The organism is Flavobacterium granuli, assembly GCF_031456055.1.
Classification (GTDB): domain Bacteria; phylum Bacteroidota; class Bacteroidia; order Flavobacteriales; family Flavobacteriaceae; genus Flavobacterium; species Flavobacterium granuli_A.
This window is the reverse complement of the sequence record NZ_JAVDTX010000009.1, coordinates 1-57671: the sequence shown is the minus strand read 5'-3', so window position 1 is coordinate 57671 and position 57671 is coordinate 1. Positions and strand designations below refer to the sequence as shown.

Annotated in this window: 50 protein-coding genes, 1 pseudogene and 2 riboswitches (1 of these 53 running past the window's edge); of the genes and pseudogenes, 46 read left to right on the top strand and 5 right to left on the bottom strand. The window is 34.4% G+C overall.

Annotated elements, in window-relative coordinates:
• The 25 genes and pseudogenes from J2W95_RS16960 to J2W95_RS16840 form a co-directional block, all read left to right on the top strand.
• Window positions 1–912: the 3' portion of an alpha/beta fold hydrolase gene (locus J2W95_RS16960; RefSeq protein WP_310009152.1), read on the top strand. The gene continues 90 nt to the left of window position 1, outside the view; 912 of the gene's 1002 nt are visible here — the last part of the coding sequence; its start codon lies beyond the left edge, outside the window; it ends in the stop codon at window positions 910–912.
• Entirely contained in the window at window positions 899–2005 is a 1107-nt protein-coding gene (locus J2W95_RS16955; RefSeq protein ID WP_310009150.1) for a homoserine dehydrogenase family protein, read from the top strand. Before J2W95_RS16960 ends, J2W95_RS16955 begins: the two co-directional genes overlap by 14 nt.
• A gap of 18 nt (window positions 2006–2023) precedes the next feature.
• On the top strand, window positions 2024–3232 hold the full coding sequence (locus J2W95_RS16950; protein ID WP_310009147.1) for a sterol desaturase family protein: 1209 nt from the start codon (window positions 2024–2026) through the stop codon (window positions 3230–3232).
• 639 nt (window positions 3233–3871) lie between these two features.
• A complete protein-coding gene (locus J2W95_RS16945; protein WP_310009145.1) occupies window positions 3872–4123 on the top strand; it encodes a PLP-dependent transferase in 252 nt (83 codons plus the stop codon).
• A 97-nt stretch (window positions 4124–4220) separates the two neighbouring features.
• A complete protein-coding gene (locus J2W95_RS16940) occupies window positions 4221–4430 on the top strand; it encodes a hypothetical protein (RefSeq protein ID WP_310009142.1) in 210 nt (69 codons plus the stop codon).
• Window positions 4431–4667: 237 nt separating this feature from the next.
• Window positions 4668–4775: riboswitch (SAM riboswitch) on the top strand.
• 77 nt (window positions 4776–4852) lie between these two features.
• Window positions 4853–5815 carry an alpha/beta fold hydrolase gene (locus J2W95_RS16935; RefSeq protein WP_310009140.1) on the top strand — a complete coding sequence of 321 codons (963 nt, stop codon included), beginning with the start codon at window positions 4853–4855 and terminating at the stop codon, window positions 5813–5815.
• Between the two features lie 19 nt (window positions 5816–5834).
• Window positions 5835–8249, top strand: coding sequence for a bifunctional aspartate kinase/homoserine dehydrogenase I (gene thrA / locus J2W95_RS16930; protein WP_310009138.1), 2415 nt, complete (start codon window positions 5835–5837; stop codon window positions 8247–8249).
• A 53-nt stretch (window positions 8250–8302) separates the two neighbouring features.
• Entirely contained in the window at window positions 8303–8737 is a 435-nt protein-coding gene (locus tag J2W95_RS16925) for an OsmC family protein (RefSeq protein WP_310009136.1), read from the top strand.
• Window positions 8738–8776: 39 nt separating this feature from the next.
• Complete coding sequence (locus tag J2W95_RS16920; RefSeq protein ID WP_310009134.1) at window positions 8777–9949, top strand: trans-sulfuration enzyme family protein; 1173 nt, start codon at window positions 8777–8779, stop codon at window positions 9947–9949.
• A 113-nt stretch (window positions 9950–10062) separates the two neighbouring features.
• Window positions 10063–10581 carry an alpha/beta hydrolase gene (locus J2W95_RS16915; protein ID WP_310009132.1) on the top strand — a complete coding sequence of 173 codons (519 nt, stop codon included), beginning with the start codon at window positions 10063–10065 and terminating at the stop codon, window positions 10579–10581.
• Window positions 10582–10676: 95 nt separating this feature from the next.
• Window positions 10677–11087 (top strand): RrF2 family transcriptional regulator, encoded by a 411-nt coding sequence (locus tag J2W95_RS16910; RefSeq protein ID WP_310009130.1) that lies wholly within the window; start codon window positions 10677–10679, stop codon window positions 11085–11087.
• Between the two features lie 98 nt (window positions 11088–11185).
• On the top strand, window positions 11186–12106 hold the full coding sequence (locus J2W95_RS16905; RefSeq protein WP_310009128.1) for a sulfite exporter TauE/SafE family protein: 921 nt from the start codon (window positions 11186–11188) through the stop codon (window positions 12104–12106).
• Complete coding sequence (locus J2W95_RS16900; RefSeq protein ID WP_310009126.1) at window positions 12106–12807, top strand: phosphoadenylyl-sulfate reductase; 702 nt, start codon at window positions 12106–12108, stop codon at window positions 12805–12807. Before J2W95_RS16905 ends, J2W95_RS16900 begins: the two co-directional genes overlap by 1 nt.
• 64 nt (window positions 12808–12871) lie before the next feature.
• Entirely contained in the window at window positions 12872–13771 is a 900-nt protein-coding gene (gene cysD, locus J2W95_RS16895; RefSeq protein WP_111411121.1) for a sulfate adenylyltransferase subunit CysD, read from the top strand.
• A gap of 105 nt (window positions 13772–13876) precedes the next feature.
• Window positions 13877–15121 (top strand): sulfate adenylyltransferase subunit 1, encoded by a 1245-nt coding sequence (locus J2W95_RS16890; protein WP_310009122.1) that lies wholly within the window; start codon window positions 13877–13879, stop codon window positions 15119–15121.
• Between the two features lie 82 nt (window positions 15122–15203).
• The gene (locus J2W95_RS16885) at window positions 15204–17294 is read left to right on the top strand and encodes a nitrite reductase (RefSeq protein ID WP_310009120.1); all 2091 of its coding nucleotides are present in this window, start codon (window positions 15204–15206) and stop codon (window positions 17292–17294) included.
• Window positions 17287–18063, top strand: coding sequence for a uroporphyrinogen-III C-methyltransferase (cobA, locus tag J2W95_RS16880; RefSeq protein WP_310009118.1), 777 nt, complete (start codon window positions 17287–17289; stop codon window positions 18061–18063). The genes J2W95_RS16885 and cobA overlap by 8 nt, the downstream gene beginning before the upstream one ends.
• Window positions 18063–18644 carry a precorrin-2 dehydrogenase/sirohydrochlorin ferrochelatase family protein gene (locus J2W95_RS16875; RefSeq protein ID WP_310009116.1) on the top strand — a complete coding sequence of 194 codons (582 nt, stop codon included), beginning with the start codon at window positions 18063–18065 and terminating at the stop codon, window positions 18642–18644. Before cobA ends, J2W95_RS16875 begins: the two co-directional genes overlap by 1 nt.
• Window positions 18645–18797: 153 nt before the next feature.
• Window positions 18798–19850, top strand: a complete 1053-nt coding sequence (locus tag J2W95_RS16870) for an NAD(P)/FAD-dependent oxidoreductase (RefSeq protein WP_310009114.1) — start codon at window positions 18798–18800, stop codon at window positions 19848–19850.
• A 202-nt stretch (window positions 19851–20052) separates the two neighbouring features.
• Window positions 20053–20160: riboswitch (SAM riboswitch) on the top strand.
• A gap of 235 nt (window positions 20161–20395) precedes the next feature.
• Window positions 20396–21397, top strand: coding sequence for a homocysteine S-methyltransferase family protein (locus tag J2W95_RS16865; RefSeq protein WP_173505463.1), 1002 nt, complete (start codon window positions 20396–20398; stop codon window positions 21395–21397).
• Window positions 21398–21536: 139 nt separating this feature from the next.
• On the top strand, window positions 21537–22325 hold the full coding sequence (locus J2W95_RS16860) for a hypothetical protein (protein WP_310009110.1): 789 nt from the start codon (window positions 21537–21539) through the stop codon (window positions 22323–22325).
• 276 nt (window positions 22326–22601) lie between these two features.
• Window positions 22602–25301, top strand: a pseudogene (gene metH / locus J2W95_RS16855) (methionine synthase); the annotation flags it as partial.
• Window positions 25302–25383: 82 nt separating this feature from the next.
• A complete protein-coding gene (gene metF, locus J2W95_RS16850) occupies window positions 25384–26340 on the top strand; it encodes a methylenetetrahydrofolate reductase [NAD(P)H] (protein WP_310009108.1) in 957 nt (318 codons plus the stop codon).
• 89 nt (window positions 26341–26429) lie between these two features.
• The gene (locus J2W95_RS16845; protein ID WP_310009107.1) at window positions 26430–27842 is read left to right on the top strand and encodes a pyridoxal phosphate-dependent decarboxylase family protein; all 1413 of its coding nucleotides are present in this window, start codon (window positions 26430–26432) and stop codon (window positions 27840–27842) included.
• 55 nt (window positions 27843–27897) lie between these two features.
• On the top strand, window positions 27898–28752 hold the full coding sequence (locus J2W95_RS16840; RefSeq protein ID WP_310009105.1) for an alpha/beta hydrolase: 855 nt from the start codon (window positions 27898–27900) through the stop codon (window positions 28750–28752).
• Between the two features lie 113 nt (window positions 28753–28865).
• Here the strand turns inward: J2W95_RS16840 and gldA are convergent, their stop codons facing one another.
• The gene (gene gldA / locus J2W95_RS16835; protein ID WP_310009103.1) at window positions 28866–29762 is read right to left on the bottom strand and encodes a gliding motility-associated ABC transporter ATP-binding subunit GldA; all 897 of its coding nucleotides are present in this window, start codon (window positions 29760–29762) and stop codon (window positions 28866–28868) included.
• 165 nt (window positions 29763–29927) lie between these two features.
• Here gldA and J2W95_RS16830 point away from each other — a divergent pair, with 165 nt between their 5' ends.
• The 11 genes from J2W95_RS16830 to kynU all read left to right on the top strand — a co-directional run bounded on the left by J2W95_RS16830 (window position 29928) and on the right by kynU (window position 41935).
• On the top strand, window positions 29928–31172 hold the full coding sequence (locus J2W95_RS16830; protein ID WP_310009101.1) for a dicarboxylate/amino acid:cation symporter: 1245 nt from the start codon (window positions 29928–29930) through the stop codon (window positions 31170–31172).
• A 395-nt stretch (window positions 31173–31567) separates the two neighbouring features.
• Complete coding sequence (locus J2W95_RS16825; RefSeq protein ID WP_310009099.1) at window positions 31568–32395, top strand: prephenate dehydratase; 828 nt, start codon at window positions 31568–31570, stop codon at window positions 32393–32395.
• A 51-nt stretch (window positions 32396–32446) separates the two neighbouring features.
• Window positions 32447–33592, top strand: a complete 1146-nt coding sequence (locus tag J2W95_RS16820; protein WP_310009097.1) for a pyridoxal phosphate-dependent aminotransferase — start codon at window positions 32447–32449, stop codon at window positions 33590–33592.
• A gap of 122 nt (window positions 33593–33714) precedes the next feature.
• Complete coding sequence (locus J2W95_RS16815; protein WP_310009095.1) at window positions 33715–34572, top strand: prephenate dehydrogenase; 858 nt, start codon at window positions 33715–33717, stop codon at window positions 34570–34572.
• Between the two features lie 147 nt (window positions 34573–34719).
• Complete coding sequence (locus J2W95_RS16810) at window positions 34720–35799, top strand: chorismate mutase (RefSeq protein WP_310009093.1); 1080 nt, start codon at window positions 34720–34722, stop codon at window positions 35797–35799.
• Between the two features lie 184 nt (window positions 35800–35983).
• The gene (rsgA, locus tag J2W95_RS16805; RefSeq protein ID WP_077373616.1) at window positions 35984–36961 is read left to right on the top strand and encodes a ribosome small subunit-dependent GTPase A; all 978 of its coding nucleotides are present in this window, start codon (window positions 35984–35986) and stop codon (window positions 36959–36961) included.
• Between the two features lie 55 nt (window positions 36962–37016).
• A complete protein-coding gene (dtd, locus tag J2W95_RS16800; RefSeq protein ID WP_310009090.1) occupies window positions 37017–37469 on the top strand; it encodes a D-aminoacyl-tRNA deacylase in 453 nt (150 codons plus the stop codon).
• A gap of 45 nt (window positions 37470–37514) precedes the next feature.
• Window positions 37515–37841 (top strand): nucleotide pyrophosphohydrolase, encoded by a 327-nt coding sequence (locus J2W95_RS16795; RefSeq protein ID WP_077373631.1) that lies wholly within the window; start codon window positions 37515–37517, stop codon window positions 37839–37841.
• Window positions 37842–37920: 79 nt separating this feature from the next.
• A complete protein-coding gene (aroA, locus tag J2W95_RS16790) occupies window positions 37921–39156 on the top strand; it encodes a 3-phosphoshikimate 1-carboxyvinyltransferase (RefSeq protein WP_310009086.1) in 1236 nt (411 codons plus the stop codon).
• A gap of 166 nt (window positions 39157–39322) precedes the next feature.
• A complete protein-coding gene (queA, locus tag J2W95_RS16785; protein WP_310009084.1) occupies window positions 39323–40372 on the top strand; it encodes a tRNA preQ1(34) S-adenosylmethionine ribosyltransferase-isomerase QueA in 1050 nt (349 codons plus the stop codon).
• A gap of 285 nt (window positions 40373–40657) precedes the next feature.
• Complete coding sequence (gene kynU, locus J2W95_RS16780; protein WP_310009082.1) at window positions 40658–41935, top strand: kynureninase; 1278 nt, start codon at window positions 40658–40660, stop codon at window positions 41933–41935.
• A gap of 60 nt (window positions 41936–41995) precedes the next feature.
• Here kynU and J2W95_RS16775 read toward each other — a convergent pair whose 3' ends face one another.
• On the bottom strand, window positions 41996–42637 hold the full coding sequence (locus tag J2W95_RS16775; protein WP_310009080.1) for a flavin reductase family protein: 642 nt from the start codon (window positions 42635–42637) through the stop codon (window positions 41996–41998).
• Window positions 42638–42910: 273 nt separating this feature from the next.
• On the opposite strand from J2W95_RS16775, the gene J2W95_RS16770 reads away from it, so the two are divergent.
• Window positions 42911–45301 carry a penicillin acylase family protein gene (locus J2W95_RS16770; RefSeq protein WP_310009078.1) on the top strand — a complete coding sequence of 797 codons (2391 nt, stop codon included), beginning with the start codon at window positions 42911–42913 and terminating at the stop codon, window positions 45299–45301.
• 2 nt (window positions 45302–45303) lie between these two features.
• Here the strand turns inward: J2W95_RS16770 and J2W95_RS16765 are convergent, their stop codons facing one another.
• Window positions 45304–45750 (bottom strand): YybH family protein, encoded by a 447-nt coding sequence (locus J2W95_RS16765; RefSeq protein ID WP_310009076.1) that lies wholly within the window; start codon window positions 45748–45750, stop codon window positions 45304–45306.
• 6 nt (window positions 45751–45756) lie between these two features.
• Window positions 45757–47265, bottom strand: a complete 1509-nt coding sequence (locus J2W95_RS16760; protein WP_310009074.1) for a helicase HerA-like domain-containing protein — start codon at window positions 47263–47265, stop codon at window positions 45757–45759.
• 362 nt (window positions 47266–47627) lie between these two features.
• On the opposite strand from J2W95_RS16760, the gene J2W95_RS16755 reads away from it, so the two are divergent.
• From J2W95_RS16755 to J2W95_RS16725, 7 genes are all read left to right on the top strand, one after another.
• Window positions 47628–48452: a MotA/TolQ/ExbB proton channel family protein gene (locus J2W95_RS16755; protein ID WP_310009072.1), complete on the top strand. Its 825-nt coding sequence runs from the start codon at window positions 47628–47630 to the stop codon at window positions 48450–48452.
• Window positions 48453–48494: 42 nt separating this feature from the next.
• Window positions 48495–49118 (top strand): ExbD/TolR family protein, encoded by a 624-nt coding sequence (locus J2W95_RS16750; protein ID WP_310009070.1) that lies wholly within the window; start codon window positions 48495–48497, stop codon window positions 49116–49118.
• Window positions 49119–49137: 19 nt separating this feature from the next.
• Window positions 49138–49710, top strand: coding sequence for an ExbD/TolR family protein (locus tag J2W95_RS16745; RefSeq protein WP_310009069.1), 573 nt, complete (start codon window positions 49138–49140; stop codon window positions 49708–49710).
• 33 nt (window positions 49711–49743) lie between these two features.
• Entirely contained in the window at window positions 49744–50541 is a 798-nt protein-coding gene (locus tag J2W95_RS16740; protein WP_310009067.1) for an energy transducer TonB, read from the top strand.
• Window positions 50542–50773: 232 nt separating this feature from the next.
• Complete coding sequence (locus J2W95_RS16735) at window positions 50774–51697, top strand: PstS family phosphate ABC transporter substrate-binding protein (RefSeq protein WP_310009066.1); 924 nt, start codon at window positions 50774–50776, stop codon at window positions 51695–51697.
• Window positions 51698–51715: 18 nt separating this feature from the next.
• The gene (locus J2W95_RS16730) at window positions 51716–53389 is read left to right on the top strand and encodes a tetratricopeptide repeat protein (RefSeq protein WP_310009064.1); all 1674 of its coding nucleotides are present in this window, start codon (window positions 51716–51718) and stop codon (window positions 53387–53389) included.
• A 139-nt stretch (window positions 53390–53528) separates the two neighbouring features.
• Window positions 53529–54161: a 7-carboxy-7-deazaguanine synthase QueE gene (locus J2W95_RS16725; RefSeq protein WP_310009062.1), complete on the top strand. Its 633-nt coding sequence runs from the start codon at window positions 53529–53531 to the stop codon at window positions 54159–54161.
• A gap of 101 nt (window positions 54162–54262) precedes the next feature.
• Here J2W95_RS16725 and J2W95_RS16720 read toward each other — a convergent pair whose 3' ends face one another.
• Window positions 54263–54970, bottom strand: coding sequence for a class I SAM-dependent methyltransferase (locus tag J2W95_RS16720; protein ID WP_310009060.1), 708 nt, complete (start codon window positions 54968–54970; stop codon window positions 54263–54265).
• A gap of 74 nt (window positions 54971–55044) precedes the next feature.
• Here J2W95_RS16720 and J2W95_RS16715 point away from each other — a divergent pair, with 74 nt between their 5' ends.
• Together J2W95_RS16715 and J2W95_RS16710 are read left to right on the top strand one after the other, a co-directional pair.
• On the top strand, window positions 55045–55539 hold the full coding sequence (locus J2W95_RS16715; protein ID WP_310009298.1) for a YkgJ family cysteine cluster protein: 495 nt from the start codon (window positions 55045–55047) through the stop codon (window positions 55537–55539).
• 107 nt (window positions 55540–55646) lie between these two features.
• Window positions 55647–56882: an ABC transporter permease gene (locus J2W95_RS16710; RefSeq protein ID WP_310009059.1), complete on the top strand. Its 1236-nt coding sequence runs from the start codon at window positions 55647–55649 to the stop codon at window positions 56880–56882.
• Window positions 56883–57671 lie beyond the last annotated feature (789 nt).

Below are 57671 nucleotides of genomic sequence, written 5' to 3'. Positions count from 1 at the left end.
GGTAAACCACTAGGCAGTGCGCCAGTTGTAGTGGTGAATCATTCTTTAACAGGAAATTCTAATGTTACTGGAGAAAAAGGGTGGTGGAGCGGAATCGTTGGGCCAAATCGCGCTGTTGATACCGATTATTTTACCGTTATTGCGTTTAATATTCCAGGAAATGGATTTGATGATAACGGCGAGAATTTGATAGACAATTACCGGGATTATAGTACTCGTGACATTGCACGCATCTTTTGGGAAGGATTATTTTTCTTAAAAGTTCAAAATGTTTATGCAGTAATTGGAGGAAGTTTAGGAGGCGCAATAGCTTGGGAAATGGCTGCTTTACAACCCGATAAAATTGACAACTTGATTCCGATCGCTTCCGATTGGAAAGCTACTGACTGGGTTATAGCCAATGTTTTGATTCAAGACCAAATTCTGAATCATTCTGATGATCCAATTGTTGATGCCCGTTTGCATGCCACATTATTGTATAGAACGCCGGAATATGTAAATCAAAGATTTAAGAGAAGTAAATTGGATGAATTATCCGTTTTGCAGATTGAAAATTGGTTGCTGGATCATGGTTTTAAATTAAAAAGTAGGTATCGATTGGCAGCTTATAAACTGATGAATCATTTACTCAAAACAATTGATATCACTAGAAACAGACCTGATTTTCTAACAGTGGCTAATGCAATTGAGGCCAATATTCATCTTATTACTGTTGATACGGATTATTTGTTTATTGCCGACGAAACGCGTAAAACCTACAGAGAATTGACGAATAAAAAGCAAAATGTTTTTTATCACCAAATTCAATCTATTCATGGTCACGATGCCTATCTAATAGAGTTCAATCAATTATCCGATATTTTGAAACCAATTTTTAACCTTCACAAAGAACAGAGATATGTCAGTGCTTAGAATAAATGTTATCCTTTTTGGAATTGGAAATATAGGGAGTGCATTAATTAATCAAGTTCTAGAAAGTCAGCAATTCTTTCGGGAAAAAAGGAATATTGATTTGCGCTTTCCTATAATAACCAACTCCACTTTGGCTTTTTTTGAAAAAGAAGGAGTTAAAAATGCTTGGGAGGCTAATTTTGACCAATTGGCAATTCCTTTTACAATAGAGGGTATTATTGAATTTGCCCAAAATAAAGGGCTTGAAAATGTAATTGCAGTAGATGCAACGGCAAGTTCAGAGTTGGTGAAACATTATATTCCTCTGATTCAAAATGGATTTAACATTGTTGCGGTCAATCAAAATGCGAATGTATTGCATATTGATTTTTATAAGGAAATACGAAGAAATCTTAAAAAGTTCGACAAGACTTTTTTGTATGAGACTAATATTGAAGCAGGAATTCCGGTCTTAAAGTTAATTAGTGATTTGTATTATTCAGGAGAAAAAATAACTAAAATCAGAGGTGTTTTTTCAGATTCATTGAGTTATGTTTTTAATAGGTTTTCATCCGAGGATGTTCCTTTTTCTAAAATTCTGAATGATGCTGAAAAAAGAGGCTTGCTAAAAAAAGATTTTAGGGATGAGCTTTCGGGTGTTGAAGTTGCAAAGAAACTACTTGTTTTAGCTAGAGAATTAGGAAAAAACACAGAGTTTTTAGATATAAAAATCAGTTCGCTTTTCTATGATGATTTAGAAGGCACAAATCTTAAATCTAAATTTTATTTCGATGCGGATATACTTGATAAATATCTAGAAATAGCGAAAATCACTCAGGTGAAAAATGAGGTGTTACGGTATGTAGGTGAAATTTCTATTGCTGATGAGAAATTGGAAGTAAAGTTGATTTCAGAACCAATTACTTCGGCGATTGGACAATTGAAAGGCTCGGAGACTGTCTTTGAAATCTATACTGAATCTCATGGGAATGTACCAATCATCGTTCATGGTGATAGTTCAAGAAAAAAAACTACAACTATAGCCAGAGGAATTCTAACTGACATTCTAAAAGTGGCTGAAAAAATAAAAATTAAAGAAACAGTTTGGCTTTAGATCTTATAAAAAATACAAATGAAATTAAATTACATTGCTTTTGCAATTCCTTTTTTTGCGTCATTCATGCTTTTGGAATACTATATAAGTAAAAGAAAAAATAGAAATGTTCATCATTTTAATGAAAGTGTTGCTAATCTTAATGTTGGAATCGTAGAACGAATCACAGATCTTCTAACTACAGGAACGTTTTATTTTATTTTTTCTTGGCTCAATGCCAATTTTTCTATTTTCTCAATAGAATCATCGGCCACAACCTGGATTCTTTTGTTTTTTGCAACCGATTTGGTTTGGTATTGGTACCACAGATTAGGGCATACAGTAAACGTTTTTTGGGCAACACATATTGTGCATCATCAAAGTGATGATTTTAATTATACAGCTGCAGCTAGAATTACGGTTTTTCAGGCTGTTGCTAGAGGTTTGTTTTGGTGTGTTTTGCCAATTATTGGTTTCAAAGCAGAAATGATTACCGTTTTGTTACTTATTCATGGAACCTATCCTTTTTTTACGCATACGCAATTAGTGGGGAAATTGGGTTGGCTGGAGTATATTATAGTTACGCCTTCACATCATAGAGTTCATCATAGCAGTAATCCAGAATATTTGGATAAAAATTATGGAGACATGCTGATTATATGGGATAAATTTTTTGGAACCTATATAGAAGAAACTACAGAGCCTCAATATGGATTAACCAAATCGTTGGAGAGTTATAGTTTTTTGTGGCAACATTTTCATTATGTTCTGGAGTTGACAGTTGCATTTAGAATGGCAAAAACATTTAGGAAAAAATTAAATGTAATTTTTGGTGGCCCAAATGACATTGATGAGAGGATACGAGTGTTACTAGAAAGAAAGTTTTCTAATAAAACAGTTGACATTCAATATTCAAAGAAGTTAATAAATGCCATTATATCAAAAACTATTATAACAATGGGGGTTTTGTTTTTCACGATTCTTTTTTCAGAATACATAACAGCATCTGTAATGTTTTTATTAGCCGGATTTATTGTTTTGAGCGTTATAGTAACAGGAGCGATGTTGGAACAGAAAAAATGGATTTTTCATTTAGAATTTTTAAGAATTGGGATTGTAAGTTATGTGGTGCTTTCCTTTTTTCCGAATTTATTATTGCTTTCTGTAATTGTATTATTAGGAATAGTTGGGGTGCTGTTTTATCAAACAATCCATTCAAAATACCAAGATTTTTTGTTTTCGGCTTAAATTGAGGTTTTTTGAACGAAAAAAAACAAATATTTTTAATTGTTTTTGTAACAATTTGTTATAAAAATTTAATATATTTATACAATATCTTGATTTTGAATCGGTTTTGTTTTAATTATTTGTTTCTTAATTATTAAATTTACGTTTAGCATTTGGATTATTGGAAAAAAGTTTAGATATTTGTTAAACAGAAATAAAAAAGAAGAAAATGAAATTTAATGTATGCAATATGTCAAAAAAAGCCATTCAGGTGAAAACCTGCAAGGGGAGGTGTATATAGCTTTATTTTAAATTAAAAATATATAGCAAAAACCTCCCAACGAACTTGGGAGGTTTTTTTTTGGAATTTCAAGGTTAAAAAAAGAACAAGAATAAGTAAAGCAATAATTAAGAATGCAACAACTCGACACTATTAAGATTACCATTTGCAAGGCAAAGAAGATGATGATGTGTAAGTACGCCATGATGTGTGTTTGTATTTGCTGATTCCAAAAGTATAAGTTTATAGGTATAACTTAAACCCTTTTGGATATGTGTCTAAAAGGGTTTTTTGTTTTTCTGTTCTAAAAGGAAAAGGAATAAAAAAAAGGATATACAAGCTGAATAAGCTTTATTTAAAATAACCAAAAAAAAGAAATTATGAGTTCAACAAATTTTACAGCAAAACAGAAAGCCGTTGATATAAAGTTATTCTCTATTTCGGCCAATATTGAAAATATTAAATCCTTGATTATACATCCAGCTAGTATACGATGTCAGCAGATGTCAGATGCAGAGCTGGTCGCCAAGAGAGTAAACAAAGGTTTGATTCGACTCTCGAGAAGAACAGAAGATCGGAAGAATTTAAAAAGCTGTTGTTTATCAAGAATTTTTACAGAATTACAAGTATAAAAGCATAATTGATTTTTTAGGAAACGAAACTCATTGTGCTATAAATAAAACTAAAATATAAGCCACAAAACCAACATTAATTATAAAATAAAGTATCATGAAAACTATAACATATATCACAAACAGAGTAGAGTTACTAAAAAAAGGAATTATAAAAGCAATAAAAGTAGAGCCGTTTAACCCAACAAAAGAGTTGGATCACACAAGATTTCATGTAGATGAAAACTTCGATTTGAAAGCAAGAAAAGGCAAGAGTTCTTTATTGTTTCATATGTACTCTAAAGAAAACGAAACTCTATTTATTTAATAGTGGTTTGATGAGTACCTCAAGAAATGTGTAGGTAAAAATTATTTGCCATGAAATGCACGGATAAAAACACGCAATCCTTTTTTGAATAGAAAAGAAATTCGTGAGAATTAGTGCAATTCATGGCAATTTTTTAATTGATGAACAATCATAGTTCCAAATATGAGTTGAATAATTATTTGGTTGTTTCATAAAATTGTAGTTAATTTGCACCTTTAAGTTCAGAAACGTATTGAAATGTTATAAAGAAAGGCAGAGGGATTAGACCCAGTGAAGCCTTAGCAACCCTTCGATTTATCGAAGAAGGTGCTGCATTCTACCACGCCAAACGTGGAAAGATAACACTAAGAATTCAACTAGTTTTTCTAGCTTTCTTCATAATATTTCCAGGTACAAATCAAAAAATCAAAAAAGATTTGAAATTGGAAAATAAACCAACCACAATAACAATACAAAATTTCACTACCGAAAGTGGTGCTTTTTATGCTACGATCAATTTGAGTTATCATCTTTTTGGTCCAGCATTACATACAGCGCCTATTGTTTTGGTCAATCACGCATTAACAGGGAATTCACAAGTTGTGGGTTTAAAGGGATGGTGGAATGTTCTTATTGGTGAAAACAGAACAATAGATACTAATAAATACACCATACTAGCTTTTAATGTGCCAGGAAATGGTTTTGACGATACTATTATTGAAAACTACTTGGATTTTACGGCTAGAGATGTGGCGAGACTTTTTATAGAAGGGATTAAAGTGCTTCAAATTACTCAATTGTTTGCCATTATCGGAGGGTCTGTAGGAGGCGGAATTGCTTGGGAAATTGCTGCATTGGCTCCACAAATAACAAAACACTTAATTCCGATTGCAACCGACTGGAAATCGACCGATTGGTTGATTGCCAATTGTTTCCTGCAGGAGCAAATTTTAAACAATTCGGCAAAGCCAATTGAAGATGCCCGCATTCATGCAATGTTATGCTATAGAACGCCAGAATCTTTTAAGGCAAAATTTGACCGAACTAGCAATGATGAACTGGCTATTTTTAATATCGAAAGTTGGCTAAATCATCACGGAAAGAAATTACAAAAACGCTTTCAGCTTTCAGCTTACAAGTTGATGAATCAATTACTGAAAACAATAGATATTTCCAGAAACAGGGAATCTTTTCTTACCGTAGCGGCTCAAATAGAAGCTGATATCCATATTATCGGAATCAATTCGGATTTGTTTTTTACAGTAAATGAAAATAAAGAGACATACGAAACATTAAAAAAGCACAAAGAGAATGTAACGTTTCAAGAGATTGATTCCATTCACGGACACGATGCTTTCTTGATTGAATATAAACAATTAGACAATTTGCTTAAAGGAGTTTTTTAAGCTAGAAAAATATATCAAGATGAAAATATTAAAATTTGGAGGAAAGTCTTTGTCAAATGGAGACGGAATCAATAAGGTGGTGGCAATTATTGCTGGGAAAGTGAATAATGGAGAACAGATTGCAGTTGTAGTTTCGGCACGTGGAAATGCTACGGACGAATTGGAAGAGATATTGGCTTTGGCTTCTAAAAACGGTGATTATAAACCGCTTTTTGAGGATTTTAAAAGCTACCAACAAGATGTTTATGATGATGTAGATTTGTCTGAGGAGTTCAATAAATTGGAAAAACTTTTTGAGGGAGTTAGTCTAATTGGCGATTATAGCGTGAAAATTAAGGACGAAGTATTGTCTAAAGGAGAGTTGATTTCGGCTAAATTGCTTACTGCTATTTTAGTTAAAAATGGAATAAAAGCTAATTTTTCCGATACGAGAGAATTGATAAAAACGGACTCGAATTACGGTGATGCGCAACCGGTTGAACAACTTTCAAAGAAAAATGTAGTGGCTTATTTTAAGGAGCATAATGGAGAGACGGTGAATGTTGTCACTGGTTTTATTGGTTCTAATAGTAAAAATGAAGCCACAACTTTAGGAAGAAATGGTAGTAATTATACAGCTTCGTTGCTGGCAAATTATCTTGATGCGACGGAACTTCAAAATTACACTCACGTTGACGGAATTTATACTGCCAACCCTGAGTTGGTTTTGGATGCCAAAAAAATTGATCATTTGACGTTTAATGAAGCGAATGAGTTGGCCAATTTTGGTGCAACAATTTTACATGCGAAGACTATCATTCCTTTATTGGAAAAAAATATTCCGCTTCGTATTTTGAACACTTTTAATTACGAAAACCAAGGGACGCTTATTACTTCAAACCCAAATAAAGAAGGTATTAAAACGCTTTCGGTTCTTGAAAATGTGGCTTTGGTAAATTTGGAAGGAAGAGGATTACTTGGAAAAACAGGTGTTGATGCCCGTATTTTCAAAGTGATGGGTGATAATGATATTAGTGTGAGTATCATTTCACAAGGTTCATCCGAAAGAGGAATCGGAATTGTGGTTGATGCTGATAAAGCAACTCGCGCGATGATTGAACTTGAGCGCGAATTTGAAAATGACTTTTATTCCAAAGATGTCAATAAAATTACGGTTACGGACAATGTTTCGGTGATTTCGATTATCGGACAAGATTTGAGTACGTTTCATAAACCTTACACGGCTTTAATCAAAAATAAAATTGTTCCTATTCTTTTCAACAACACGGTTACGGGTAAAAACGTGAGTTTGGTGGTTAGAAAATCAGAGTTAAACAAAGCTCTGAATGTAATTCACGGAGAGATTTTTGGGGTTTCCAAAAAAATCAATATTGCAATTTTTGGTCACGGATTGGTAGGAGGAACGTTGATTAACCAAATTTTGGAATCGGCTGGAGCTATCGAAAAACGCAAAGGAATCAAACTGAATGTTTTTGCAATTGCTAATTCAAAAAGTGTGCTTTTAAATAAAGAAGGCGTTTCTCCAAACTGGAGAAATGAAATTCAAACCAATGGAACTTCATATACTATTGATGATGTTATTGCTTATGCAAACGAGAATCACTTGGAGAATTTGATTGCGATTGACAACTCTGCATCTACTGTTTTTGTTGAAAATTATATCAAATTGGCTGAGAATAGTTTCGATTTAATTTCGTCCAATAAAGTGGCTAATACGTTGAGTTACTCATTTTACAAACAGTTGAGACAAGTATTGGAAGACAATCAAAAAACGTATCTTTATGAGACGAATGTTGGTGCTGGTTTACCATTGATTGATACAATAAAATTATTACACCTTTCGGGTGAAAATATCACCAAGATAAAAGGAGTATTCTCAGGAACATTGAGTTATTTGTTCAATAATTTCTCTGCTAAAGATGCTCCGTTCAGCGAAATATTAAAAGAAGCAATCGATAACGGTTACACCGAGCCAGACCCAAGAGAAGACCTTTGTGGAAACGATGTGGGTAGAAAATTATTGATTTTGGCGAGAGAATTGGACTTGCAAAATGAATTTGAGGAGATTTCAATTCAGAACTTAATTCCGGAGCATTTGCGCGAAGGTGATGTTCCTGATTTTTTAAACAAATTGACAGAGTTTGATCCTATTTATGCTAAAATAAAAGCAGATCAACAACCGAATCACGTGTTGCGTTACATCGGGGAATTGTCTGGTGATTTGCAAAATGATAAAGGAAATCTGGAAGTAAAACTGGTTTCAGTACCAAAAGATACCGCTTTGGGTGGATTGAAAGGTTCGGATTCATTCTTCGAAATTTACACAGAGTCTTACGGAGACCGACCAATCGTGATTCAAGGAGCAGGAGCGGGATCGGCTGTAACGGCGAGAGGAGTTTTTGGAGATATTTTGAGATTGTCTGACAAAGGATAGGGATTTAAGAATTAAGGCAGCAGAATTTAGATTTAAGATATAAACAAATTATAATGAAAGTAACACTTAACAGAGTAAACGACAACTTCCATTTTGAATTAAAAAACGAAAGAGGTCATATTGTAAATGTAGATAGTCGTCCTGAATTTGGCGGAAATGATATGGGACCTAGTCCAATGGAATTAGTATTAATGGGCGTTGCAGGTTGTAGCGGTATTGATATGATTTCGATTCTAAAGAAACAACGCCAGGAAATTACCTCTTTCAAAGCTGAGGTTGAAGGCGAACGTGTGCAGGTAGATGAAGCAAAACCTTTCAAAGATATTCATGTAGTGTTTTATTTGGAAGGTCAAATCGTCGGGGAGAAAGCGGCCAAGGCGGCACAACTTTCTTTCGAGAAATACTGTTCGGTTTCTAAAACATTGGAACCAAATGTAACCATTCACTATAAAGTAGTTGTGAACGGAAAAGAATTAGAGAAAATCTAAGACCAACCACCACAAACTATTAACCATAAACTTATTAAAATGAGCGAACAAGAATTTGGTTTTGAAACACAGGCCATACGTAATCAATTAGAAAGAACACAATTTTTAGAGCATTCAGTGCCTCTGTACTTAACGTCTAGTTTTGTATTTGAAGATGCAGAAGATATGCGTGCTTCTTTTGCAGAAGAGAAAGATAGAAATATTTATAGCCGATACAGCAATCCAAATACCAACGAATTTGTAGATAAAATTTGTGCGATGGAAGGTGCTGAGGCCGGTTTTGCATTTGCATCTGGTATGGCGGCAGTTTATTCTACTTTTGCAGCTTTGTTGAAATCAGGAGATCATATTGTTTCTGCCAGCAGTGTTTTTGGTGCAACCCATTCTTTGTTTGTGAATTATTTTCCAAAGTGGAATATTGAAACATCCTATTTTGACCTTACTAAACCAGAAACTATTGAGAGTTTTATAAAGCCAAATACGAAGATACTTTTTGCCGAATCACCAACCAATCCAGCTGTCGATATTATTGATTTGGAACTTTTAGGAGCTATTGCCAAAAAGCACAATCTGATTTTAATTATTGACAACTGTTTTGCTACTCCATACATTCAGCAACCGATAAAATGGGGAGCACATTTGGTAGTACATTCTGCAACTAAGTTGATTGACGGACAAGGAAGAGTATTGGGAGGAGTCACAGTTGGAAGATCAGATTTGATACAAGATATTTACCTGTTTTCTCGACTTACAGGACCTTCATTATCCCCTTTTAATGCTTGGGTATTATCCAAAAGCTTGGAAACTTTGGCTATTCGTGTTGACCGACACTGTGAAAATGCATTGAAAGTAGCTGAATTTTTGGAAAGTCATCCAAAGGTTAATAGCGTAAAATACCCATTTCTGAAATCACATCCACAATACGAAATTGCCAAAAAGCAAATGAAGTTAGGTGGTAACATCGTTGCTTTTGAAATCAAAGGTGGACTCGAAGCAGGAAGAGCATTTTTGGATAAAATAAAATTGTGTTCGTTATCTCCAAATTTAGGTGATACGAGAACAATCGTTACACATCCGGCCTCTACAACTCACAGTAAATTGACCGTTGAAGAACGTTTGGCGGTTAGTATTACTGATGGATTGGTGCGTGTATCCGTAGGACTTGAAACCGTAGAAGATGTTATCGCCGATTTGCAGCAAGCGCTTTCTTAAAGATAATTGATTTTAGAATGATGATTAACGATTTTAGCTTGTAGATTTTCAACTTAACAACTATCGTTAATCATCATTTGTTTTTGAAATTTGATTTGCAATTTCTTTGCCATATGAAACCAAGATTAATCATTTTATCGGATTTGTGGGGAAAAGAAAAATCAGATTGGGTTTCTGGTTATGTTGAATTGTTGAAAGATAAATTCGAAATTAAATATTACGATTGTTGTGAATTAGGGGAAATTGACAAAACAAATTTTTTCGAAGAAAATCTCCACAATCAGTTTGTCAATGGAGGAATAGAAAAAGCTATTGAAAATCTTTTGAAAACTGAAAAGAATCAAATCGATATTCTTGCCTTTAGTATTGGTGGAACAATTGCTTGGAAATCTGCTTTGAAGGGGTTACATATTAGAAGTTTGTTAGCCGTTTCATCAACAAGATTACGATATGAGGATAAAATTCCTAATGGAGCAATAAAACTTTATTATGGAGAAAATGACTTTAATAAACCAAACGATAATTGGTTTGAAAGACATTCGATTGATTTTGAAATTATAAAAAATAAAGAACACAATTTTTATACTGAAAAAGAGTGTGCAATTTTAATTTGCAATGAAATTTTAAAATAGTTTCATACAATTTGCTGATAAAAGGATAAAGTTTGTAGTTTCGTAAACATAATTTATAAACGACTTGTTTCGATTCCAAAAAATCATAAATCATAATGCTTTCAAAGAAAACAAAATATGGAATAAAGGCACTTACTTTTTTGGCTCGCCAAAAAGATAATACACCTGTTCAAATTGCCGAAATTGCAAAAAATGAACATATTTCAATAAAATTTTTGGAAAGTATTTTGTTATTGCTTAGAAACTCTGGTTTTCTTGGAGCAAAAAAAGGAAAAGGCGGTGGTTATTACCTGATAAAAGACCCAAAAGATATCAGTATGGCCAAAGTATATCGCATACTTGAAGGGCCAATTGCTTTGCTTCCTTGCGCAAGTCACAATTTTTATGAAAAATGTGATGATTGTGATGATGAATCTACATGCGCTGCACGCCGATTAATGGCTGAGGTTAGGGATAATACCCTTAAGGTTTTAGAAAGTAACTCCCTCGCTGATATTGCATTTTAGGCTACTAAATTTTATTTAAAAAAAATTTTGAATTTAAAAAAAAGTGTTACTTTTGCAAAGTAATCTACTAAGCCGATAGGGTAATAGATTTTAAACAAATGAAAAAAAATAATAAAATGAGTGATGAAGTAATTCCAAATGTTGGAACAACAAAACAAGACGTAACTTTTAAGAAGCGCTTATGGGTAATTATCCCAGTTATTTTATTAGTAGGTCTTATATCTATTTTGATTTATAATCACCATGCTGAGTTTACTTGGTCTGGATTTGTATCTGGGTTTAATCAAGAGTTTTTGGTTTTTTTCTGCATTGGAGTTTTTGCACAATTGGTAGATGGAACTTTAGGAATGGGATATGGAGCTACTTCGACTTCCTTTTTATTGGCATACGGAGTTCCACCGGTAGTGAGCAGCACAGGTGTTCACGTTGCTGAAATGTTTACCACAGGTGCTTCTGCGATATCACATCATCGATTTGGAAATATTAATAAAAAACTGGTAAAACACCTTTTAATTCCGGGAGTTTTAGGGTCAATTACAGGGGCTTATTTGTTGTCGGATATAATTGATGGAGATGTAATTAAGCCTTTTATAGCAGTCTATATGATAATATTGGCAGTTATTATTATCAAAAAAGCATTGGTTAAAAATATTGTGAAAAAGAAAACGAAACGATTGGATATTCTGGCTTCTTTTGGAGGATTTATGGATGCTGTTGGCGGCGGCGGATGGGGGCCAATTGTAACTTCTACTTTATTAGGGCGTGGTAGAAATCCTCGTTATACTATTGGATCGGTAAATGCGGCTGAGTTTGCTGTTTCTTTTGCCAGCGGAATCACTTTTATGCTTTTCGGTGGAATACACGGATGGCAAGTAATTATGGGTTTAATTCTGGGTGGAGTTATAGCGGCGCCACTTGGAGCTTATTTGGTTAACAAAATCAAGAGAAAGCCTATGATGATTGCAGTGGGAATATTAATTATCATTTTGAGTTTAAAAACATTATCTAAATTATTATAATGAGTGCAGCGATAGCAAATACTTTATTAGAAAAAACTGCGGGTTTCACGATTGAGGAAACTTTGGCTTTTTTGGCTAATGAGTACAAAGGGAAAGTGGTTTTTTCGACTTCATTTGGTCAGGAAGATCAGGTAATAACTGCTTTAATTGCCAAAAACGAATTGCCAATTACCATTTTTACATTGGATACCGGCAGATTATTTCAAGAAACCTATGATGTTTTTCATAGAACGATTAAAAAATACAAAGTAGCGATTCAATCTTATTTTCCGGAAGCCAGTGATGTAGAAAATCTGTTGAATACAAAAGGACCGAACAGCTTTTACGAATCGGTGGAGAACAGAAAAGAATGTTGTTTTATTCGAAAAGTGGCGCCGTTAACCAAAGCTTTGAAAGGAAATGAGGTTTGGATTACTGGTTTACGTGCCGAACAATCGGAAAACAGAAATGATTTGGTAGCATTTGAATATGACGCTCATTTCAATATCATAAAATTCAATCCATTGTTGAAATGGAGTTTGGAAGATGTTCAAAAATATATTGATGAGAATAATGTGCCACAAAATGCTTTGCATAAAAAAGGGTTTGTAAGCATCGGTTGTGCACCATGTACTAGAGCAATTGCTGAAGGAGAAGATATCAGAGCAGGAAGATGGTCGTGGGAATCCAGCCATAAAGAATGTGGATTACATCAAAAATAAAAGTTTAATCGTTTATAAGTTTAATCGTTTAACGGAAAACAGATAAACAAATTACCAAATAATAATGAGTTCAGTTTTAAAAACAAATGCTTTAGAAAGCGAAGCAATTTACATATTCAGAGAAGTAATTTCTCAATTTGATAAACCCGTTTTGCTTTTCTCCGGCGGTAAAGATTCAATTACATTAGTGCGTTTAGCGCAAAAAGCATTTTTCCCAGCTAAAATTCCTTTTCCATTGTTACACGTGGACACAGGACACAATTTTCCTGAAACGATTGAATTTAGAGATAAATTGGTAGCCGAATTAGGATTGGAATTAATCGTTCGTAATGTGCAAGATGCTATTGATGAAGGTAAAGTAGTGGAAGAATCAGGGAAATACTCAAGCAGAAACAGTTTGCAGACAACTACATTATTAGATGCTATCGAAGAATTCAAATTTGATGCTTGTATAGGTGGAGCACGTCGTGACGAAGAAAAAGCAAGAGCCAAAGAACGTATTTTTTCTGTTCGTGATGATTTTGGTCAATGGGATGAAAAAAATCAACGTCCTGAATTGTTTGACCTTTTGAACGGAAAAATTGAAAACGGTCAAAACGTGCGCGTTTTCCCAATTTCAAACTGGACTGAATTGGATGTTTGGAGTTATATCGAACAAGAGCAAATCGAAATTCCATCGATTTACTTTTCACACAAACGTAAAGTTTTTTTGAGAGACGGTTTAATTTGGTCACACTCTCCTTTTGTGTACCAAGAAGAAGACGAACAAATCGAAGAAAGAATTGTTCGCTTCAGAACCGTTGGAGATATGAGTTGTACCGCCGCTGTTGAATCGTATGCAGCAACCATTCAAGAAGTAGTTGGAGAAATTCGTACTTCAACTATTTCTGAAAGAGGAGCCAGAATTGACGATAAACGTTCTGAGGCAGCGATGGAAAAAAGAAAACAACAAGGGTACTTTTAAAATTATTTTAAATTATAAATTTTGAATTATTTAGAAAGCATTTAAAATTTAGAATTCAACATTTAAAATAAAAAATCAAATTCAATATTTAAATTAAAAAAACTGATGGAAGTTTTAAAAATAGCAACAGCAGGAAGCGTAGATGACGGAAAGAGTACTTTAATCGGAAGATTGTTGTACGATACAAAATCATTGACTACAGATAAGATTGAAGCAATAGAAAAAAGCAGTAAGCAAAAAGGATACGATTATTTAGATTTTTCTTTGGCTACCGATGGTTTGGTTGCAGAGAGAGAACAAGGAATTACAATAGACGTAGCGCATATTTATTTTTCTACAGCGAAAAAAAGTTACATCATTGCCGATACTCCAGGTCACGTAGAATATACTCGTAATATGGTTACCGGAGCTTCGACTTCACAAGTGTCTATTATTTTGATAGATGCCCGTAAAGGAGTAATTGAGCAAACATACCGTCACTTTTTTATCAATAATTTATTGAGAGTAAAAGATGTGATTGTTGCGGTAAACAAAATGGATTTGGTTGATTATTCGGAAGAAGTATACAACAAAATCAAAGCCGACTTTCAAGCATTAAACGCTAAAAGCGCTTACAAAGAACAAAACGTAAGTTACATTCCGTTAAGTGCGATCAATGGTGGAAATGTGGCTGACAGATCAGAGAATATGCCTTGGTACACTGGACAAACTGTTTTGGAGCATTTGGAAGGTTTGGAGCCAAAAGATATTTACGAAAATGGAAAAGCACGTTTCCCTGTTCAGACGGTTATTAGACCAAAAACTGAGGAATATCACGATTTTAGAGGATATGCCGGAAAATTAGTTGGAAACAATATTAAAGTAGGAGATGCTGTTACAGTATTGCCTTCATTAACAGAATCTAAAGTGACAAACATTCACTTTTTTGACCAACAGTTTGATGAAGCTACAGCTGGTTCTTCGATCACTATTGAATTAGAAAATGACATCAATGTGACGAGAGGCGATATGATTGTAAAATCAAGTGAGCTTCCTAAAATTGAAAAAGATATCACAACAACAGTTTGTTGGATGGACAATAAAAAATTAGTGGCAGGAGCAAAATATTTTGTACAGCACAACAGTAACAGAGTTTTGGCAAAAATTGACAGTGTGAAAAACGTAATCGCAACTGATTATTCTGGAACAACTCCAGCAACTCAATTGGCTATTAATGAAATTGGAGAAGTAACCATTAAATTAAGTAAAGCTATCTATTTTGATGCTTACACAGAAAATAAATCTAATGGAGCCTTCATTTTGATAGATGCTGCAACCAACACAACAGCAGGAGTTGGTTTTATTAAATAGTTGATGGTTTTTAGTTAATAGTTATGATATAAATAGCCATTAGCCAGCAACAATAAACAATAGACAAAAAAAACTAGATAAGATGCAAAGTTTTAGAACAGAAATAGAGGACCCAATTGTCCAAAAAGAGATTATTGATTTAGAGAAAAAAATCTTTTCTTTCCGTAACGGACAAATTGATGATGAGCGTTTTCGTAGTCTTCGTTTAGCACGTGGTATTTACGGTCAACGTCAAGAAGGCGTACAAATGATTCGTATTAAATTGCCATACGGAAAAGTGTCTAGCGAACAATTGAGAAGAATCACCGATGTGTCTGAAAAATATTCAACAGGTCGTTTGCACATCACAACGCGTCAGGATATTCAAATTCACTATGTAAGTTTGGACAGAACACCTGAACTTTGGGCAGATTTGGCCAAAGATGATATTACATTGAGAGAAGCTTGTGGAAACACGGTAAGAAATATTACTGCTAGTGAAACTGCCGGAATTGATGTAGATGAGCCATTTGACGTATCGCCTTATGCACACGCTTTGTTTCAATATCTGTTACGTAACCCAATTTGTCAAGAAATGGGACGTAAGTTCAAAATATCATTCTCATCTTCTGATAAAGATACCGCTTTGAGTTATTTGCACGATTTAGGATTCATTCCAAAAATTGTAAATGGTGAAAAAGGTTTCAAAATAATGTTAGGTGGAGGTTTAGGTTCACAACCAAGCCACGCTGAATTGCTTTCGGAATTTGTGCCAGTTAACCAAATTATCCCAACTGCCGAAGGAGTAATTAGGGTTTTTGACCGTCACGGAGAAAGAGCAAAACGTTTGAAAGCGCGTTTGAAATTCTTAATCAAAGATTTGGGACGTGATGAATTTATGCGTTTGGTTGACGAAGAGAAAAAAGCATTGGCTTTCCATACATACGAAATAGACACTACTGATTTTGAAGGAACAATTACGGAACCTTTATTGGAAGTACCTTCAGTAACAATTGATAATGTTGAAGCTTATGAAGCTTGGAAAAAATCGAATGTAATCGCACAAAAACAAGCTGGATATGTTGCTATTGGAATTAAAATTCTTTTGGGAGATTTCTATATCGACAAAGCAAGATTATTGGCTGATTTGGTTAAAAATTATGGTGCCAATGAATTGCGTTTTTCATTAAGACAAAATATTCTTATCCGTAACATCAAAGAAGAAAATCTTCCTTTTTTCTATCAGGAATTAGCCAAATTGGATTTTGTGACTTTAGGATACAATACCGTTGCTGATATCACGGCTTGTCCAGGAACTGACACCTGTAATTTAGGAATTGCGAGCAGTACTGGTATTGCCGAAGAATTGGAAAGAGTTATAGCAGCCGAATATCCACAATTTAATAACAATGTGGATATTGCCATAAAAATTAGCGGGTGTATGAATGCCTGTGGACAACACAATATGTCCGAAATAGGTTTCCAAGGAATGTCCATCAATGCAGGAAAACTGGTAGCTCCAGCACTTCAGGTATTGTTAGGAGGAAAGAATATAGGAAATGGAGTAGGACGTTTTTCTGATAAAGTAATCAAAATACCAAGCAGAAGAGGACCAGATGCCTTGCGATTAATCTTAAATGATTTTGAAGCTAATGGAAACGGACAACCATTTGTGGATTATTACGATGCCAAAGGAGAGAAATATTTCTATGAGTTCTTGAAACCGTTGGCAGATGTAACTAATTTAACAGAAGCTGATTTCGTGGATTGGGGTAATGCCGATAACTACGTAAAAGCAGTTGGGGTTGGAGAGTGTGCCGGTGTTGTAATTGATTTAGTTGCTACATTATTATTTGAAGCCAAAGACAAATTAACTTTTGCATACGAAGCTTTACAAGAAGAAAAATGGTCTGATTCTATTTATTTGGCATACGCAGGTTTTGTAAATGGTGCTAAAGCATTATTATTGGCTGAAAACGAAAAAACAAACCACCACGCTGGAATTATTGATTTGTTTGATACTGTTTTCATCGAAAGCAAAAAAATAGAGTTGGGTTCAGATTTTAAAGATTTGGTTTATCAAATCAGAGCTAACGAACCATCAGAAGCGTTCGCGCAAAAATATATACAAGATGCTATAGCTTTCTTCGGAAAGATAGAAGCATACAGAACCAAAGATTTAGCTAATGCATAAAACGATACAACCCAAAGTAACTTTAGTAGGCGCAGGACCTGGCGACCCAGACTTGCTTACGCTAAAAGGCGTAAAAGCACTTGCTGAAGCGAATGTGGTTTTGTATGATGCCTTGGCCAATGAGGAAATAATGAAGTATGCTCCTCAAAATTCCATAAAAATATTTGTGGGGAAAAGAATTGGGTGTCACGAATATTCGCAAGATCAAATCAATCAATTGATTGTCGATAATGCGCTAACTTACGGGCACGTGGTTCGGTTAAAAGGAGGAGATCCATTTATCTTCGGAAGAGGAAGTGAAGAAATAGATTACGCAGAAAGTTTTGGAATCCCTACATTTGTAGTACCCGGAATTTCATCCGCGATTGCAGTTCCCGCTTATCAGGGAATTTCATTGACCAAAAGAGGAACTTCCGAAAGTTTTTGGGTAATCACAGGAACCACTTCCAACAGAAATTTGTCTAGTGATATCGCTCTTGCAGCAAAATCATCAGCAACTGTTGTGATTTTGATGGGAATGAGTAAACTATCACAAATTGTTACTTTATTTCAAAATGAATCCAAAGGTGAGACACCCGTTGCGATTATTCAAAACGGAACAACACCAAACGAAAAAATAGGCGTTGGAACAATTGATACGATTCAAGAAGTGGTTGCCGAAAATAAATTAAGCTCCCCTGCAATTATTGTAATTGGAGAAGTGGTCAAAGAAAGCAATCAGTTAAAAGGTTTTTACGAAGAGTTTGTTGCTGCTGAAATAAAGTTATAATGGAAAGAAACGAATTATATCCTATTTTTTTAAAACTACACAACATCAATGTGCTTATTGTTGGTGGAGGAAATGTAGGTTTGGAAAAGTTGTCGTTTATGTTGAAATCAAGCCCGAATGCAAATGTTGAGGTAGTTGCAAAAGATTTTCATTTAGAGATAAAAATTTTGGCTGAAAAGCATCCTTCGATTAAGCTTACTCAAGCGAAGTTCAAGAAAAAAATGCTAAAAAAACGACATATGGTTATCGCTTGTACCGATGATTTGGAAGTCAATAAAAGAGTTTATGATTTAGCTCGAAAGCGTTATCTCATTTGCAATATTGCTGACACACCCGATTTATGCGATTATTATTTAGGTGGAATTGTGACTAAAGGAAACGTAAAAATTGCGATATCAACCAATGGAAAATCACCAACAACGGCCAAAAGATTACGCGAGTTTTTTGAAGAAGTAATTCCCGAGGATATCAATAAAATGGTTCAAAACCTGAATGAATATCGAAAGACTTTGAAAGGTAATTTCGAAGAAAAAGTTCAAAAGATGAACGAAATTACAGAAGGACTGAAGAGAAAAGAGTAAGCAGATTTCAGTACGCAGAAATTAGAATAAAGAGAATAGAATACAGAAATAACGAATGAGATTCTCTGATAATTATCATATTCAGAAATTGAAAGCATTCGTTTATTTGTAAGCTAAATTGAAAATAATTAATAAGAGTAAAATTTAAATATAATGGTTAAAACAGACATACTTATAATAGGAGCTGGACCAACAGGTCTATTCGCCGTTTTCGAAGCAGGATTGTTAAAATTAAAATGTCATATTCTTGATGCTTTGCCACAAGCTGGAGGGCAACTTTCAGAGTTGTATCCAAAGAAACCAATTTATGATATTCCAGGATTCCCGGAAGTATTGGCAGGAGATTTAGTGGATAATTTAATGGAGCAAATCAAGCAGTTCGAACCTGGATTTACTCTTGGTGAGCGTGCAGAAACTATCGAAAAGCAAGAAGACGGAAGTTTTATTGTTACTTCAAATAAAGGGAAAAAATTCCACGCGTCTGTTGTAGCTATTGCTGGAGGTTTGGGAAGTTTCGAACCAAGAAAACCTCTTATCGAAGATATCGAATTTTACGAAGATAAAGGAGTGAAATACTTTATCAAGAATCCAGAAAAATTCAGAGACAAAAGAGTTGTGATTTCCGGAGGAGGAGATTCAGCTTTGGACTGGAGTATTTTCTTGGCAAATGTTGCTTCAGAGGTTACTTTAATTCATAGAAGAAACGAATTTAGAGGAGCTCTTGATTCTGTTGAAAAAGTACAGGAATTGAAAAACGCTGGAAAAATCAAAATGATTACTCCGGGAGAAGTAGTAGGTTTAAACGGAGCTGAGCATTTAGAATCAGTTGATGTTGAAGAAGAAGGTGCTCACCAAAACATAAAATGTGATTATTTTATTCCACTTTTTGGTTTAACACCAAAATTAGGTCCTATTGCACACTGGGGATTGGAAATCGAAAAAAATGCAATCAAAGTAAACAACGCTTTGGATTATCAAACGAATATTCCAGGAATTTTCGCCATTGGTGACGTAAACACGTATCCAGGGAAATTGAAATTGATTCTTTGCGGATTCCATGAAGCGACTTTAATGTGTCAAGCGGCTTACCAAATCATCAATCCTGGTAAAAAATATGTTATGAAATACACAACCGTTTCCGGAGTTGACGGATTCGACGGTACTCGTAAAGAAGCTCCAAAAGCGGTAGTGAAAGCAATTGTTTAAGTTGCTGAGATACTAAGAAGCTGAGAGGCTAAGATTTTTAAAAAAGCTCAAACTTGTAATATAGTTTGAGCTTTTTTTTATAATGATTTTGAATGAAAATTTTGACTTAGAGTGTTAGTCGCTCAGAACCTTAGAATCTAAAAAAAAAACTTGCAATTGTTGGGGTTATGTCGTTTCTTTGCACCGTTCTTTTTTTTACTGAAAGTTATCACGAAAGGCGGAGGGAAAAGACCCGATGAAACCTTAGCAACCCTTTACTTTTTTAAAGAAGGTGCTACATTCTACCACGCATAGCGCGGATAGATAACACAAGAATACATCCCAGTATTTTTCAAACCTTTTCATGATTAACATTTCGATAATTTTTTAGAGCGAAAGATTGGCGCATTTTTTGCAGTCAACGTTCCCGCTGTATGCTATATCTTTTATTCTGAACCCCAGAATAAAAGGATGTCGCTTCCATCGGGGCTAAAGAGCCATAATTAGGAATTTTTGGAATTAATAATGAGCTTAGCGCCTTTGCGTCTTTGCGAGAAATAAAAAATATGTCAACAATTCAAGAAGAAATAAAAAAGAGAATACTCGTGCTCGACGGAGCAATGGGAACTATGCTGCAACGTTATAATTTCTCTGAAGAAGATTTTCGTGGCGAACGATTCAAAGATTTTCCCCATCCACTAAAAGGGAACAACGATTTATTGTCCCTAACGCAGCCTCAGGCGATCAAGGCCGTGCACGCAGCTTATTTTGAAGCAGGAGCAGATATTGTAGAAACCAACACTTTCTCAGGAACCACCATCGGTATGGCGGATTATTACCTAGAAGAATATGTTTATGAATTGAACTATGAATCGGCAAAACTTGCCCGTGAAGTAGCTGATGAATTCACTGCCAAAAATCCAAACCAACCTCGTTTTGTTGCCGGTTCAATAGGCCCGACAAACCGTACGGCGAGTATGTCGCCAGACGTAAACGATCCAGGATACAGAGCAGTAACTTTTGATGATTTGAGAATTGCTTACAAGCAACAAGTCGAAGCCTTAATGGACGGCGGTTGCGACTTACTTTTGGTGGAAACTATTTTTGATACATTAAATGCCAAAGCAGCACTTTTTGCAATCGAACAAGTAAAAGAAGAACGCAATCTTGATATTCCAATCATGGTTTCGGGAACGATTACTGATGCTTCGGGAAGAACACTTTCAGGACAAACGGTAGAAGCCTTTTTGGTTTCTGTTTCGCATATTCCATTGTTGAGCGTAGGATTCAATTGTGCCCTTGGTGCCGATTTATTGAAACCATATTTGCAAACCTTGTCTCATAACACTTCTTTCAACGTTTCGGCGCATCCAAATGCAGGATTGCCAAACGCTTTCGGAGAATACGATGAAACACCGGAGGAAATGCAAGCACAAATTAAAAGTTATTTAGACGATAATTTAATAAACATCATAGGAGGTTGTTGCGGAACAACTCCAAATCATATTAAACTGATTGCTGATATCGCGAAGGATTATAAGCCTAGAGTTTCGACGGCGGTGATGTAATGAATTTTTGCAATGTTTTTAAAATTTTGTATTAATTAAAGAATAGTACGGAAAGTCGATTTTGGTGAAAGCATTTAATGAATAATTTCACTAATTCTGAAGAACATTTGATGTAAATCGGTATATTAAATTCAAAAGTATGGGAAAGATATTTGACGGTATATACATTGGGAATATTGGGAAAATATTTGGTTCGGAATCAAAAATCGAAATAGATAAAATTGACTGTTGGCTTAATTATAGTAAAAATATTACACTTATTATTGACGGAGGAGAGAAAAAGATTTTATGTAGTTCAAATTTATCAGAGTTAATTAGATTGGAAAAACTAGATGAGAAAACTGATGAACTTAAAAAATTTTCTATCTATGAGTTTGAAGACGGGATAAGATATGCAACACATTTAATTGAAAATTCCCCTATAAAAGCTGTAGATGAAAAGTCAGAAAATAAGGATGGCGTACATGAATTGATTGTTGGGGTCAAAAAAATGTATGTGACTGAAGTTTTGTCAGGATATTTTATAAATAAAGGGAATTTCATTGCGTTAGATAAAAATAAATATGAATTTTTTGCTGATAAATCATTTGTTGAAAAAAATATAAAGTTGTGTGAAACTCTTGTAAGCGAAGAGAAGCCATTGTGGATATTGGTAAATAATGAAATTTGGGGTGGGAAGTGGAATAATAAACAAGTTTCAAGAATTGAAACAATATCTGAGAATAAGGATTTCTGTATCTGTTTTAGAGAGAAATTAGTGAGAATAGCAGAACTTAAAATTGAATTAGTCAAATTTACTAAAGAAAAAAGGAATCTAATTCAAAATAGTTTTCTGAGTACTAATTTTGAACAACAATTGAAAACTATAGAGAAAAGTGAAGATGAATTGCGAAAAGAATTGCAAGAATTGAAAAAACAAGTAAATTAAGTACTGATGTACGGATTTGCAATCTGTGCCCGTAAAGTGAATAAAATAAAAGGTTTTAGATTAAAACAAAACTTAATTTATTGCAAAATGCCCGCGTGAGGGATAGAAGTGGAGCTCTTTTTTCTTGATTTTTCAGCAAGAAAAAAAGCGGGAACGAATAGCCCGACCCTTGTGGTCACGCCCAAATAAAGTTGAAATTAAAATAAAATATACCTACAGTTTTTTAGACAGTAGACAAAATAATAAAACTTAGAATCTAAGCCACTTAGAGACTTAGTAACTCAAAATAAAAAAATGGGACACAATAAAAATAGAAGAAACCTTGTATTATCGGGATTAGAGCCTTTGATCATTACGCCGGACAGCGTATTTGTGAATGTTGGGGAGCGAACCAATGTAACAGGTTCTAGAAAGTTCCTTCGATTGATCAAGGAGGAAAAATATGAGGAAGCACTCGATATTGCGAGACAGCAGGTAGAAGGTGGCGCGCAAATCATCGATATCAATATGGATGAAGGAATGCTTGATGGAGTTTATGCGATGACTAAATTCCTTAACTTGATTGCTGCCGAGCCGGATATTTCTCGTGTGCCTATTATGATTGACAGTTCGAAATGGGAAATCATTGAGGCTGGTTTGAAAGTCGTGCAGGGAAAATGTGTGGTAAACTCGATTTCGTTGAAAGAAGGAGAAGAAGCATTTATTCACCACGCCAAATTGATCAAACGTTACGGTGCTGCGGTTATCGTAATGGCTTTTGATGAGGTGGGACAAGCTGATAATTTTGACAGAAGAGTTGAAATTTGCCAGCGTTCGTATGATATTTTGGTCAATAAAGTAGATTTTGCTCCACAGGATATCATCTTCGATTTGAATATATTCCCAGTAGCTACAGGTATGGAGGAACACCGCTTGAATGCTTTGGATTTCTTTAGAGGAACCAAATGGGTTCGGAAAAATTTACCGCACGCACATATTAGCGGCGGGGTAAGTAACGTTTCGTTTTCGTTTAGAGGAAATGATACGGTGAGGGAAGCGATGCACTCGGTTTTCTTATACCATGCCATTAAAAACGGAATGACAATGGGAATCGTAAATCCGGAAATGCTTTCGATTTATGATGAGATTCCAAAAGATTTGTTGGAACACGTTGAGGATGTAATTTTGGACAGACGCGACGATGCCACTGAACGTTTATTGGATTTTGCAGAGAATGTAAAAGGCGATGTAAAGAGCAATGAGAAAGCGGTTCAAGAATGGCGTTCGGGAACGGTTCAGGAAAGAATCACACATTCCTTGGTAAAAGGAGTGGATGAATTTATAGAAATTGATGTTGAGGAAGCAAGATTGGCTGCCACAAAACCTATTGAAGTTATCGAAATCAATTTGATGACGGGAATGAATGTTGTGGGAGATTTGTTTGGTTCTGGTAAAATGTTTTTACCGCAGGTGGTAAAATCGGCTCGTGTGATGAAAAAAGCGGTGGCTTATTTATTGCCGTTTATTGAAGCGGCTAAACAGGTAGGCGACAAATCAGGAAACGGAAAAATCTTGATGGCAACAGTAAAAGGTGATGTACACGATATTGGTAAAAATATTGTTTCGGTGGTATTGGCCTGTAATAATTATGAGATCGTTGATTTAGGAGTTATGGTAGCTCCCGAAAAAATTATTGCTGCCGCTATTGAGCATGAAGTAGATATTATTGGATTGAGTGGATTAATCACGCCGTCTTTGGACGAAATGGTTTATCTCGCAAAAGAATTAGATAAAAAAGGGATGAAAATTCCTGTAATGATTGGTGGTGCAACCACTTCGCGTGCGCATACTGCCGTAAAAATTGCACCTCAATATAAATCAACTGTAATTCACGTAAATGATGCGTCGAGAGCCGTTACGGTGGCTGGAAATTTATTGGATCACAACCGAAAAATTTACGCTAGCGATATTAGAGCGGATTATGATGCGTTTAGAGAAACATTCTTGAATCGTTCACGCGACAAGAATTTCCTAACAATCGAGCAAGCACGTAAAAATAAATTACAATTGGATTGGAGACATTTCGAACCTGTAAAACCAAAAGTTATCGGAGAGCAAATTGTCGAAGTGGATTTGGATGTGTTGGTTCCATATATTGACTGGACTCCGTTTTTCAGAACGTGGGAATTGTTTGGAAAATATCCAGCGATTTTGACGGATGAGGTTGTTGGTGAACAGGCGACTTCTGTTTTTGCGGATGCGCAAGCAATGTTGGAGGTGATTTTGAAAGAGAAAAAATTACAAGCCAAAGGAATCTACGGAATCTTCCCTGCGAATCAAATCAATGATGACGATATTGAATTGACTGATGAAAACGGAAAACCATTGCAAACATTCTTGACTTTGCGTCAGCAGTCACAAAAAACAAAAGGAGCTCCAAATATCGCATTAGCCGATTTTATTGCTCCAAAAGAGAGCGGAAAAGTCGATTACATGGGAGCGTTTTGCGTAACCACCGGTTTTGGCGTAGACGAATGGGCGGCTGAATTCGAAAAGGATTTGGACGATTACAATTCGATTATGGTTAAAGCTTTGGCTGACCGTTTCGCAGAAGCATTCGCCGAATATCTACACGAAAAAGTACGTAAAGAAATTTGGGGTTATGCAGCCGATGAGGTTTTGAGCAAACAAGCGCTTATTGAAGAAGACTATAAAGGAATTCGTCCGGCGCCAGGTTATCCTGCCTGTCCCGATCACTTGGAAAAACCAACGATCTGGAAACTGCTTAACGTGGAAAAAGAAATAGGAGTAACCTTAACCGAAAGTATGGCAATGTGGCCGGCTTCATCGGTTTCGGGATATTATTTCGGAAACCCTGAAAGTAAGTATTTTGGTCTTGGAAAAATAAAAGAAGACCAAGTGATTGATTACGCTAAAAGAAGAAGCGTTTCAACAGATGTTGCCATGAAATGGTTGAATCCAAATATTGCAGATTAAAACATAGTCATAAAGTCAAAAGTCATAAAGTCTCATAGGACTTTACTTTCGACTTTCGGCATTCAAACTTTTAAGACTTAAGATGAAAGTAACAGAACATATAGAAAAAGCCAAAGGAGAAACGTTATTCTCTTTCGAAATTATTCCGCCACAAAAAGGGAAAAGCATTCAGGAGTTATACGACAATATCGATCCGTTGATGGAGTTCAAACCGCCATTTATAGATGTGACGACTTCTCGTGAGGAGTATATTTACATTGATAAGGGCAACGGATTATTGGATAAAAAATTAACCAGAATGCGTCCGGGAACATTAGGAATTTGTGCTTCTATAAAACACAAATACAATGTTGATACTGTGCCACACTTACTTTGCGGAGGTTTTACCAAAGAAGAAACAGAGTATATGTTGGTGGATTGTCATTATCTTGGGATCAATAACGTGATGGCACTTCGTGGAGATGCGATGAAAGACGAACAGTCTTTTGTTCCAAAAGCGGGTGGAAATAATTTTGCGGTAGATTTGGTTTCACAAATCAATCAATTGAATTGCGGAAAGTATTTACACGATGTCATGGATGCAGATAACAAAGCCGATTTTTGCATTGGAGTAGCCGGTTATCCGGAGAAGCATTTAGAAGCTCCTTCTTTACTGTCAGACTTGAAAAGACTGAAAGAGAAAGTAGATGCAGGTGCTGATTATGTGGTAACTCAAATGTTTTTTGAGAATGCTAAATATTTTGAGTTTGTTGCCAAAGCAAGAGAAATGGGAATTACTGTTCCAATTATTCCAGGAATTAAGCCAATTGCGGTTCAAAAACATTTGCAAATTTTGCCTCAAATTTTCCGTATTGATTTACCGGAAGATTTAATAAGTGCAGTAGATAAGTGCAAGAACAACGCCGAAATACGTCAAGTGGGTATCGAGTGGGCTATCCAACAATCAATAGAATTGAAAGCAGCGGGAGTTCCTGTGTTGCATTATTATTCTATGGGAAAATCGGAGAATATTAGACAAATAGCGAGTCACGTTTTTTAAATAAAAAGTTATTATTAATTTCAATTTGAAATGCTCGATTGGTTGTTTTTAACTAATCGGGTATTTTTTTTAATCTTAAATAAAAGTATATGAACGCAACCCTCCAACAAGATTTAAAAGACATTGAAAGCATTCTCGAAAAAGTAAAACATCAAGGAATTAATTTTCTTAATGTTATTGATGATGTTCCTACTTCAACCCAAAATACAATTACGACGGATAGGAATCTAAACGATTCTGGTTTGGGAGCAATGTCTGCATTGGAAGAGTTTAATCAACGTTTGGCTCCTTTGATGGTTTCACAGGCAGGTCCTAGATACTGGGGTTTTGTTACGGGAGGGGCAACACCCGCTTCTATAGTAGGTGATTGGTTAACGACTATTTATGACCCAAATGCACAGGCTACAAAAGCACAAGGAGGCGTTTCTGCTTTGATAGAAATAGAAACCATAAATTTATTGTTGCAATTATTGGACTTGCCAAAATCATTTTTGGGTGGATTTGTAACAGGAGCTACAATGTCAAATTTTACAAGTTTGGCGGTAGCTCGACAATGGTTCGGAAAACAATTGGGTCAAGATTTTGCAAAAAATGGAGTTACCGCTTCTCTAAATATTCTTACGGCTACTCCACATTCGTCTTCGGTAAAATGCTTGGCGATGTTAGGAATTGGAAGTCAGAATTTCACCAAGATAAAAACAGTTGAAGGAAATCGGGAAGCCATTGATATTTCTGATTTAGAAGAAAACATAAAGAAATTAAACGGACAACCTTTTATTTTGATCTCAAGTGCAGGAACAGTGAACTCAGCCGATTTTGATGATTTTAATGCAATTACAAAACTCAAAGAAAAATACAATTTTTGGTGGCATATTGATGCCGCTTTCGGAGGTTTTGCCGCTTGTTCTCCAAAATACAAACATTTGGTAAACGGTTGGGGAAACGCGGACAGCATTACGATAGATTGTCATAAATGGCTAAATGTTCCTTACGAAAGTGCTTTTTATTTGGTAAAAGAACAACATAAAAATCTTCAAGTTGAAACGTTTCAAAATTCGAATGCTCCATATTTGGGAGATCCATTGGAGAATTTCAGTTATCTGAATTTCCTGCCTGAAAATTCCAGACGTTTAAAAGCATTGCCGGTTTGGTTTTCACTATTGGCGTATGGGAAACAAGGATTTCAAGACATTGTAGAAAATAGTGTTGAGATGGCATTGCAATTGGATGCTTTTATAACTAATGACGAAAGCTTCGAATTATTGGCGCCAACTCGCCTCAATAATGTTTGTTTTACTTTGGCGGGAGACCATAATCAGGAAAAAGTAAATTTATTTCTGACTCATCTCAACGATACAGGCAAAGTGTTTATGACGCCAACGGTGTACCAAAACCGCAAAGGAATTCGAGCTTCATTTGTCAATTGGAGGACGAATGAAAATGATATTAAAATAGTGATAGAAGAAATGAAGAGAATTATTTCAACAGTTGTGATACAGTAGGTTGTAAATGTTTTTGTAGTATATTTAGAAACTAGTATTTTTAAATGTGTCTTGAATGAAAACAATGGTGAAACTTTATGTCTGTTTGTTTTTTTTAACTATTTGTAATAAAGGGTTTTCGCAGGAAAAGGGTTTGAAAATTTCTCTTTGGGAAAATGGCGCCCCTGGTTTTGAAAATCGTAAAGACGAACCTGAACAGGCTAAAGATTGGTGGGTAAGAAACATCCATAATCCGTCGATAACTGCTTATTTTCCGGAAAAGCCAAATGGTATGGCGGTACTTATTTGTCCTGGCGGCGGTCATGAAAATTTGGTTTTCAATTCAGAGGGAAGAGATGCTGCAGAGTATTTTACAAGTATTGGTATAACAGCTTTTGTCTTAAAATACCGCTTGGCAAGAGAAGTTGGATCTCTATATAAATTAGAAACTCATGTGAAGCAGGATGTCGAAAGAGCTATGAGATTAATAAGAAGCAAGGCGGTTGAATTTAAAATAGATACCACCCGAATAGGAGCAATGGGATTTTCTGCAGGAGGTGAAGTTGTGGCTTTGGTTGCCTATAATGCTAAAAACACTCTAGTAAACTCGTCTGATGCAATCGATAAACAAGATGCACAACCCAATTTTCAAATACTAATTTATCCTGGTCCTTTGTTTATTCCAAAAGAAATTAAATCGGATGCGCCACCAGCATTTTTATTGGCTGCTAATGATGATACGTGTTGTTCAGCACCGATAGTTGATTTGCTAAATAAATACCGTCAAGCTAATGTTCCTATAGAGATGCATTTGTATTCCAAAGGAGGTCACGCTTTTAACATCGGAAAAAGAGCGAAGTCTAATTCTTTGAAAACTTGGCCACAAAGACTAACGGATTGGTTCGAGGATAATAACTATTTTGTGAAGTAAAAATGTTATTTAAAATATTGGAAAAATAAAAAAGCAAGCTCGTTTAAAATGGTTTTAAACGAGCTTGCTTTTTTTATATGTAATCTGCAAACTAAAATCTGCAAACTGCCAACTTATTTAGTGATTTCTCTAAACACAGCTTCCAAATTTTTGTTCTTTTGGTTGAGTTGTAAAGTTTTCAATCCATTATCGTAAGCAAAATCAAAAACCGTTGGTCGCATATCTTTATCCGAAACAAAAGTCAGTTCCCAAGAAAAACCCTGAATATTTTTAAATGATTTTAAATGTGGGATTTGAGCAATTAGGTTTTCATCTACTTTTAGATCAAATTCGACTTCGATTACTTGTTCCTTATCTGCAGAGATTAAATTGTCGAGTTTTTTGTCGGCAACTATTTGTCCTTTGTCAATAATAATGACACGGTCGCAAATCGCTTCTACTTCCTGCATAATGTGTGTCGAAAGAAAAACCGTTTTGTCTTTCCCTACGTTTTTAATCACATTTCTGATTTCGACTAATTGATTAGGATCCAATCCGGTTGTAGGTTCGTCCAGAATCAAAACATCGGGATTATGCAATAAAGCATTGGCTAGTCCCACACGTTGGCGGTATCCTTTGGACAATTGGCCTATTTTTTTACGGCTTTCAGTTTGTAAACCTGTCAGCTGAATCACTTCTTCAATTCTAGTTTTTTCTACTTTATAAACATCAGCGTTGAAAGCCAGATATTCTCTCACGTATAAATCCAAATACAACGGATTGTGTTCCGGTAAATATCCAATAGAAAGCTGCACCGATTTTTCCTGAGTGTTTACATCAAAATCATTGACTAGCGCAACACCAGAATCAGCGTGAAGATATGTCGTCAAGATTTTCATCAAGGTCGATTTTCCGGCACCATTAGGACCTAAAAAACCAACAATCTCTCCCTTTTTTACAGAAAATGAAATGTTGTCCAATGCTTTTTGGGCACCATAACTTTTCGAAATGTTTTTTACTTCTATTGACATAAAACTTTATTTGTTGCAAAAGTAAACAGAAAAAACTTTTATTTATTGTTTTTGTCCAACAATGACCCTTTAGCTTTTGTCAAAGTTTTGTACATCGACAAAGTTTTGTCAGAAATGATGACTTTATCATTAAGATTTATATATTTACGATTAAACTAAATCAATATGGGAAATATTCAATCAGGCAGTTTCTTGAAGAATTATAGTAGTATTTTGTTACTACTTGGCGGAATAATCGTTGGCAGCATATTAGGTTTGGTTTTTGGGAATGGGGTAGAAGTCATAAAACCGTTAGGAGATATATTCTTGAATTTACTTTTTACGGCAATCATACCGTTAGTGTTTTTTACCATTGCTTCCTCAATTGCCAATTTGCAAAAATCCGAAAAACTCGGAAAGCTTTTCGGGATAGTTTTAGGAGTATTTCTAACAACTGTGATTATTTCGGCCATTATAATGATTATTGGTGTTTTGATTTTCCCTATTCATCAAGGGGTAGTAATTTCAAAAACTGCATTAGAAACCATTAAGGAAAGTAGCACCGGTTCCCAAATAACGCAATTGCTAACTGTTAATGATTTCTATGAGATACTGTCTCGAAAAAATATGCTGGCACTCATATTATTTTCTTTTTTAATTGGTTTTTCAACTTTGCGAGCAGGTGAAAAAGGAAAAGATTTTGCAAGATTTCTTAATTCTGGAAACGAAGTGATGAAACAATTACTTCATCTTATTATGAAAACGGCTCCAATTGGTCTTGGAGCTTATTTTGCATATCAAGTCGGCATCTTTGGACCACAATTGTTTGGTGCGTATGCCAAGCCATTGGCATTATATTATGCCGTTTGTACTTTTTACTTTATTGTATTTTTCAGTTTGTATGCTTTTTTCGCAGGAGGAAAACTAGGGCTCAAAATATTTTGGAAAAACAACATCACACCTGCGTTGACGGCAGTAGGAACTTGCAGTAGTATTGCAACCATTCCGGCCAATCTGGAAGCTGCGGAGCAAATGAATATTCCAAGTCACATTCGAAATCTCGTAATTCCACTTGGAGCGCCCTTGCACAAAGACGGTTCTAGTATGTCCTCGATTGTCAAAATCGCCGTAATTTTTGCCTTATTCGGAAAGGATTTTACGGATCCTTATACTTTATTAACCGCAATTGGTATCACTATAATAGTATCGGTAGTCGAAGGCGGTATTCCAAACGGAGGTTATATAGGAGAAATTCTCGCCATAACCGTTTATGGTTTACCGATGGAACAAGCTTTGCCGGCTGCAATGATCATAGGAACCTTGGTTGATCCAATAGCAACTTTATTGAATGCCAATGGCGATTTGGTCTGCGCAATGGTAGTTACCAGAATTTCCGAAGGTAAGAAATGGATCAGCCAAAGTATTACCTAATTTACATCATCAATTTAGAAAAAAGGAAGTCAAAAAGCTGTGTTTCTGCCAAAATTCAGATTCGTTGCCTGTTTGACAGTTTTGAAATCAATAATTTTAGGCATTCAAAAAGCTACTTTTTTATGGAATAATGAATTATATTACCTTTTAACAAATGAATCTTTTTTTGTTTTATAAAAGATTATTTTTATTTTGGCTGACTCGAAATATGTCTTACATTTGCAATAAATAATTGAACAACAAAGCACATCATGTCTAATAACCGTTTTTATTTTAGCAACTCTTTTTATTTCTTCTTTAGGAAGTAAGGGATTGTGCTATGGTTATTTGAAGAACAAAAAACAAATAAAACTAATATACAATCCTGATGAAAATCAGGATTTTTTTTTGACCCAATGAGAACGAAAATTGCAATACAAGGAATTAAAGGATCTTTCCACCACCAAGTGGCTCAAGACTATTTTTATCAAAATATCGAAGTAGACGAATGTCTATCTTTTGAGGAATTGGTAGCTAGTTTACTGACGGGAAAATCTGATCAGGCAGTAATGGCTATAGAGAATTCTATCGCTGGACCGATAATTCCAAATTACGCACTGATTGACAAAAACAATCTGCACATTATAGGAGAACATTATTTAGATATTCATCAAAATCTAATGGCGCTGAAAGGACAAAAAATTGAAGATATTCTGGAAGTACATTCTCATCCGATGGCTTTATTACAATGTATGGAGTTCTTAAAAAAATATCCAAACATAAAATTGGTTGAAGACAAAGATACTGCGGAAACTGCCAGAAGAATTCATGAAAAACAGTTAACAGGAATTGCGGCAATTGCTAGTAAAACTGCTTCTGAAATGTATGATTTGGAAATTTTAGCACCAGAAATCCAAACGATAAACAATAATATGACTCGTTTTGTCATTATTAAAAAGGAAAAAGAATTTGCAGACGAAAACGAAATCAGCAGAGCTTCAATTAAGTTTGAATTGGATCACAAAAGAGGAAGTCTTGCAGCAGTACTGAATGTAATGAGTGACTGTAAATTGAATTTGACTAAAATTCAGTCGTTGCCAAAAATTGAAACACCTTGGAAATATTCATTTTTCGTAGATGTTACTTTTGAAAAGTATGAAGATTTCGCCAAAGCTAAAAAATTGCTAACAATAATGGCTGAGTTTTTTAAAGTTTTAGGAGAATATAAAAACACAAAACCGTAATTGGTTTGGAACGCAAAAGTTAAAAAGACAAAAGAATTTTAAAATAATACCATGATTACAACAGCAAAACGTCTCGATATCATTGAAGAATACTATTTCTCATCTAAGTTGAGAGAAGTGAGACAATTGGCCTCTGAGGGGAAACCAATTATCAATATGGGAATTGGTAGTCCAGATTTAAAGCCTTCGAAAGCAGTTATGGATGCCGTAATTTCGGCAATGCATGATGAGAATGCTCACCAATACCAAAGTTATCAGGGATTGCCGGAACTTAGAAAAGGAATGGCCGATTTTTATCAAAATAATTATGGAGTTGCCTTGGATCCTAATGTGGAGATTTTGCCTTTAATTGGATCGAAAGAAGGCATTATGCATATTTCATTGGCTTTCTTGAATGAAGGAGATCATGTTTTGATTCCAAATCCAGGATATCCTACCTACAGTTCTGTAACGAATTTAGTTGGAGCTGTGCCTGTTTATTACGATTTGAAAGAAGTAAATAATTGGGAACCTGATTTTGAAGCTTTAGAGAAATTAGATTTATCAAAAGTGAAAATCATGTGGATTGGTTATCCGCACATGCCTACAGGAGCGAGAGGAAGTTTGGAATTGTTTGAAAAATTAGTGGCTTTCGCCAAAAAGCATCATATATTATTAGTTAATGACAATCCGTATAGTTTTGTTTTGAATGATAAACCGATGAGTTTATTACAGGTGGAAGGAGCTAAAGATGTGGCACTAGAACTTAATTCTTTGAGCAAAACGTTCAATATGGCAGGATGGAGAGTTGGAATGGTCTTAGGAAATGCAAAACTGATTGATTCGGTTCTTAAAGTAAAAAGCAATATGGACAGCGGTATGTTCTACGGAATCCAAAAAGGAGCCGTTGAAGCTTTGAAAAGCGATCAGTCTTGGTTTGACTCAATGAACGAAGTTTATAAAAAGCGTCGTGTACTTACTGAACACTTGGCTCAAAAACTAGGTTGCGAAGTATATAAAGAAGGCGTTGGATTATTTGTTTGGGCCAAACTACCCGCAGGGATAGTCTCTGCTGAGGATTTTATAGATAAAATATTACACGAGAAACATATTTTTATAGCTCCGGGAACCATTTTTGGGAGTAATGGTGAAGGTTACATCCGATTTGCACTTTGTGTGAAAGAAGAAAAAGTACAGGAAGCGATAGATAGATTTTAGAAATTAAATATTCTGAAAAAACGGAAAGCCCTAGCCCTGATAGTAGTGGAAATCCTTTTACTTTTTTCTTTAAAAGTAAAAGATTGCAACGATAGCAGGATTAGCTCCATAAAAAAAGAATTATGAATATATACGTGATAGGTGTTGGATTAATTGGAGGATCTATAGCATTGGACGCTAAAGGGTTGAATTCTGATGCCAAAATTTTTGGAATTGACAGTAATGAAAAGCATTTGCAGGAAGCGATAGCGCTAGGAGTTATTGATGAAGCAGCCACTTTTGATGATTTATCCAAAGCAGATTTTGTGATTGTTTCGGTTCCAGTGGATACGGCTATTGTGGTTTTGCCAACAGTATTGGATTTAATTTCGGATTCGGCTATTGTTTTTGATGTAGGTTCGACAAAAACGCCAATATGCGAAGCGGTTTCGGATCATCCAAGAAGAAGGAATTTTATCGCCACGCACCCTATTGCAGGAACAGAGTTTTCGGGGCCATCGGCAGCAATTAGAGGTTTGTTTCAAGGGAAAACCAATATCATTTGCGAAGTTGAAAAAACGACTTTCAAGTTGCAGGAAAAAGCGTTGTTACTTTTTTCGGCAATCGGAATGAGAATTCGATATATGGATCCAAAATCGCATGATAAACACATTGCTTATGTATCGCATTTATCGCATATCAGTTCGTTTATGCTTGGGAAAACGGTAATCAATAAAGAAAAGGACGAGCAGGATATTTTTGATATGGCAGGTTCCGGTTTTGAAAGTACCGTTCGTTTGGCTAAAAGTTCGCCAGCGATGTGGACACCGATTTTTAAACAAAACAAAAAACAGGTAGTCAAAACATTGGAAGAATACATTTCGAATTTGTCCAAGTTTAAAGATCTTTTGGAAAATGACGATTTTGAAGCGATTTATCACGAAATGGAAAGCGTTAACAGAATTAAGGAAATATTGAACGGGATGAATGTCAAAAAATAGACGGTATCCATTTATAATAACAACAGAACAACAAATAATTAGTAGTAAGCAATTAATAATAAAAATCGCTCTTGCTCCCTCCAGTTGTTTGGGGAGTTCCGATAGCTATCGGGAGGAGAGCGAAAAAAAGAAAAAATTTTAGAAAAGATGGAAAACAAGAAAGAAATGAGAGATTGGTTGAACGAATTCAAATTGTCTCATCCATTTGTAATTGCAGGACCTTGTAGTGCTGAAACAGAAGAGCAAGTTTTGAAAATTGCTCACGAATTGAAAGACTCAGATGTTAGCGTTTTTAGAGCGGGTATTTGGAAACCAAGAACGCGTCCAGGAGGATTTGAAGGTGTTGGAGAAATTGGATTGAAATGGTTGAAAAAAGCTAAAGCAGAAACAGGTTTGCTTATGGGAACTGAGGTTGCCACAGCTGCACACTGTAAATTGGCTTTGGAAAATGATATTGATGTTTTATGGGTTGGTGCTCGTACAACTGCAAATCCTTTTGCGGTTCAAGAGATTGCTGATACATTGGCAGGAACAGATAAAATTGTATTGATTAAAAACCCTGTAAATCCAGATATGGCTTTATGGTTGGGTGGTGTAGAGCGTTTGTATGCTGCTGGAATCAAAAAATTGGGAGTAATCCACAGAGGTTTTTCTACTTACGAAAAAACAAAATACAGAAACATTCCAGAATGGCAGATTGCTATCGAATTGCAAAATAAATTCCCTGATTTGCCATTAATTATTGACCCATCACATATTACAGGAAACCGTAACATGATTCTTGAAGTGACTCAAGAGGCATTGGATTTAAATTATGACGGTATGATCATCGAAACTCATAATGATCCAGACAACGCTTGGTCTGATGCTGCTCAACAAGTAACTCCTGCTGCCTTGAAACAAATTTTCAAAGATTTGAAAGTAAGAAAAGTGACTGGGGATAATGATTATGATCTAAAAATGACAAAATTAAGAGCTAATATTGATGTGCTTGACGCTAATTTATTGGACTTATTAGGAAAAAGAATGAAAGTGGCTGACGAAATTGGTCAAGTGAAAAAAGACAATAACGTTGCTATACTTCAAAACAATCGTTGGAATGAAATCCAAGAAAAAATGGTTTCCGAAGGCGCCAAAAAAGGATTGACAGAAGAATTTATCATTAGATTATTCAAAGATATCCACCAGGAAAGTATTGGTCACCAAGAAAAAGTCTTGAATTCGTAAATAAGAGTTTTTGATTTAGAATATTTAGAAAAGTTTAGAAGTTTAGTTTAAAACCTAAAATCTAAACTTTTCTTGTTTTTAGCACTTAAGTTTTAGGAAAGGATTAATAATTGCAACTAAACCTTCTAAACTCCTAACCCTCCTAAACTTTTTTAATCCTAAAACAAATTACTACCTTTGCCGAATGACAGGACTCGTTTACAAATCTACAGGAAGTTGGTACACCGTAAAATCCGAACAAGGCGATTTTATAGAATGCCGTATGAAAGGGAAATTCCGAATCAAAGGAATTAAAAGTACCAATCCAATTGCTGTGGGTGATATTGTCGATTATGAGCTTGAAGAAACCTCAGATACTATTACAGGAACGATTCATAATATTCATGAAAGAAAGAATTATATCGTTCGTAAGGCGGTGAATTTATCGCATCAAATGCATATTATTGCGTCCAATATTGATCGAGTATTTTTGTTGGTAACTGTAAACAATCCACCAACCACATTCAATTTTATAGACCGTTTTTTGGTAACTGCCGAAGCTTACGGAATTGAAGCTATCTTGGTTTTTAATAAAATAGATACATTGGATGAGGTTACGCTTGATGAACAGTTGTATATGCAACATGTGTATCAGGAAATAGGATATAAATGTTTGCGGGTTTCCTCGACAGAGAATAAGGGAGTCGAAGCGTTACAAGAAATGATGGTGGGTAAAGTAAGTATGTTCTCTGGGCATTCAGGTGTGGGGAAATCAACTTTGGTAAATGCGATGGAACCTTCTTTGCATTTAAAAACCAAAACGATATCGGTTGCAAGTAAACAGGGACAACACACAACTACTTTTGCAGAGATGTATGATTTGTCCTTTGGAGCGAAAATTATAGATACTCCCGGAATCAAAGGTTTTGGAATGGTCGATATGGATCCTGCTGAAATTAGCGGATATTTTCCGGAATTTTTTAAATTGAAAGATCAATGTAAGTTCAACAATTGTTTGCATAAAGAAGAACCACATTGTGCCATAAAAGCAGCGTTAGAAAGAGATGAGATTGCTTGGTCCCGATACAACAGTTATCTGAAAATTCTCGAAGGAGACGATGAACATTATCGTACCGATGATTACAATGAGGATCGAATCATTAGTGATAAATCAAGAGAGTAGTAATGCCAATATCAATGTCAAAAATCAATATTTTTAAATCTGCAATTTGATATAAATGAAAGTTGTTCTTCAAAGAGTTTCCCAGGCATCCGTTACTGTTGATTCTAAGATAATAGCCGATATACAGAAAGGCTTACTTGTTTTGGTAGGCATGGAAGATGCCGATGCTCAAGAAGATATCAATTGGCTTTGTCAAAAAATCACTAATCTTCGAATTTTTGGAGATGAAAATGATATAATGAATCTTTCCGTAAAAGATATTGATGGAGAAGTAATTGTTGTTTCTCAATTCACACTTCATGCCTTGACCAAAAAGGGAAACCGTCCTTCTTACATAAAAGCTTCAAAACCCGAAATTGCAATTCCTTTATATGAAAGTTTTGTAAAACAAATCGAGAAGGAGTTGGGAAAGAAAGTACAAACGGGAATTTTTGGCGCCGATATGAAAGTGTTATTACTGAATGACGGCCCAGTTACTATTCAGATTGACAGTAAGAGTAAGGAGTAAATCAATTGTTTAATTTTTTGATATTTAGATTAAAAAAACATAGCCATGAACCTAAAAAATGCCCAACAAGACGTAGATACTTGGATCAAAGAACACGGAGTTCGTTACTTCAACGAATTGACAAACATGGCACAACTTACGGAAGAAGTAGGTGAAGTAGCCCGAATAATTGCACGTCGTTATGGCGAGCAATCCGAAAAGGAAAGTGATAAAAATAAAGACCTTGGTGAAGAATTGGCCGATGTTGTTTTTGTGGTTTTATGTTTGGCCAATCAGACAGGAATCGATTTGCAAGCCGCTTTTGACAAGAAGATGGATTTAAAATCCGTTCGAGATAAGGACCGACACAAAAACAACGATAAACTAAAATAATGTTATAAGTCAGGGCAAAGTTTTGGTACATCCTTTTTTTAAAATAAATTTGCTAAAATACACCAAGCACCCAATCAAAATGAATTTACTGTTACAAACTTCACAACTCGATTTACAAGAACAAATAGCAATTACTGGTTCCAAAAGCGAAACCAATCGCCTATTGTTACTTCAGGCATTGTATCCAAATATTACTTTAGAGAATACTTCAAATTCTGATGATAGTGAAGTAATGCAAAAAGCTTTGAACGGCAATGAGGAAATAGTTGATATTCATCACGCAGGAACGGCAATGCGTTTCTTAACAGCATATTTTGCGGTAAATGAAGGACGTGAAGTGGTTTTGACTGGATCTCAAAGAATGACAGAACGCCCGATTAAAGTTTTGGTTGAGGCTTTGCAACAATTAGGAGCGCAAATCACCTATGAAAAAGAAGACGGTTATCCGCCTATTCGAATCAAAGGACAAAAAATAACGTCTTCCAAAGTTAGTATTCCAGCTAATGTGAGTAGTCAGTATATATCGGCATTGCTTTTGGTTGCACCAAAATTAGAGAACGGAATTGAACTGACTTTGGTTGGTGAGATAACTTCGATTCCGTATATCAAAATGACTTTGGCATTATTGAATGATTTAAACATTCAAACTAGTTTTGTTGGAAACGTAATCACAGTACATCCAAAGAAAGAGGTCGAATCTAAAGTAATGACTGTAGAATCTGATTGGAGTTCAGCTTCTTATTTTTATAGTTTAGTTGCCTTGGCAAAAACAGCTTCTATTTCTTTGACAAGTTATAAAGAAACAAGTTTGCAAGGAGATTCAGCTTTGGTTGAAATATACAAGAAAATGGGAGTGACTTCACATTTCGAAGAAAACAAACTTACTTTGACGAAACAAAATGATTTCGAATACAAAGACTTGAATTTCGAATTAAATAATACTCCAGATATTGCGCAAACTATTGTAGTTACTTGCTTAGGACTTGGAATTGGTTGTCATCTTACCGGTTTGCATACTTTAAAAATTAAAGAAACCGATAGACTGGAAGCACTTCGAATTGAATTAACAAAACTGGGAGCCAATATCTCAGTAACCAATGATAGTTTGACACTTATCGCGACAAAAGGCATTAAAGAAGAGATAAGAATAGATACGTATAACGACCACAGAATGGCAATGGCATTTGCTCCATTAGGGTTAAAAGTGCCAATTGTTATCAATAATGCTGATGTAGTGTCAAAATCATATCCTGATTTTTGGGATGATTTAAAGAAAATAGGTTTTTTTATGATTCAAAGATGGTCGTTTACATAGACTTTTGTTAAGTTTTTTGTAAGCCCATTGCGGGATAGGGTCGGGTTAGGAAAAATAAACACCTAAACACTTGACAACGCCTATCTCACAGTCGTATATTTGCACACGATTTAAAATTTGATTTCAAAACTTATAATTTATAAATCATAACTCATAACTTTATCAGATGAAATTATCTCACTTTCAATTCAATTTACCAAAAGAACTTCTTGCAGAATATCCAGCCGAAAATAGAGATGAGTCTCGATTGATGGTTATCGACCGTAAGAAACAAACGATAGAACATAAAATGTTTAAAGACGTTATCGATTATTTTGATGATGGTGATGTTTTAATATTGAATAATACCAAAGTTTTTCCGGCCCGTTTATACGGTAATAAAGAAAAAACTGGAGCAAGAATCGAAGTATTTTTACTTAGAGAACTTAACGCAGAACAAAGACTTTGGGACGTTTTAGTAGATCCAGCTCGTAAAATCAGAATTGGAAATAAATTATACTTCGGAGACGACGATTCATTAGTGGCCGAGGTTATTGATAACACTACTTCTCGTGGAAGAACATTGCGTTTTCTTTATGACGGATCTTATGAAGAATTCAGAAATAAATTAACTGAACTAGGAGAAACTCCAATTCCTAAATATATCAGTCGTGATGTAACTCCAGAAGATGCAGAGCGTTACCAAACAATTTATGCCAAAGAAGAAGGAGCTGTTGCAGCACCAACTGCTGGTTTACACTTCTCTAAACATTTGTTGAAAAGATTGGAAATCAAAGGAGTTAAATTTGCAGAAGTGACACTTCACGTTGGTTTAGGAACTTTCAATCCAGTTGAGGTTGAGGATTTGTCTAAACACAAAATGGATTCTGAGGAATTAAAAATCACTCAAGAGGCTTGTGATATTGTAAACACTGCAAAAGCTGCCAAAAAGAGAATCTGTACTGTAGGAACTACTTCTATGCGTGCTGTAGAAAGTTCAGTTTCTTCACAAAACACACTGAATCCTTATGATGGTTGGACAAATAAATTTGTTTTCCCTCCTCACGATTTCAGCATACCAACTTGTATGATTACCAATTTTCATACGCCAAAATCAACTTTGTTAATGATGGTTTCTGCTTTCTGTGGACATGATTTAATGAAAAGAGCTTACGAAGAAGCAATCAAAGAAGAATACAAATTCTACTCTTACGGAGATGCAATGTTGATTATCTAAAATATTCAATTTATATGAAACTAAAACTCGTCAGTAATGGCGAGTTTTTTTTATGCAATTTAAAATCAAAAATTCTCATTTAAAATCTGCCAACTTTCAATTTCTATCCTTAAACGCAATTCTTTCTCATAAGAATCATATTGCTTTAAATGCAAAATAGAGGTTTAAAAGAATTTGAATTTTATTGAATTATAATTTTAACAACCGCAATTGTCTTTTTTCTCTATTCTATTTTCTCATCTCAATTTTCTTTTTTCTATTTTTACGGCACAAAATAAACAAAAAATGGATTTCAAAAATACATTAGAATTTGCTCAGCAACTCGATTCACAAGATCATCTACATAAATACCAAGATGAGTTTATATTTCCAAAAGTCAATGACAAAAAAGTAATTTATTTTACGGGTAACTCTTTGGGATTGCAGCCAAAAAGAACCAAAAAATATGTTGATGAAGTGATGAATGATTGGGCAAATCTTGCTGTTGAAGGTCATTTTTATGCCGAAAAACCTTGGTGGGATTATCAGGAACGTTTTGCTAATCCATTAAGTAAATTGGTAGGCGCTTTGCCGTCCGAAATCACCGTAATGAATACGCTGACAGTGAATCTTCATTTATTGATGGTTTCATTTTATAGACCAACTGCGAAGCGTTATAAAATCATTTGCGAAGAAAAAGCTTTTCCTTCCGATCAATATATGTTTCAAAGCCAAGTAAATTTTCATGGTTATAAACCGGAAGATGTTATTGTGGAAATCAAGCGTCGTGAAGGAGAACATAACATCAGACTCGAAGATGTATTGGCGAAAATTGAAGAAGTAGGTGAGGAGTTGGCGTTGGTTTTAATAGGTGGTGTGAATTATTACACAGGCCAGGTTTTCGATATGAAAACCATTACCGAAGCTGGGCATAAACAAGGTGCTTATGTAGGTTGGGATTTGGCTCACGCAGCAGGAAATATTAAATTGGAATTGCACGATTGGAATGTCGATTTTGCTGCCTGGTGCAGTTATAAGTATATGAATTCAGGTCCAGGAAATGCTTCTGGTTGTTTTGTTCATGAAAAACATCACAACAATAAAGAGTTGCCTCGATTTGCGGGCTGGTGGGGACATAATAAAGAGCGTCGTTTCAAGATGGAACCCGTTTTTGATCCTGTTCACGGAGCTGGAGGTTGGCAGATAAGTAATTTGCCAATTCTTTCGTTGGCTCCTTATTTGGCTTCCGTTGAAATGTTTGACGAAATTGGAATGGATCAATTAATTCTAAAAAGAGATAAAATCACTTCTTATTTAGAATTTATTCTGAATGAAATAAGTAAAGAAGTTGAAGGTTCTTTTGAAATTATTACTCCAACAGAGCCGTCTGAAAGAGCATGTCAATTATCTGTTTTTCTTCATGGAGAAGGACGTAGTTTGTTTGATTATCTAATGAAAAATGGTGTTATTACGGATTGGCGCGAACCTAATGTAATTCGTCTTGCACCAGTTCCTTTATATACTTCTTATGAGGATATGTATCACTTCGGGCAGATTTTAAAAACAGGAATTTTAGAAAAATAATATAAAAGGGAATAGTTGTAGTGACTATTCCCTTTTTTTGAACCATATAGTTTTTTATTCCTATTCTTTTTTAAATGATTTTGTAGGAACATTTTGTTGTGCATACTGAAAACGATCAATTAGTGTAGGCAAAAAGTAACCATCTACACCATTCAAGGCGACAATATTTCCTTTGTCTAGTTGTAACCAACCATCTTTATGTTCCAAAGCTTCATCGAAAAAAATATGCTCAATAGAGGCAATAATATGGATAGTGTCATTTTCTTTGATGATGTATTCATTTACGTATTTGCAATAGAGTTGCACTGGACTTCCTTTTACAAAAGGAATATTAAAACCTTCTTTGTATTCTTCTTCTAGATCGGTTTTGTCAAATTCAGAAATTCCAGAATCATAGTCGGCAGAGGTGTGATGAGCATCAGCTATCATGTCAATTGTAATGTGGTTTACGGTAAAATAACCAGTTTCCATAATGTTTTTATATGTATCTCTTGGAGCAGTAGTCGGACGTACAATGAAACCTATTAATGACGGGCTACTTCCTAGATGGGTAACACTACTAAAAATAGCAACATTAGTATTGCCTTCAATAGATTTTGTGGCTATCAAATTAGCAGACTTAAAACCAGTACATGAATTAATTAAATTTAATTTTTCAATCTTATCCATTTGTGAAATGGTTTCTTTTGAAATATTTTTCATGATTTTTTATGTTTTAACAAATATAATAAACTGAAAGTTAGCGACATAGGGTTAATTGTAAAAATCTCAATTTGAACTATGAATTTTAACTTTTAAGATGTTTATTATTTGTTTTATAATAAAAAATTAACAATATTGCTAAAATTCATTATCACTGTATTTATTTGCATTTGATAAAAAAATACCCTTTTTAAAATGTGTTTTTTAAAAATAGGGTATAAAGTGTGTTAATTTTTGCATAAGTTTGATAAAAGATATTAAAAATTGCTTCCAATGAGAAACCTAAAAAGAGCCTTACTAATTTTTGTTTTTTTTCTAATAACCTTAATTGGTTCTTTTTTGATTTATAGATCATACCAAAAGCCTAAATATGAAGGCGATGTTTCTTTAAACAATATTAAAAAGGAGACTACGGTTTATTTTGATGAATTTGGAGTGCCACATATTTATGCTCAAAATTCAAAGGATGCAATGGTTGCTTTGGGATATGTGCATGCACAGGACAGATTATGGCAAATGGAATTACTTAGACGTATCGCACCAGGTCGTTTATCTGAGGTGTTTGGATCAGTTGCGTTGAAGAACGACAAGTTTTTTGCAGGTTTAGGAATTGAAGAAGCGTCTAAAAAAGCAATTTCGAACTTAGATAAAAACAGTCCAGCTTATCAATTGACTATGGCTTATTTGGATGGAATTAATCAATATCTTGAGGAAGGAGTAGCTCCAGTGGAATTCCAATTATTAGGTGTGAAGAAACAGAAATTCACAATACAGGATGTGTATAATATTTTTGGATATATGTCTTTTAGTTTTGCTATGGCTCAAAAAACGGATCCGTTACTTACCGATATTCGAAACAAATATGGAATGGATTATCTTAAAGATTTTGGTATAGAAGGAGAATTTAATGCAACTAAAATTAAAATTTCAAAACAGAAAACTCAAGAATATTTAGCCATTGCACAATCGATCGCATCGCTTTTGGACCAATCTCCGGTAGCACCATTTGTAGGTAGCAATAGTTGGGTTATTGCTCCTCCAAAAACAAAGAATAAAAAAGTAATTTTTGCTAATGATCCGCATATTGGATTCTCTCAACCCGGCACTTGGTATGAAGCTCATTTAGAAACTCCCGATTTTGAATTGTATGGATGTTATCTGGCAGGAGCTCCTTTTCCATTATTGGGGCATAATCGGGAATATGCTTATGGTTTAACCATGTTTGAAAATGATGATGTCGATTTTTATCAGGAAGAAAATAATCCTAAAAACAATAATCAATACAAAACTAAAAACGGATTTCAAGATTATGAAATCAGAAAGAAAATAATAAAGGTAAAAGATTCATCAGATGTAATTTTGAACTTAAAAGTTAGTCAGCATGGTCCCATTATGAATGATCTGTTGGCAGATTTGAAAAGTAATAAGCCCGTTGCGATGTCTTGGATTTATACACAACAACCTATTCATAGTATTGAGGCAATTTATGCAATATCGCATTCCAAATCAGTGGATGATTTTCGAAATGGAGTGGCGCTTATTGCTGCACCTGGACTAAATGTTATGTATGGTGATGCCAAAGGTAATGTAGGTTGGTGGGCAACCGGAAAATTGTATAAACACAATAATGGTGTGAATACAAATTTTATACTTGATGGTGCCAATGGTAAAGATGATAGTTTGGAATATTTAGATTTTTCAAAAAATCCATCAGCTGTCAATCCAGATTGGAACTATGTTTATTCAGCAAATAATCAGCCGGAAGCGATTGATGGTTTTGCATATCCAGGCTACTATCTTCCTGAAGACAGGGCGAAAAGAATTACGCAATTATTGGATTCAAAATCCGATTGGGATGAAAGTTCTGTGGGTGAAATGATTAACGACAATACATCAGCTGTAGCTCCAGAAGTTGTAAAAAAATTAATTTCGAATTTAAATTTAAAATCACTTTCCAAAACGGAAAATGAAGCAATTCTTTTTTTGAAATCATGGAATGGTTCAAATAACTTGAATGATATAGCTCCCACAATCTATAATAAATGGATTTATTTATATCTAAAAAATACTTTTCAGGACGAATTGGGTGATGAAGCATTCAAACAGTTTTTAGGGACTCATGTTATGAAGCAGATTGTCGCCAGACAAATCTCAAGCGAAAATTCGCCGTGGTGGGATGATGTTACTACAAAAGACAAAAAAGAAACCAGAAGTCAAATTCTAGCAAAATCATTTGGTGAAGCAATTGTGGCTTTGGAAAAACAATTAGGTAGTTTGCCTTCGGATTGGAAGTGGGGAAAAGTACATTCAGTAGAATACCAACATCCAATTGGGAAATTAGCGTTATTAAGACCGTTTTTTAATGTTGGTCCTTTTGAAGTTTCAGGTTCTGTCGAAGTTATAAATAATCAATTTTTTGATTTTGTCGATGATGGATTTTATAATGTAAAAGGAGGTCCTTCAAGCAGAAGAGTAATAGACTTCTCTGATATTGAAAATAGTTGGGGAATTCTTCCGACTGGGCAATCCGGAAATCCATTTAGTTCTCATTATAAAGATCAAGCAGAACTATACAATACTGGAAAATTCAGAAAAATGAAATTGAATAAAAAGGAGATTATAGAATCTTCCACAAAATTGGTTTTTCATCCTCTGAAAAATTAACGCTAATCCCAAATGTATTTCCAAGAACCGTCTTTTTGTTTTTTCCAGACAGTATGAAAAACGCCTTTTGAAATTTGCTCCTTTCCAGAATCATCTTTAAAAGTCCAAGTATATTTACCATAAGTAGAAGCCATATCTCCAGCATTAGAAACGGTTATCGCATCGGGAGACCAAGTTACAGTTGCGTTTTGGTACTTTGAGTTTGAATAATAATTTTTAATGTTGGTTTTTCCAATGATTAAAGTGTCGTGTTCTCTCTTGATTACTGCGTTAGAATCTGCAAATTGATAAAAACCTTCGGCTATTCCCTTTTCGGTGACTAATTTTTCAAAGTCTTTTTCGACTTTAACAATCTCTAACTTGACATAAGTCAAATTTTTAGTTTCCGACTTTGGCGAACAACCATTCAAAATTAATAGAAAAATAAAAAGTTTGAAGATGTTTTTCATTGAGAATTATTTTTTAAACATTTTAGAAAGTATTCCAAATGCTCCTCTGATAAAAGTGGCACTAGTAACGACCTTTAAAACTGATTTTGTAACGACGCTTGCTGCACTTGGTTCGTTGCTTTCTTGTTTTTTCTCTTCAGGGGTGATAGCTTTTTCTTGGGCTGATTCTATTTTTTTATTGAGCATTTCATAAGCGCTTTCACGATCATGTAATTCGCTGTATTTTTTGACTAATTTTGAGTTAGTATTAATTTCTTGAATTTCTGAATCACTTAAAATGTCCATTCGGCTCATTGGAGCTCTCATCATGGTGGCTACAAGTGGAGTTGGAATTCCTTTTTCGCTTAAAGCTGTTACAAATGCTTCTCCAATTCCTAAACTGGTTAATACTTCGTCGGTTTTGTAAAACTCGGATGTTGGATAGTTGTCTGCCGATTGTTTGATTGCCTGCCTGTCATTGGCTGTAAAAGCTCTTAAGGCGTGTTGTATCTTTAATCCAAGTTGTGCCAAAACTCCACTTGGAATATCCATAGGGTTTTGAGTGATAAAATAAACGCCAATTCCTTTGGAACGAATTAATTTTACGATAGTTTCTATTTGCTCCAACAATGCTTTACTGGCTTCGTTAAAAATCAAATGTGCTTCGTCAATGAAAATGACTAATTCAGGTTGGTCAGCATCACCTTTTTCAGGCATTTGTTGGTATACTTCGGCAAGCAAACTCAACATAAAAGTGGAGAACAATTTAGGCTTGTCTTGAATGTCTGTAAGGCGTATTATATTAATGTAGCCTTTTCCGTTTTCGTCAAGACGAAATAAGTCATCAATTTCGAAGGATAGTTCGCCAAAAAACAAATCGGCACCTTGTTGTTCCAGCTCGATTATTTTTCTTAAAATGGTTCCTGTAGTCGAAGTCGATATTTTACCATAGCTTTCTTCGATTTCATCTTTACCTTCGTCAGTAATATAATTAATGACTTTTTTGATGTCTTTTAAATCTAATAATGGCATTTTGTTGTCATCACAATATTTGAATATAACCGAAACAACTCCAGCCTGCGTATCATTTAAATCTAAAATTCTAGAAAAAAGTACCGGTCCGAATTCTGAAACTGTAGATCGAAGTCGGACTCCCTCTTGTTTGGAAAGAGATAGTAATTCTACAGGAAAGCTAGATACAGAGTAAGGGATGTTTAGTTTGGCATGGCGTTCTTTTATAAAGTCTTTTTCTTCGCCTTGTTTTGCAATCCCGCTAAAATCTCCTTTTATATCCATCATCAATACTGGAATGCCAAATGAGGATAGCTGTTCTGAAAGAACTTGAATCGTTTTTGTTTTTCCTGTTCCAGTAGCACCGGCAATTAGGCCGTGTCTATTTAATGTCTTTAATGGAATTTTTACGAATGTATCTGCCAATGCCTCACCGTCAAGAATGGCACCGCCAAGTGTTATGCTTTCTCCTTTAGTTAGATAGCCTTCGTTTATTTGCTGAATAAAGTTTTCTTTTTTGTCCATTTCTTCAGATGTGTTAAAATATAATGCAAGATATTGATTTTTTTGAAGCGAATGATTAAGGTTTTTTCTGAAAAAAAATATCACAAATTCTATCTACTCGATAGATTTATTTATTTTTTATTTTGTCCTTATTTTTTAAATAAAAATATTCATATTAGGTAAAATCCTTTTTTTTTCAATCTTTTGGCCTAAATTATTGTGGAAAATGTTCAATTATTCTTAAAAAACGTTGTAGTTCTGTTTTAAGAATAAAATAAAATGTAAGATTACTTAAAAAAAAGTTTTTTTATTTCAACTAAAAAATTAAATTTGCTCCTATACAAGTTTATTAAAACTAAAATAAATATTTAAAATTTAAAAAAATGGCAAACGTTAAAGTTAAAAAAGAAAGCACTTCAAACGGAGGAGGAATGGTTTCAGGGATTATTATTGCATTATGTGTATTTGTTGGTTGGTTAATTTGGAATTTCGTAATGGGAGATCCTTCGAATTTTGAGAATGGAGATAATGTAAAAGGACATCCTTTGAATACATTAGGACAGGTGTACATGGGAGGATTTATAGTACCAGTTTTATTAGGTATGTTATTAATGGTTATTGTGTTTTCTCTTGAAAGATTTTTTGTTATCACAAAAGCTGCTGGTAAAGGGAATTTAGATAAATTCATGCAAACAGTTCAAACTAGCATCAAAGCTGGTGATATTGATGGAGCTATTGTTACATGTGATAAACAACAAGGTTCTGTTGCAAATGCAATTAAATCTGCGTTAGTTAAATATCAAGATGTTAAGAAAGAAGGATTCAATAGTGAAGAAGCTTCTGAAGTAATTCACAAAGAAATTGAAGAAGTTACTGCTCTTGAAATGCCAATGTTAGAAAAAAATATGACTATTATTTCTTCTTTAGTTTCTTTAGGAACACTTGGAGGATTATTAGGAACAGTATCTGGGATGATTAAAGCGTTTGGTGCTTTGGCTTCTGCTGGAACTCCAGATCAAGCTGCACTTGCTGTTGGTATCTCTGAGGCTTTGATTAATACTGCTACAGGTATCTCTACTTCAATCGCTGCAATTGTTGCTTACAACTTCTTTACTTCAAAAATTGACGATTTGACTTATTCTATTGATGAGGCTGGAACTACAATCGTTAACACTTACAGACACTTTAGAGGTAGTTTAAAACAATAATTAATTTTTGATAATTTTTTATCAAAATAATAGATACAAATAATGGGAAAAATAGTAATGAAGAAAAAGTCCACGTCTACCGACATGACGGCGATGTGTGATGTTGCGTTTCTTTTGCTGACGTTCTTTATTTTGACTGCCACTGCTAAAACACCAGAAATATTACCGGTTGATACTCCACAATCTACTGTTCAAACTAAATTGCCAGCAGATAATTTATCGATGTTGACAATTGGTAAGGTAGAAGGAAAATCAGTTGTATTTTTTGACCTAAAAGGAAAAGATGTTCGTAAAAAAGCACTTGAATTTATGGCTGATAAATATAATGTTTCTTTTACTGAAAAAGAGTCAGAGGAATTTGGATTAATGGAAAGTTTTGGTGTGCCAATTCAAAATTTAAAAGAAATTTTGAATATGAAAGCAGCTGACAGAAGTAAAGCAGGACAGCCTGGAATACCTAAAGATTCTTTAGATAACCAGTTGAAGGATTGGGTTCTTTATTCTCGTAAAGCAAATATTGAGGTTAATGACAAAGAATTGAATTTTGCAATAAAAGGAGATGCGAAGGAGCAGTATCCTGAAATCAAGCAAGTAATGGACCTTTTGCAAGATCAAAAAGTTAATAGCTTTAACTTGGTTACAGGTTTAAGAGGAAAGAATTTTTAATTAAAAAAGACACACTAAAATGGCTGAATTAAATACCGACGGTGGCGGTGGCAAAAAAGGCAGTGGCAAGGTAAGAAGTAAAAAACAAAATTCTAAGGTAGATTTAACTGCCATGGTGGATTTGGCCTTCTTATTGATCACGTTCTTTATGCTTACTACTACCTTGTCAAAACCTCAATCGATGGATTTGACGTTGCCAGATAAGGAAGATAAAACAGAGCCCAAGAATGATATAAAAGTTGATGAAAATAAAACATTGACTTTGTTACTTGGAGAAAATGGGAAGCTTGTACGTTATATGGGAATGTTGGAAAATCCAATTGCTGCTCCAAAAGATTTTTCTTATGGTAAAGATGGGATTCGTAAAGAATTAATATCTAGAATGGAAAAAGTTAAGGAGTATTCAACTGCGAAAGGAGAACCAGGTAAAGGAATGATTGTAATTATCAAACCAAGCAAAAAATCGACTTATCGTAATTTGGTTGACGTTTTGGATGAAATGGCAATAGTTGGGGTAAATAAGACGGGTTCTTATGCAATTGTTAATGAATTTACACCTGAAGAAGTGAAATTGTTAGAAGTAAAAAAATAATTTTTTTTACTAATAACCTAATAATTATAAAAAATGAAATTAGATTTAATAAAAAATCAATGGATTGAGATCGTTTTCGAGGGACGTAATAAACTTTATGGTGCATACGAACTTAGAAAAGCGAATCGCAAGACTTCTATGCGAGCTCTTATCATTGGTAGTATTCTCTTTAGTCTAGCTATCAGCGCTCCGCTTATAGCCAGTTTCTTGCCAGATGCTGGTGATGAGACTGATAATGACATCAAGATTACAGCAGTTAAACTACCGCCTAAGAAGAAGGTAGAAGCTCCTAAAGATCTTGCACCGCCACCACCGCCACCACCTAAACAAGATCAGGTTAAATTTGTTAAACCTGTTGTTGCTAAGGCTGAGGATGTTACTGAAGATCCACCAAAAATGGATGAAATCAAAGACAAAAAAACTGGTGCAGAAACTATCAAAGGAGATCCAGATGCTCCACTTACTGTAGAGGAAGTTGGAAATGGACCAGTTGTAGAAGTTATTGAGGAAGACACTAGTGTTCACTCTTTAGCTGGGATTGAGCAAAAACCTGAATTCCCAGGAGGTATTGAAAAGTTTTATCAATTTGTTGGTAAGAACTATCAAGCTCCAGAAGAAGAAGGTCTTAAAGGAAAAGTTTATGTAACTTTCGTTGTTGAAAAAGATGGATCATTAACTGATATCAAAGTTGTAAGAGATATTGGTTATGGAACAGGAAAAGAAGCAATTAGAGTTTTAAATAAATGTCCTAAATGGCTTCCAGGTGAACAAAATGGTAAAAAAGTGAGAGTATTATATTCTCTTCCTATTACTATTCAATCAGCAGAATAATGTTAAATAATTTATTTAATAATTTGAAGAAGAAATCGCTTATTGAGCGATTTCTTCTTATTATAACCGTTTTGGTTTTTTCGATTTATTTTTTTTTAGGCCTAATGGTTATCTTTTGGAAAAAATTTCCATTTAATATGCAAATGCAATATAGAATCGCTCTTGGCGTTGTATTAATTGGGTATTCTATTATTCGTTTTTTTCGGTTCTATAATGCTAATAAGGAATAGGTATGTTTAAATTTAAAGTTTATGTGATTTTATTATCAGTTGTTTTCATTTTTTTTAATTGTAAAAAAAATGAAAATGAGGATGTAAATGATGAATCAATCTTAAAAGGAAAAGCAACTATTTATGTGGATGAGACTATTACACCTATAGTGGAAGACGAAGTCATGGTTTTCGAAAGTAATTATGATGCAAAATTCACATTAATTTCTAAATCCGAATCTGAGGTTTTGAATTCATTGTTTAACAAAAAAGCTACGATTGTTGTAGTCGCAAGAAATTTAACAAAAAAAGAGTTAAATGTTTTCGAACAAAGCAAAATAGTTCCTAAAATAACTAAATTTGCGATTGACGGTATTGCTTTTGTTGCTAATAAATCTAGTAATGATACTTTGGTAGCTTTGAAAGATGTAATTGGTTTCATGAAAGGAGAAAGAAACTCAAAAATTAAAGGTTTGGTTTTTGATAATCCGAATTCAAGTACTGTAAGTTATATGAATAATTTAGCTGGTTTAAATGGATTGGCTGACAAAGATGTGTATACTTTTAAGACTAATAACGAAGTTTTAAAGTTTGTATCAGAAAATGATGGGATGATTGGTATAGTTGGTGTAAATTGGTTATCACAACCTAATCCTTCAATGAATTCGGTTATTGGGAATTTAAATGTGTTAAGCGTTAAAGGTTTAAATAAAGAAGGATATTATGCGCCTTCTCAAAATAATTTTGCAGAAGGTACATACCCTTTATTAAGAGAGTTGTATATAGTGAATTGCCAGGGTTCTTCAGGTTTAGGCATGGGGATTGCTGCTTTTGTTGCAGGTGATATTGGGCAAAGAATTGTTTTAAAATCTGGCCTACTTCCTTATCGAATACCTGCTAGGAAATTAAATATAGTACGTGGTCATTCAAATAATGAAAAGAAATAAATAAATTAATTTAAGAAGATGAACAAAGTTAAAGTTTTTAGTATTGCTTTATTGGCTATAGTGGCGACAAGCCGAGCGCAAGACCTTAATCAAGCAAAAAAGGCAATAGATGCTGAACAATTTGAAAGTGCAAAAACAATCTTGAAATCTATAATAAATGCAAAACCTACTAATGGTACAGCTGCATTTTATTTAGGTAATGTTTATATGTTGCAAAATAATATAGATTCGGCTAAGATTTATTATCAAAAAGGACTTGCTGGTACTGAAGGAGCAAGATTAAATAATATTGGTTTTGGTTTAATTGATCTTGATAATGGGAATACTGCAGGGGCGGAACAAAATTTTGCTTTGGCTACTAAAGATTTAAAAAAGAAGGATATTGAAGAGTATTTGTTTATAGGTAGAGCTTATACGTATTCTTTAAAACCAGATTATAAAAAAGCAATAGAAGTTTTAAACAAGGCCAAGTTGATTAATCCTCAAGATGCTCAGTTAAATTTAGCTCTTGGAAACGCTTATTATGGTGATAAAAATCAAAATGAAGCTTATTCGTCTTACAGGAATGCTTATACAGTAGATAATACATTAATTAGAGCAAAAATGCAATTAGGTGTTTTGCTTAAAGGTGCTAAAGCGTATACAGAAGCTATAAAAGCATTTGATGAAGTAATTGCTATTAATGCAAATTACGGACCCGTTTACCGTGAATTAGCAGAAACTTATTATTTATGGGGAAGGAACGAACCTTCTAAATACAGAGTTTATGTTGATAAAGCGCTTGTTAATTATGAGAAATATTTATCTTTAACTGACTACTCTCTTCATTCAAGAATGCGTCATGCTGACTTTTTAGTTCTTGCTGGAGAGTATAAAGCTTTGGAAATTGAAGCTAACAAAATGGTAGAATTGGATAAAGTGAATCCTAGAATTCTTCGTTATTTAGGTATTTCAGCTTACCAAAATGGTAATTATGATGTTGCAATTAAATCTTTAGAAAGTTTCATAGCAGATCCTTCCAACAAAATTATCGCCATGGATTATCAAACTTTAGGGTTTGCTAAAATTAAAAAGGCTGTTGGTGAAGATGGTAAAGCACTTGATAATGCTTTATTTGACAATGCAATTCTTGATGTTAAAAAAGCGTCTGAAATGGATGCAAGTGGGTTGTCTTTAAATATCAGCGATGTTGGAAAAAAATTATATGAATTAAAATTGTTCAAACAAGCTGCTGCTATTTATGAAATTGCTGTAGCAAATAAAGAGTCTAAAAACTATGTTTTGGATAATTTTTATTTAGGGAACAGCTTGTATTTTGATAATACTAGAAAAGATATTGTAAAACCAGACACAATAGCTTTGCAGAGAGCAGATGTGGCTTATGGTGCTGTAATTGAGGCTTCTCCAAAAACACAGGATGCTTATTTATATAGAGCAAGAACAAATAGTTTATTGGAAAATGATGCTATGACAATTAAGTATTATGGTGACTATGTAAATATTGTTACAGAAAAAGGTCCTGAAGAATTAGCAAAACCAGCAACAGTAAAAAAAATAATTGAAAGTTATAATACATCTGCTGCTAGTTATGCAAATACTGATAAAGCAAAAGCAATTGAGTATTTCAATAAAACTTTAGCTTTAGATCCTGCAAATCAATATGCACTTGATTCGTTGAAATCTTTAAAATAAAGATTTTTAAAATTATTTGAAAGCGACAATCAGAAATGATTTGTCGCTTTTTTTATTTATCTTTTTATGATTAAGTGCAATGCTCTTATAAAATCAACATTTCTTTTAATTGCTTATCTTTGTAGCTTAAATTTATATAATGTTATCTAAAGAAGTTCAATTAGAAGTTAATAAAGGAACAATGCTTCCTCTTATGGAAGAGTTTTATACTATTCAAGGGGAAGGTTTTCATACGGGTACTGCTGCATATTTTATTAGGGTTGGTGGATGTGATGTTGGTTGTCATTGGTGTGATGTTAAGGAAAGTTGGAATGCAGAGTTGCACCCGCCTACTAAAATTGATTTAATAGTTGAGAATGCTGCCAAATATGCAGATACTATTGTTATTACAGGCGGTGAGCCTTTAATGTGGGATATGGCGCCTTTGACACAAAAATTAAAAGAAAATAAGTTAAAAGTCCATATAGAAACGTCAGGAGCCTATCCTCTTAGTGGAACTTGGGATTGGATTTGTCTTTCTCCGAAGAAAAACAAATTACCTACAGAAACAGTTTATGATAATGCAAATGAACTTAAAGTTATTATATACAATAAACATGATTTTATTTTTGCAGAAGAACAAGCTGAAAAAGTGAATCCAAAAGCAATTCTTTTTCTTCAGCCTGAATGGAGTAAAAAAGAAGAAATGACTCCGTTAATTGTTGATTATGTTATGAATAATCCAAAATGGCGTGTTTCACTTCAAACTCATAAGTATTTGAATATTCCGTAAGCTGAATTTTAATTAATTTTTTGCGGGATTTACATGATTTTTAAAAAAGCCAAATGTTATTAAGCATTAGGCTTTTTTATTTATTTCATCTCTGTTTTGATTCATATCGAAAGTCTGGCTAAATAATCATAATGCTCTCCCTCAAGAATTAACTCACACTGAAGTCCATTGGCGAATGCTGCATTTTGAAGAGTGTTGTAATCTAAGAATAACCAATCTAAAGGGAGTTCTTTTTCACCTTTATAGGAAATGTTGAAAATGGTTTCTCCGTAATATTCGTTTTCTGTCGGAATCCATTTGCCACCGTCTTCATCTTCGTCAAACATATATATGATGTCTGAAGAATCGATGAGAATTTGACCATTTGGATTTAAAAGGCCTTTTAGTTTTTGTAAAAAAATGGCTGTTCTTTGTAGCTTTCCAAATATTCCAGTACCATTCATTAGTAATAAAATGGTGTCAAATTTTTCGTTTTCCAATGACATTAAGTTTTGAACTCTTGCATTCTTCAATCCACGAAGTTTACAGGCTTGAATTGCATTTTCTGAGATATCAATTGAAGTTACATCAAGATTTCTGTCATTTTGCAAAGTCAAACTATGACTTCCAGCTCCACATCCCACATCGAGTGTTTTTCCTTTTGCTAGTTGCAATGCTTTTTGTTCAATTTTAGGCATCTCGTCATAATTTCTAAAAAGATAAGCAACGCTCATTTCGTCTTCTTCGGAAATAGATGTTTCTGTAATTAAATCCTCAGGTTCATTGTTGGTTTGATAGTCGAGTATGGCTTTTCCGAAAAGGTCTTTCATAAAATTTAGTTTCAAGTTTAAATTTCCGAGTTTAAAGTTTAGTACTTTTGTCAAATCATCAACAAATTTCGGATTTGAAACCAGCTTTAAACGAATTAGGAAAACTAGCCAAAGATAAGCATATCGAAAACAAAAAGTATTTCGATAAGTTAAAAAAGAAAACCCCCAAGAATTTGGATTATGTAATGCAGGATATTCACGATGCCGAATTCAAAAAAACTGATTGTTTAAAATGTGCCAATTGTTGTAAAACTACAGGGCCGTTATTTACTTTGGCAGATATCGAACGAATTTCTAAGTCTTTAAGGCAAAAACCACAACAGTTTATTGAACAATATTTGCGTGTTGATGAAGATAAAGATTATGTACTGCAAAGTGTACCTTGTACTTTTTTGGATAATGAGAATGCCTGTATGATATATGATGTGCGCCCAAAAGCCTGTAGAGAGTTTCCTCATACTGATCGTAAAAAATTTCAGCAAATTGCTGATTTAACACTTAAGAATGTTTCAATTTGTCCAGCAGCTTTCAATATTGTAGAAGAGATGAAAAAAAGAATGCCGCTCTAATGGATTGCTTTCTGGTATCATTGTCAATTTGAAGTGAATCAAATCGATTAGCACAGCCTTAAATGAAACTTTATGTATATTTGTTCAGTTCCTCAAAATAAATCAATTTGAATTTAGAATATTTTATTGCCAAAAGACTTATTACTGCCAAAGATTATAAAAGCAGTATATCGGCACCTATAATAAACATTGCAATATCAGCAATTGCAATTGGAATGATTATGATGATTGTCTCGGTGGCTACTGGGATTGGTTTACAAAATAAAATAAGAGAAAAAATAGCTGCCTTCAACGGTCATATCATAATTTCAAACTACGATAACAACCAGTCCGAAATTACGTTGCTGCCCATTGAAAAAAATCAAGATTTCTATCCAAATTTCAGTGAAGTTCCAGGAGTTGGCCATGTTCAAGCAATAGCTAGTAAGGCTGGAATAATTAGAACCGAAACCGCTTTCGAAGGGATAATTTTCAAAGGTGTCGGAAATGATTATCAATGGGGAAATATAAAGGAGTATATCGTTTCGGGTAAATTACCAAATTTTTCTAAGGATGTTACTCAAGAAGTAGTGATTTCTCAGTTTCTTGCCAATCGACTGAATTTAAAAGTAGGTGATTCTTTCAATACGTTTTTCATAAAAGAAGATCAAAACCAATTACCGAATGTTCGAAGATTCAAAATAGCAGGAATTTTTAATTCGGGATTTCAACAATTCGATGCTACTTATATAATAGGAGATATTAGGCACATACAGAGAATCAATAAATGGACTCCAAATCAAATTGGAGCTTTTGAGGTTTTTGTGAAAGATTTCAATACTATAAAAGAGACAGGCGATGACGTATATAAAAAGACATCTTCTACTTTGGATAGTAAAACAATCATTGAAAAATACAGTTACATATTCGAGTGGTTGCAGCTTTTCGATTTCAATATTATTGTAATATTAGTTGTGATGATACTCGTCGCAACGATAAATATGGTTGTTGCCTTGTTGGTACTTATTTTGGAGCGAACACAAATGATTGGAATTCTAAAAGCACTAGGAGCTAACAATTGGTTAGTTAGAAAAATATTTTTGTACAATGCCTTTTACCTTATAGTGAGAGGATTGTTTTGGGGTAACTTAATCGGAATCTCTTTGTTGTTAATTCAGCAGCATTTCGGAATTATAAAACTCAATCCCGAAAACTATTACGTCAATCAAGCTCCAGTGTATCTTAATTTAGGGTACATTTTGGCTCTAAATCTACTTACGGTAACGATTTGTGCATTGGTGTTATTGATCCCATCGTATATAATCACCAAGATTTCTCCTGTGAAAGCAATTCGGTTCGATTAAATTCATTTAAATATTCAGGAGCTTAATCCCGCTATCCGCTACAATCTTGTGGTCCGAACCCCGGACCACAAGGATTTTCGCTATTATCGGGGCTAGGGCCTGAGTTTTTCATCAGAAAGAAGGCAATAAGTCCACACCTTATATATAGGAGAGAAAGATCTGGAAATAAATCCTCGTAAAACTCCCCCTTCGTCCAAACGAATTACCATTGTCAATGCTTAATTTGGCATTAAAAAAATCAAGAAAAGCCCTAGAATGTTGGAAAAACCTCAAAAAGAGGATAAAAGCAAGGGCTTAAAATAGGAAAACCTCAAAAAAGGAGGTTTGTAAAAGTCAACATACCAATCGTTTAAAAAATAAAACAAAAAAAACTCAAAAAAGCCATTGTTTACACGAATAAAGGGTCTACTTTTGCACCCGCAACAACGCAGACGTTCGTAGAAATCCTGACAAGCCATTAAAATCAAAACGAAAATTTATTTTCAAAAAAAGATTTAAAAAAGCTTGTGAGATTTAAAAACGCTGCTTATTTTTGCACCCCGCTAAAAGAGCAATGTTCCTTGAAATACTGATAAGAAAACGAGAAGCAAACGAAAATAAAAATTTTCAAAAAAACTTCAAAAAGTTCTTGCCAGTTAAAAAAGAATAGCTACTTTTGCACCCGCTTTGAGAAACAAACGAGAGGCGAAAAAATAGAAGAACACGTTCCTAGACATATTGAATTGACAGCCGTTCTGTAGAAATACAGAACAAATAAAATAAGAGTAATAGAATCGGAAGATTTGAAAT

Excerpts from the sequence above, each read along its gene's own strand:
- J2W95_RS16955 (WP_310009150.1), top strand. The coding sequence starts at position 899 with ATGTCAGTGCTTAGAATAAATGTTATCCTTTTTGGAATTGGAAATATA.
- J2W95_RS16950 (WP_310009147.1), top strand. The coding sequence starts at position 2,024 with ATGAAATTAAATTACATTGCTTTTGCAATTCCTTTTTTTGCGTCATTC.
- J2W95_RS16945 (WP_310009145.1), top strand. The coding sequence starts at position 3,872 with ATGAGTTCAACAAATTTTACAGCAAAACAGAAAGCCGTTGATATAAAG.
- J2W95_RS16940 (WP_310009142.1), top strand. The coding sequence starts at position 4,221 with ATGAAAACTATAACATATATCACAAACAGAGTAGAGTTACTAAAAAAA.
- thrA (WP_310009138.1), top strand. The coding sequence starts at position 5,835 with ATGAAAATATTAAAATTTGGAGGAAAGTCTTTGTCAAATGGAGACGGA.
- J2W95_RS16925 (WP_310009136.1), top strand. The coding sequence starts at position 8,303 with ATGAAAGTAACACTTAACAGAGTAAACGACAACTTCCATTTTGAATTA.
- J2W95_RS16920 (WP_310009134.1), top strand. The coding sequence starts at position 8,777 with ATGAGCGAACAAGAATTTGGTTTTGAAACACAGGCCATACGTAATCAA.
- J2W95_RS16915 (WP_310009132.1), top strand. The coding sequence starts at position 10,063 with ATGAAACCAAGATTAATCATTTTATCGGATTTGTGGGGAAAAGAAAAA.
- J2W95_RS16910 (WP_310009130.1), top strand. The coding sequence starts at position 10,677 with ATGCTTTCAAAGAAAACAAAATATGGAATAAAGGCACTTACTTTTTTG.
- J2W95_RS16905 (WP_310009128.1), top strand. The coding sequence starts at position 11,186 with ATGAAAAAAAATAATAAAATGAGTGATGAAGTAATTCCAAATGTTGGA.
- J2W95_RS16900 (WP_310009126.1), top strand. The coding sequence starts at position 12,106 with ATGAGTGCAGCGATAGCAAATACTTTATTAGAAAAAACTGCGGGTTTC.
- cysD (WP_111411121.1), top strand. The coding sequence starts at position 12,872 with ATGAGTTCAGTTTTAAAAACAAATGCTTTAGAAAGCGAAGCAATTTAC.
- J2W95_RS16890 (WP_310009122.1), top strand. The coding sequence starts at position 13,877 with ATGGAAGTTTTAAAAATAGCAACAGCAGGAAGCGTAGATGACGGAAAG.
- J2W95_RS16885 (WP_310009120.1), top strand. The coding sequence starts at position 15,204 with ATGCAAAGTTTTAGAACAGAAATAGAGGACCCAATTGTCCAAAAAGAG.
- cobA (WP_310009118.1), top strand. The coding sequence starts at position 17,287 with ATGCATAAAACGATACAACCCAAAGTAACTTTAGTAGGCGCAGGACCT.
- J2W95_RS16875 (WP_310009116.1), top strand. The coding sequence starts at position 18,063 with ATGGAAAGAAACGAATTATATCCTATTTTTTTAAAACTACACAACATC.
- J2W95_RS16870 (WP_310009114.1), top strand. The coding sequence starts at position 18,798 with ATGGTTAAAACAGACATACTTATAATAGGAGCTGGACCAACAGGTCTA.
- J2W95_RS16865 (WP_173505463.1), top strand. The coding sequence starts at position 20,396 with ATGTCAACAATTCAAGAAGAAATAAAAAAGAGAATACTCGTGCTCGAC.
- J2W95_RS16860 (WP_310009110.1), top strand. The coding sequence starts at position 21,537 with ATGGGAAAGATATTTGACGGTATATACATTGGGAATATTGGGAAAATA.
- metF (WP_310009108.1), top strand. The coding sequence starts at position 25,384 with ATGAAAGTAACAGAACATATAGAAAAAGCCAAAGGAGAAACGTTATTC.
- J2W95_RS16845 (WP_310009107.1), top strand. The coding sequence starts at position 26,430 with ATGAACGCAACCCTCCAACAAGATTTAAAAGACATTGAAAGCATTCTC.
- J2W95_RS16840 (WP_310009105.1), top strand. The coding sequence starts at position 27,898 with ATGAAAACAATGGTGAAACTTTATGTCTGTTTGTTTTTTTTAACTATT.
- gldA (WP_310009103.1), bottom strand. The coding sequence starts at position 29,762 with ATGTCAATAGAAGTAAAAAACATTTCGAAAAGTTATGGTGCCCAAAAA.
- J2W95_RS16830 (WP_310009101.1), top strand. The coding sequence starts at position 29,928 with ATGGGAAATATTCAATCAGGCAGTTTCTTGAAGAATTATAGTAGTATT.
- J2W95_RS16825 (WP_310009099.1), top strand. The coding sequence starts at position 31,568 with ATGAGAACGAAAATTGCAATACAAGGAATTAAAGGATCTTTCCACCAC.
- J2W95_RS16820 (WP_310009097.1), top strand. The coding sequence starts at position 32,447 with ATGATTACAACAGCAAAACGTCTCGATATCATTGAAGAATACTATTTC.
- J2W95_RS16815 (WP_310009095.1), top strand. The coding sequence starts at position 33,715 with ATGAATATATACGTGATAGGTGTTGGATTAATTGGAGGATCTATAGCA.
- J2W95_RS16810 (WP_310009093.1), top strand. The coding sequence starts at position 34,720 with ATGGAAAACAAGAAAGAAATGAGAGATTGGTTGAACGAATTCAAATTG.
- rsgA (WP_077373616.1), top strand. The coding sequence starts at position 35,984 with ATGACAGGACTCGTTTACAAATCTACAGGAAGTTGGTACACCGTAAAA.
- dtd (WP_310009090.1), top strand. The coding sequence starts at position 37,017 with ATGAAAGTTGTTCTTCAAAGAGTTTCCCAGGCATCCGTTACTGTTGAT.
- J2W95_RS16795 (WP_077373631.1), top strand. The coding sequence starts at position 37,515 with ATGAACCTAAAAAATGCCCAACAAGACGTAGATACTTGGATCAAAGAA.
- aroA (WP_310009086.1), top strand. The coding sequence starts at position 37,921 with ATGAATTTACTGTTACAAACTTCACAACTCGATTTACAAGAACAAATA.
- queA (WP_310009084.1), top strand. The coding sequence starts at position 39,323 with ATGAAATTATCTCACTTTCAATTCAATTTACCAAAAGAACTTCTTGCA.
- kynU (WP_310009082.1), top strand. The coding sequence starts at position 40,658 with ATGGATTTCAAAAATACATTAGAATTTGCTCAGCAACTCGATTCACAA.
- J2W95_RS16775 (WP_310009080.1), bottom strand. The coding sequence starts at position 42,637 with ATGAAAAATATTTCAAAAGAAACCATTTCACAAATGGATAAGATTGAA.
- J2W95_RS16770 (WP_310009078.1), top strand. The coding sequence starts at position 42,911 with ATGAGAAACCTAAAAAGAGCCTTACTAATTTTTGTTTTTTTTCTAATA.
- J2W95_RS16765 (WP_310009076.1), bottom strand. The coding sequence starts at position 45,750 with ATGAAAAACATCTTCAAACTTTTTATTTTTCTATTAATTTTGAATGGT.
- J2W95_RS16760 (WP_310009074.1), bottom strand. The coding sequence starts at position 47,265 with ATGGACAAAAAAGAAAACTTTATTCAGCAAATAAACGAAGGCTATCTA.
- J2W95_RS16755 (WP_310009072.1), top strand. The coding sequence starts at position 47,628 with ATGGCAAACGTTAAAGTTAAAAAAGAAAGCACTTCAAACGGAGGAGGA.
- J2W95_RS16750 (WP_310009070.1), top strand. The coding sequence starts at position 48,495 with ATGGGAAAAATAGTAATGAAGAAAAAGTCCACGTCTACCGACATGACG.
- J2W95_RS16745 (WP_310009069.1), top strand. The coding sequence starts at position 49,138 with ATGGCTGAATTAAATACCGACGGTGGCGGTGGCAAAAAAGGCAGTGGC.
- J2W95_RS16740 (WP_310009067.1), top strand. The coding sequence starts at position 49,744 with ATGAAATTAGATTTAATAAAAAATCAATGGATTGAGATCGTTTTCGAG.
- J2W95_RS16735 (WP_310009066.1), top strand. The coding sequence starts at position 50,774 with ATGTTTAAATTTAAAGTTTATGTGATTTTATTATCAGTTGTTTTCATT.
- J2W95_RS16730 (WP_310009064.1), top strand. The coding sequence starts at position 51,716 with ATGAACAAAGTTAAAGTTTTTAGTATTGCTTTATTGGCTATAGTGGCG.
- J2W95_RS16725 (WP_310009062.1), top strand. The coding sequence starts at position 53,529 with ATGTTATCTAAAGAAGTTCAATTAGAAGTTAATAAAGGAACAATGCTT.
- J2W95_RS16720 (WP_310009060.1), bottom strand. The coding sequence starts at position 54,970 with ATGAAAGACCTTTTCGGAAAAGCCATACTCGACTATCAAACCAACAAT.